The organism is Flavipsychrobacter sp., from assembly GCA_041392855.1.
Taxonomy (GTDB): Bacteria; Bacteroidota; Bacteroidia; order Chitinophagales; family Chitinophagaceae; genus UBA5543.
In genome coordinates this window covers 2,323,160-2,380,830 of sequence record JAWKLD010000001.1, presented here as the reverse complement: position 1 = coordinate 2,380,830, position 57,671 = coordinate 2,323,160, and the positions used below count along the sequence as shown (strand labels likewise).

The following is a 57,671-nucleotide window of genomic DNA, read 5'->3' as shown; positions in this document are numbered from 1 at the left end:
GAGAGTTTTCGCTGGAAGATGCTCAAGATTTTTATGAGCTGAATTTGGATGAAGAGGTAATGAAATATACAGCTGACTATGTATTTAAAAATGTGGAAGAGTCAGCCGATTTAATTCGTAACTATAAAGAGTATGAGAAAACAGGGTTTGGTAGATGGACGGTAGTACTCAAAGAAACTAATGAAGTGCTAGGCTGGTGTGGGCTGAAATACATCAAATCGGTAGATGAAGTGGACTTGGGCTATAGATTAAAAAGAAAGTATTGGAACAAAGGTTATGCTACAGAAGCTTGTAAGGCTTCTCTTGACATAGGTTTTAATCAATATAATGTTGATTTGATAGTAGGTAGAACCATGACAGATAATGTGGCATCGCGCAGAGTATTAGAAAAGATAGGCATGGCCTATTGGAAAGAGTTTGACTTTGAAGAACACCCTGGTGTGTATTATCGACTATTCAAAAAAGACTATTTAAATAATAAATGATGGGAGTACAGCTAGAAACAGAACGATTAATACTAAGGGAGATGGTGGAGGCTGATGCTGTAGACATATTTGAAATGGATGCAGATCCCGAAGTGTATCGGTACACAGGAGATTTTATTCCAAAGTCTGCTGCAGACACAAGGGAAAGAATTCACAACTATCCTGATTATAAGAAGTATGGGTATGGTAGATGGACCACAGCACTCAAAGAAACAGGGGAGATAATTGGCTGGTGCGGATTGAAATACATTGAGGAGATGGATGAAGTAGATATAGGCTATAGATGGAAGCCTAAATATTGGGGCAACGGCTACGCAACTGAGGCAAGCTTGGCTTGCTTGGAGTATGGCTTCAAGCAGTTGGGTTTAGAACAAATTATTGGACAATTATATCCTGAAAACAAAGCCTCCATTAGAGTCTTGGAAAAAATAGGCATGACCTTTTGGAAGGAAATGAGCGATGAAAAAGAATCGTGGTGGGCATACCGTATCACAAAAGAAGAGTTTGGCAGCCTGTAAATAATTAAGCTAATTTTGCCGACGGATGTACGATATAAATGAAACGATTGTAGCCATAGCTACCCCACCAGGTGAGGGGGCTATTGGCGTGATAAGGTTGAGTGGAGCTGATGCTATAACTATAGCAGATAAAATATTCTTTGGAAAGGTATTGGCCAAACAGCCATCGCATACTATACACTTTGGTAAGATAAAGGATGGGGAAGAGGTGATAGACGAAGTGGTAGCTTCTATATACAAAGGCAATAAAAGCTATACGGGAGAAGAGGTAGTGGAAATAAGCTGCCACGGCTCGCAGTATGTATTAGAACGTGTATTGGATTTGTGTTTACGTAATGGTGCTCATTTTGCAAAAGCAGGCGCCTTTACACAGCGTGCTTTTTTGAATGGGAAGATGGATCTTACGCAAGCTGAGGCAGTTGCAGATTTAATTGCCAGCCATTCTAGTGCAGCACATAAGGCGGCCATACATAATTTGCGTGGCGGTTTTAGCGATGAGCTGAAAGAATTAAGAGAGCAGCTCATAAAGTTTAGTGCTTTGCTAGAGCTAGAGCTAGATTTTAGTGAGGAAGATGTAGAGTTTGCAGATAGAACTATGTTCTACGAATTAATCAATCTACTCACAACCACCACGCAAAGACTCATTAGTTCGTTTAGCCTGGGGAACGTTATTAAAAAAGGAGTAAGTGTAGCTATAGTAGGTAAACCTAATGCAGGTAAGAGTACTTTACTCAATGCACTACTCAACGAAGAGCGTGCCATAGTAAGCGATATTGCCGGTACTACGCGCGATAGCATTGAAGAGACCTTGAATATAAAAGGCATATTATTTCGCCTGATAGACACAGCAGGTATAAGAGAGCATACCAGTGATGTAATAGAGACAATGGGGGTACAACGTAGTAAAGATATCATGAGCCGTGCAGACATAGTTGTATACCTGTTTGATGTGCAGGAAGAAAGGCCTGAAATGTTACAAGCGCAAAAGGAAGTTTTTGAAGCAGAGGAGATGAAGTATCTATTAGTAGCCAACAAGACTGATATAAATGATAAGTCTTTGGGCGAAGATGTACTATATATATCTGCAAAGCAAAAACAACATATTGATCAACTACTTGAAGCACTATACAATAAGGTGATAGATGACAAAGTAAATATGGAAGGAACTATTGTTACCAATGCTCGTCATCATTCCTCATTGCAAGAAGTATTACAATCGCTACAAGATATAAAAGCTGGACTCGATAATAATATAAGCGGAGACTTGATAGCGCTTGATGTACGTAGATGCCTTCATTATCTTGGCGAGATAACAGGTCAAGTAACTACAGAAGATAAGCTTGATTATATTTTTTCTAAGTTCTGTATCGGAAAGTAACACTACTTGTTGGTGATAAACACAAACAAGGGCTGCATAGATTAATGTATGAAATTTATAGGATTTAGGACGGGCAAAGATAGAGGAATCATTAAGGACGAGTATTTGGATATGGTTCATACTTCCACTGAGATGTTTCTTAACAACTCTGAAGTGGATATAGTTATTGAATATCTTAACAATGGTGTACCTCTATTGTCATTGACGTTATGGCTAATGGATGGGGATAAAAATATTGGTCCATATCGTATTCTTAGTGATAGTGAATGGATATGGCCCAGCCATTTCTCTTATTATATTAACAACAGCGACTATCGTTTCTTGAATAAGGAATTTGTTACTCATGTCTTGCATAAAAACAGATTTTCAGATTATACATTAACAGATAGTCAAAAAGAACATGCTTATAGTTGCTTAAGTGGAGTACTAAACATTGAAAAAAGGTAGAGTATATTGTAGTGGTTAGAGTTTCAAGTCAACCAAAAAACTAAGAATCAATGCTGCCACAAGTAGCTTGAAAATGTCTAACAGCGCAACTTCAATTGTTCCTATTCCAACTCCAGATAATAATTATGGCAAAAGGACAATACTTGCAATAGTTTCTTGTAGTTATGTGCTAAATATAAAAAAGTACACCACTTTTTAGGGATTGAAGGTGGTAGGTCTTTCCCAACAGTAATTAAAAGAGATAACTGTACTGTAATTGGTGGTATTGTAGGAGTTGATTTAGAGAAACGTTTTGCTCTGTCAGCTATGATACGTGTTGGTTCAATAAACAACTACAATAAATATGTGAAAAATCAAAGCTTCTTATATTATAGTAGTCTATTAGGGCTTAGCTACATTATTGTTAAGTAAATCATGATTTAATTCAGCTGTACCGTACTTATTTATATTGACAAATATTCTCTAATTAGGTCATTACAATGGATGAAAACATAGTTTGGTTGGATGAAGTTTTGTCGGTTGTTATTAAAATATATTTTTGACAATAATAAAACTGGAAAATAATTTTAGTCCATATTTTTGCGGAATATAAAATATCTACAATGAAACGAATTTTGCTTATCTCCATGATATTGTCACCACTATTATCATTTGCACAAGTAACAGGACCTGGTATAGAATACACATATGATGCCGCTGGCTTTAGAGTTAAGAGAGATTATAATATTGCAGCAGTTTTGCAGAAACCTGGTAAAGATAATGGTCAGCAAGCAGACACAATCATAGGGGTGTTTAAGAATAAAGAGCTTTTTAATCAAGAATTTGTAAGAGCTTATCCAAACCCTGCAAGCGATTTTTTATTTGTTGAAAATATATCTTGGGAAGAAGGCAATACAGCGAGTATTCAACTGTTGGATATTACAGGGAAGGTAATTTTATCTAAAACAACTAATGAATCTAGAAATCAAATATCACTAAACGCTATTGTTCCTGGAACATATAATGTCAACTACTATCTAAATGATAGAAAGGTAATCTCTTGGAAAATCATTAAACTCTAAAATCTAATCATGAAAAAAATCATGAAAATAACATTGTCAATATTGATAATGTTAGTATTTGCATTTGGCAACACTGTAAATTCATTAGCACAAAATGTAATAGCTGGCGTAATTCCAACTACGCATGATGTTTCATCTAGTGGAGCATTCCAATATACAGTTCCCTTAAGAATGCCTCCTGGGATTAAAGGTATAATTCCAAATTTAGGAATTACTTATAATAGCCACACTGGTAATGGATTAATGGGGGTAGGTTGGTCTTTGACAGGACTTTCAGCTATTACAAGGGGACAAGGAAACATTTACTATAATTTAAATGTTGATCCTATAGATTTTGACAATAATGATGTACTGTACCTTGATGGTAGTCGTCTTTTTAGTACTTCTTCTGGCTTTATGACAGAAGTGAAGAATTTTGCTACGATTCAATCTCATGGCATTGCTGGCAATGGACCTAGCTATTTTACAGTTGAGTATCCTAATGGAACGATATATGAATATGGTAATTCTGTAAGTTCCAAAATGGTAGCACAAGGGAAAACTGAGGTATTGATGTGGCCAGTTAACAAAGTAACAGACGTTCATGGTAACTACATCATTTTTGAATACACTAATATTCAAAGTACAGGGGAGCATAGAATTTCTAGTATTACATATGGCGAAAATAGCAACACGGCATCAGGGATACCTATTAGTATTAACTTTAGTTATACTAGCAGACAAGATGAAAATATAATATGGTTTGCAGGAGCACAAGTAAAAAATAATGTACTTCTAGAAGATATTGAGATAAAATTTTCGAATAACACACAGGCAAATAAGTATCATTTTACATATGACTTCAATAAGGCATCACGGTTAGTGAAAATTGAAGAATTAAGAGATGGTAATGATATTTTAACTCCGATTAATATTAATTGGGGGAACAATTCTCAAACTGTTAATCCTATAAATGTACCAAATAATCTTACGAGAAGTGCAACATTCACCTTCCCAGGAGATTTTAATGGTGATGGCTATACGGATTTTGTTGAAAATACTAATGGTACAGCATATGTAAATATTAATAATGGTAACAATACGTTCACGCAATCATCACCTACAAATGCCCCATTGTTTTCATCCTCTAATGCTACATACGGTCCTAGAATAAAAAGAAATAATCAATATTCTTATGCCAAGAATGCAGGAAGGTCTGGTGTATTTTTTGATTATGACGGTGATGGACTTGATGATGTAATAACTATAAATTATTTTAATGCAGGAGTATGGATTGTTGGCCAAGGGTTAGTATTGCATCCATTTTTTGATATTGTTTTATACAAAGCAAATGGAAACCCAACAACAGTATTTGATCCAGGAGTTAAAATATTTTCAAAGGCAAATGGAGAGACCGATAATGTAAACTTCAACGCACTTACGTTTATTAAGGCTGGAGATTATGATGGTGATGGAAAGTCAGAATTACTAGTCGTTGCTCCATATCACTTTAATAACACAAACTCTGTCAAGGATTACGAAATGTATATAGTGGGTGACGAATATGGGAATCATTCACCATATCATAGTCATCAAATATATCACTTCAGCCCGGGCCACATAAATGGAGCAATGGTATTAGATTATAACGGCGATGGAAAGGATGAGTTTTTGTTCACACATGATTTTGGTAATGTAAATGCACAATCTGTTTTATATGGTCTCGATGTTTCTTATAACTCTAGTACATTAAAACCTGTATTGAATCAAACACCTACTCAATGGCCTCTCATAACTTATAGTACTAGTGGACTGCCCCATACTTATTTACAAAATTGGATTGGCGATTTTAATGGGGACGCTAAAGATGACATAATTTTCAGACGTACACAATCTCCAATGCAATGGAGTATGGTTTACTCTAATGGTGCTTATGATCATTATCAAAATACTGCATTGTTTAGTAGTTTGAATACACCAACTTCTCCAATACAGAATTTATCATATACTGGTGCTACTAGCTATAGCAGTAATTATAGTATGCACATTGCTGATTTTAATGGTGACGGTTTATCAGATATCCTTCAATTAGAATATGCACAAGGTACTACAACTTACCGCATGTATTATTCAGGAGGAACAAATAATTTTACAGAAGAGACTGGTACTTATCCTGGTATTGCAAGCTATGAAGCCAATACAATTGGAGATTTCAATGGTGATGGACAAGCCGATATACTTTATATTTCTGGTACGACATGTAAAATCATTACTTTCTATGAAAACAATACAAGCCTAAAAGTCACCTCTATAGAGCATGCGGGTAAAACAGTATCTGTGGAATACAAACCACTGACACAGGATGCTCAATATACTGCCTCAACAACCTTAGGTAATGATTATACAAAAAAGACATTTGCTTTAAATGTTGTTAAAAGGTTATATGATAATGTAGACTTAGATAATAAGTATACATATGAAGGTTTCGCCTCTATGAAGTATGGTGTTGGAGGAAAGGGATTCACAAAATTTAGTATTGAAAACAAGGCAGGACAAAATATTTATAAAACGTATAATGTAACTGCTAAGCTGCCGTACCTCATAGAGGAAATTTTATATGATGCTTATAATGGAGCACTATTTGGAAAGAAAATTGAGTATGATAGAATAGATGAGGATGGGGGCGCCAATGGTATGTCTAGAATTATTATCCCTTATGCTTCTAGAATAGAAGATAATATTACAGGGTATATAGAAGAAAGGACTTTTACAACTGGGAGTACAGCTACTGGTACAGTTTTTTATGATTACGGCAAAATAGAAATTGAAGAAACTCGTACAAAGGACTTAAACGGAGGTAATAATAGCTTAGAAACTACTACTTATGATTACGGTATGAATTGGGTAGCGAATAGAGGGCAACCTATTAGTATTACTAGGTATAGCGATATAGACCCTAATGGTAATAACAGTATTACTAGAACAAAAAATATATCATACAATGGCGATGGAACAGTTTTAAGTAATACAACAGACCCTGGTACTAGTAACGAAAAAACTGCTGCATTTACTTATGATGTATTTGGTAATGTTACACAAACAACTGTTACGGCTAACGGAATATCTGCTAGTATAATAGATAAATATACCTACACTACCGATGGAAAGTTTATTACTACTGAAGAGAATGCGATGGGGTATACTACAACTAATTCGTACAACCCACTTAGTGCCTGTTGGGGGAATGTTATTCAAGTTAATGACAAGCATAATATTGATACTTACTACGAGTATGATGTGTTGAATAGACAAAAGAAAGTCACTGATGTTCATGGGGTGGAGGAAACAACAATCTATGAATGGGCGCCTACGTCACAGTATTCTACATCTGACCCTAATGAGCAGATTTTAGCTAAAACAACGACAACCGCTAGTTCACAGTATAATATTGCTATATATGACAAATACGGACGTATAATAAGAAAAATCAAAAAGGGCTTTTCAGGAACAGATATTTTTGAAGATTTGGTATATAACTCAAATGGTCAAGTTGTTATTTCAAGAGCACCTTACCCTGCTAATACGCCGGCGGCTTCAATTACTACAACCACAACGTACGACCCATATAATAGAGAAGTGCAAAGAAGTATTTCAAATGGAGGTAGTACAATTCAAACAACGTATAGCATCGTACAAGGATTGATGAATGCCACTACATCAGATTTAGGTACAGGAAAAACAAAAACTTCAGTAACATGTGGGGGTACTTTAAGAAGGTTATTTAGTAATAGTGAAGATATAACGTATACCTATTATGGTAATGGGCAGACAGCTACAACAACTACCAATGGTCTAAGTTTTAATAGGGTATTAGACCCTTTTGGAAGACTGAAGGAGAAAACAGAGCCGAACGGTGGTACTATAAAATATGAATACGATGCATTAAGTAGACTGACTAAAGAAACTCTTGCAACCAATGAGGTGTTTGATTATTCATACGATGTGCTAGGGCGTGTTAAGACAAAAACTCTTGCTGGGGCTACTAATTCATATGTATATGAATATGAAGATGTGAATGGCTTGGGCGCTACTGGTGAGTTAATTAAAGAAACTGTTCCAAATGGAAATGAAACTGAGTATGCGTATACAAATAATAATAAACTGGATTATACAATTGAAAAAACTAATGGAAGGCCAGATATATCTACCCATTATGCATATGACTTAATGGGTAGGTTAGAGTATATATATTACTATAACGATATCACACTTAAGTACTCATATAGATATACTGGGCATTTAAACGAGGTGGAGTTAGTAAATGGTTCAGGCCAACTTATCCCTCACAAGTTGTGGCATGCAAATGATAGAAATCACTTAGGGCAGCTAGAGGGCGCGTACTATTATGATCAGAATAATAATCAACTTTATCACTCTCTGTATGTACACGATGCACATGGATACGCTGTATCTAGAGAGATGTTGCACATCCCTAATATGATGAATGTTGCGAAAAGTGATTATATTTCTGACCCTCAAACAGGCAATATATTAGAACGTAAAGATGTAATAAGAAACTTTACAGAGACCTTCACTTATGATACGCAGTTTGATAGGTTGACATCTATTGTGCCTAGTGGAGCGGGTGTTAATGCGTCACCTGTTTTTATGAGCTACGATGATAACGGGAATGTTTTAAAGAAAAGCGATATTACTTCTTCTCCTTTTGATTTCAGGTATAATAATTACGCACTATTAACAGTACCAGAACCAGCTACATCTATGCCGGGTTTTCAAGTGCCAAGCAATACGCAAGATGTAGAATATCACCCTTTCAAAAAAGTAAAAAAGGTAACCGAGGCTGGACAAAATGAAGTGGTATTTGAGTATGGTGCAGGTGATGTGAGAGTAAAAGCGGAATATTATGACTTAACGTCCGGAACTAGCGTCTTAGACAAAACAAAATATTATGCACACAATTATGAGGTGATAGAAGATAAGAATGGAAAGACGGAGCTAAATTATGTTTGGGCAAATGAAGAGTTAATCGCCATTTTCAAAATACATACTCCTATAGGGTCTCAAACTTCTCAGGGCGATATTTATTATCCATTCCGAGATCATCTTGGTAGTATTACACATATACTAGACGATAAGGGCACTGGTGGAGCTCAAGCAAATGGGTTGATAGAAGAAAGAAGTTATGATGCCTGGGGTAGGGTAAGAAACCCGAATGACTGGTCAGTATATACTAGCAATCAAAATAACTTCCCTACTGCAAATTGGCAAATTACAGATCGTGGCTACACAGGTCATGAGCATTTAATACAAGGTACTTGGGATAATAATATCATAAATATGAACGGGCGTTTGTATGATCCTTTAATAGGGCGGATGTTTAGTCCCGATCCTGTTATTGTTGATAATACAAACACACAAGATTATAATAAATATGCATACGCACGTAATAACCCTTTAAAGTATATAGACCCTGATGGGAATGTGGTGTTTACAACAGTAGCAATTATAGCTTTTGGAGCATTTGCTAACTTAGCCGCAAACGCATCAAATATTAGATCATTTGGTGATGGGGCTATGTATTTTGGTATTGGTGCTCTTGGTAGCTTTGCAGGATCTGGGATTGCTGGGGCAGTTGGAGGGTTTGGATATGGCGGTTTTATCGGAGGGTTTGCTGGCGGAGCTGCAGCAGGATCTGCCGTAGGGCTGTTAAGAGGTGCAGGTAATGCTTGGGTGCGTACGGGTAGTTTAGGGGCAGGGCTTGGAGCAGGTGCTAGTAGTGCTATGACAGGAGGTGTCGCAGGTGGTCTTTTAGGAGGTCTTTCTAGTGGATTGTTAGCAAGAAGTCATGGAGCTAATTTTTGGAGGGGTGCATCGCTAATGTCTGCGTATAGACAAAAACCCCATTTGACAGGTAATCCTGTAAAGGATCCGGAGAAATTTTTTAAAGATAATTTTAACACTAAGTCTTTCAGCAATAAGCAACCGAGGTTTATATACGGCAGTGATGACGTCGATGCATTTGTTTTAATAAATGGAGGTCGTGACGCTATGGCATTAACGTATCCCGATAATACGCCTATAGAACCTGTATCTAGTACTGTTTATGTAACTTCGAAGGCAATGCTATCAGATAAAGAGCTCTTCCAAGTTTTAGACCATGAGTTTTGGCATATACTTTATTATGCTAATGGTCAGTATGCCCAGTGGTTTTTGTCTTATAGGAATCAAGTCGATGATGCTAGTTATGCTGCATCACTTGCTACTGCAAAAGGTGAAGCAATGGCTTATATGCATACTATTTTTACTGCAGCATGGATGAAAGATCAATCTGCTGTAGATAATGCTATAAAGGAACTTAATGCAGCAAGGGAATATTTGTCTGGAGCAAAATGATAAAAAATTATCTTATGATTAAGATAAAATTTAATAATTATAAAATAACATGCAACAGCCTAGTGGCTGTTGCATTGCTATTTGTGGCATGTGATAAAAAGGTAGAGAAAGTACACAACTATATGCAAACTAGTTTAGATACAATGTATAGAGTTGGTTCTTCTTATTGCTTAAAGATTAAACTTAAAAATGAGTCGTTAAAAGATATTTTGTTGCGTACGAATACCAACGCAGAATTAACTTTTGTAGACACATTAACCGATAGTCCTTTGATAGGACTATACATACCTGGTATTTCAAGATTTTCTGATATTGAAAAACGTGCTTATTTAGGGGGGTATTATAGAAATTTAGAAATAGAGAATAATAAGTCTTTTTTGACTGCTAATAATAGTTTTGACACATTGGTCGATGGTAATATTTATTACCATATAAAACCTAAGAGTGAAGAAATATTACACATAGTACTTGTTGATGAAGTATTGAGAGGGGAAGTATTCTTTGTAAGAAATTATATTAATGATAATAAGCTAACAAAAGAAGATATTGGTTTGTATTTACCAGTTTTCTTTAAGGACAATTCTATTACAGATTTGGCGCCCCGGAGAATAGCTATTCAATCTGCAATGATATATACAATTCTTACCGAAGAAGACTAGTGTAAATTTTGATGTTAGTTATTATTATCTAATAAGTACAATATCTCCTTTCGTGATTACTACCTTATTTAGATTATTCATAGTTTTTAGTATGTAAAAGTACGATCCGATATCACATGGTTTATTCCTATACGTACCATCCCAATAATCGTTTGGGTTATTGGTTTTAAAGACTGTTTCTCCATATCTGTTAACTATAATGAATTGGTACTTAGCAATAGTACATTTAGGGATTATTGGTTTTAGTTTGTCGTTTCTGCCGTCATTGTTAGGGGTAAAAGCAGAGGGTATGAAAGGAGTACAGTCACATATCTGGTAATTTATATAAATCGAGTCTCGAGTAGTTCCACATATGTTTTCAGCAATTGCCCAATACAGTCCTGATGAATTAATAGAGATAGTTTCATTGTTGCTACCTGTAGACCAAGTATAAAAGCTTCCGCTTAATGACTTGACGTTAAGTTTTATATAGTTGCCTTCACAAAGCAAAGTGTCATTTCCTAGTTCAAATTTTGGGTTGGTGTAATCAATTTTTATAGTATCAGTATGGCTGCATTTTTCATGGTTTGTTCTAAGGCTATAGATGCCTGATTTTTTAATTACAATACTATTAGTTGTTGTACCATTATTCCATGCGTATTCATCTAACCCTCCTTGTATTTTCAATTCCATAGTATCACCTACACATATTGTTGTATCGTTCCCCAAATTGAATATATGTTCCTCCTTTACATCTATATTAATAGTATCGGTATTTGTACATCCGTCTTTTAGTATAGTCAAATAGTATTTACCTCCGGTAGTAATAACTTGTGAACTGCTAGTACTATTATCCTGCCACAAATAGGAAACACCTTGTGAAGATAGATTAGGAGATATGGTAAGTGACTCTCCCAGACATATTACAGTATCGTTTCCTAATTCAAAGTCAATGTTAGGAACATTTACATAAAATGTATCTGCCATTATAGTACATTCCCCTAAAACTTTTGATTGCACCCAATAAGTACCTGCCTTTGTTATTTTAATACTACTATCAGTACTGCCAGTACTCCATACAAATGTCGCTGCATTTTTTCTACCATGAAATATTAGAGAGTCACCTTTGCAAATAGTAAAACTATTTCCAGTAAATTGCTGTGGTAATACATCAATATTATACAATACTTTTTGAGGGAGTGCAAAAGCTCCTATACTGCCGGTAGGTAGTTTTAAAGACTGTTTAGTAACTATACAACCAGGGAATGCTATATCAGGATTATCTATTCTGCCTAAATAATTATCAAAAAAGGAGATATAAATGTTACTGTCTGGACCTAATTGAAAAGAACCTAACAAATCAGCATGTGATATTGAATATATTTCCTTTTTCGATGAACGAATATTTGAGCCTGTTGATAACGATACATCATATTGATAAATGTACCCGTCTGTATCCGAGGCGGCGTATAGTTTAGTGCTATTAGGTGAGAATTCGCAATTATAAAACCCTGTTTGATAACCGAATCTAGAGTATGATGTATCAAGTAGTCTAGTATTTGATACTATGCCTGTTTGGATGTCAAAATCATTTAAAATCAATACTTGCATTGATGTTCCCCCTGATTTACTTACAACGCTTGCTATTTTTGTTCCATCTGAAGACACCTTTGCTGTACTAGGCCCGTTGATTTTGTAAGGGTAACTCATTGTTGAAATAATGGGGCTATTACTAATTCCATTTGCACCTATTTTATAGCAATGATATTTGTTACTTACCCGTTCAAATAATATCAACCAATAGCCGTCACATGCAAGTGATACGGTCATAATTTCAGTCATATTAGTAGTCAAAAGAATACTTTTTTTAGAACTAATGACATCACCTTTGCCGCCATTCAATCTCATGTCAACAATCGAATAGCGAACATCTCCATTTTGACCAATATGTTGCAATGTGAAAACATAATATTTATTACTATCACTAGGGTCTGGAATAATAACAGAACCTTGTGCACAAGTACTTAAACGGTCAGTGCCTACATCTTTACCGTTAGGCATCACGTTAGAACTGCTATCAGTAATGTCTACTCCATTACATGCAAATAATAGTTCTCCTGTTTTTCTATGACTAACACAAGATATCCCTTCCCAAGCGTACATTGTGCTTTTAAAAGTTGTTGGAGTAGTAGTATTAAAATTCAATCCTCCAAGCCTGCCTAGAACCCATGTGTTATTTTGTTTTTGTGCTATAGCGCTTGCTTGTAATAGCAGAAGAAATATTATGCACTTTATTTTCATAATGACTAGCAAAAATAATGAATATATCTAAGCTTAATGTTTACTTGAGTAGCATTTCTGTACCCTATTTGTACCTTAAAAGGATGTTATTTGATATAAGTGTTGGTAGTAAAGAGTTATAGCTAAGAGTATACTTCCTGTATCGGAAAGTAAGTCTAACTTTTTGATCTTCTAGGCAAAGCTTTTAAGTAAAATGTATATCTTGAAAGCCTATATTCTACTAAGGTTTGTATAAAAGGGTCCTATTATTTTTAAGTGTACTTATTCTGAGTGTTGATTGCCAAGCACAGTACGACTTTCTGCTCAATAGATCATATGCTGAGCGCAGTAAGTCAGTAGACTCATTGCTGTTTGCTACAGGCGGGGTACAAAGTCTTGACTCTGTTACATACTTCAGGATGTTGGATGATGTAGCCACTATGGCAAAAAAAGCCAAAGATGAGGAACTGTATTGGTTGACAAAGATAAGCCGCATCGAATATTGTATATTTCATTGGATATATACTTACGAAGAGGGTGTAGATGAGTTGCAGGCATTGTTGCCATCTGTGAGTAAATACCCCCAACTGGTATTGAATATTAGTTTTTTAAGCGGTATCCACTATTACCACAATGATGAATTTACCGGGGCATTTGACTATCTGCTGCGTTATAAATACCTGCTGGATGAAATTACTTATGAGGAATACCCTGGCAAGAAGTTTTATAATGCTTTGCTGGGAGACCTGTATTATGCTTTTGAAGATTACGAACAGGCACAGAAAAACCTACTAATAGCTGAAAAATTCAAAGCGCCAGGTGCAAGGCATAGCGACAATGGTTTGCTAAATACACTCGGACTTGTTATGCGCAACACTGGTAAGTATGATTCAGCACTGTATTACTTCAACAGGGTGCTGAGTCTTGCTATTGATGAAAATGATCCGTGGATACCAATATCAAATGGCAATATTGGTATCGTGTACTATATGCAGGGCAGATACAAAGAGGCAAAACCATTATTGAAAGAAGATATAGACTGGGCACTGTTAGAGCGACAGTATGATAACATTAGCAACCAGCTCATCCGTCTGGCAGATATCTACCGAAGGTTGGGTAATGACGATAGCGCCCGCTACTACAGCCGTATAGCACACCAATACATCCACTATGGCAGAGATACATATAAGCATGCTGTAAAGTTGTACTCACTACTAAGTGAGCTGGCAATAGAAGACGGAGACACACGTCGTGCATTGTTATATAAAGACAGTATTGCTATAGCGAAAGATAGCGTTTCTCGCAAGAGAGATGTACTAGTGATGGCTAAAGCGCAGATAACTGCACAAGATGAAGCTAATAAAATAAAGGTGGCACAGATAGTAAAAGAAAAAGAGTTGAGCATACAAAGGCGCAACAACCTCATCATTATACTATCGCTGGCTACAGTTATTGGTTTACTGTTACTTACCAACCAGTATTACAGGCGCAAAAAGCTGAAAGCAGAAAAAGATCTGGCTGATAACAAGCTCATAAGCGCATCGCACAGGCTTAGTATATTCACCAAAAACCTACAGGAGAAAAACCTACTAATAGAAAACTTCACCGAAGAAATAGAAAGATTGCAAGCATTGCCTTGCAGTAATGAGCTACCTAATACCAAAGAGAACCTGGCTAAGTTGCAAAATGCCATTATCCTAACCGATGAGCAGTGGGATGAATTCAGAGAATTATTCGAGACTGTACACCGTGGTTTCCTGAACAGGCTCAGGGAAAAACTGCCGGAACTTACTCCTGCTGAAATAAGGTTTATGGTACTCTCCAAACTCAAACTCAGCAATAAAGAGATGGCCAATATGCTCGGTATTGGTCTTTCTGGGATGAGAAATTATAAGTACAGACTTCGTAGAAAGCTGGATATGGCAGACGATACTGACCTTGAGCAGCTCATAGATAGTATATAGTACGCATTCATAACTGATTGATTTTCATTAAGAGACGCCTTAGGGACGTGGTTGAGACGTTTTAGGGACGTCACTTTTTTGCATTTAGGGTACCCCCATTTACATATTTGCGGCATGAGAGTTTTATACGCTTTAAGAAGCCGCTTAGCCATTAGCTATTTATTGGTTGTGATGACATCGGTCATACTTGCGGTTGCTGTGTGGCGCTATTATTCTCAAAAAGTAGACCGCCTGGAAAGACAGGTAGAGTTACAGGCATTTTAGAATAAAAGAGAGCACACAAAAAAAATTAATCACCCGCAGTAGGCTAATGAAATATAGCGCTGCAAAATTCTAATTGTATGAAAAGACTACTATCGCTTGTTACGTTGTTGTGTTTAACAGTAGCAAGCTATGCCCACGTCTGGGAAATTCGTGTCAACCAGGCACAAAACGGTACACTCACATGGTACCTGCAATCATATCACACCGTAGGGCAGTGTGGTATTGCCAATTCCGGACTAACCATTAATGGTGTAAATTATCCTTTACAGTCAGAGCATGCAGGCTCAATAGCAGGGCTTAGCAACAATGTATTTGCTGTAACATCTACCCAACGTGCCAGAGGTAGCTATGCTATTGTAACTACTCCTTTTTTAGGAACTAACCTTTCTGTTCAGCCATATTCTACTAATGCGTGCTGGGCATTTATGGTTGGTGGCTCAGGTAATTTTACACCACCACCACCACCTGTGTGTACCACATGTCCTATAACATCATGGTCAAATATTAATGGTACCCCTAATAACAATGGTACAAATTGTAATATGTCTGATGACTATTTACCTACTACCATCAAAGTAAACCACCTTTCATGTGCTTCTATTACAGGTAGTGGAAAATTCAATGTAGTGTATGATCCAAGCGGTGCTAATATCTCTTATGGCCCCTACAACTTCTCTTCAGGTATCAGTACAGGTGTAGCTATTAATCTCCCTGTAGGTGTAAGTAATAGTACACAGTTGAGTGTAACAAGCTCTTTTCCTTGTTCTGAAACACACGGACTATCTATACCAGGTGGAAGTTTTGCTGGTGTTGTTGAAACCGTTCCGCCAAGCATAACATGTCCTTCGAATAAAAATGTCGTTGCAGATCAAGACTCCTGTTCCGCATTTATAAATATTCCACAACCAATAGTGGCAGACAATTGCCAACAGCCAGGCAACTCTTTGGATTTTGATGGCGCTAATGATTACGTGGAGATGCCTAACTCTTCATCTCTTAACAGCTATGTGAGTACTGGTGAATTAACCATTGAGTTTTGGGTAAAACCAACAAGCGTATCGGGAAACAATACAGTTATTGCACACCGAAACAATGGTAATAGTAGAGGACTTGTCTTCGAAATGATAGGTAGTAATAAACTGGCATGTTATGTACGTGCTGGTGGATGGAAAGCTATAGCCATATTCCTTACTCCCAACCAGTGGCAACACGTAGCTGTAGTAGTAGATGCGAGTAGTGGTATGAAGGGTTATGTAAACGGTGTATTGAATACTAGTAAATCTTTTAATGCTCCTTTTACCCAATCGAACGATGTTTGGAGAATAGGTCGTAACTCGCAAAGTACAGATCCAAGATATTTCAAAGGTGTATTGGATGAAATGCGTATTTGGAATACAGCTCGCTCTGAATCAGATGTAAGAGCTGCAATGAATATGGAACTTTCAGGTTCTGAACCTGGACTAATGGCTTATTATGACATGAACCATGGTGTAGCAGGAGGTAATAATACAAGTCCTGCTGTAAATACATTGATGGATAAAACTTCAAATTCAAACAATGGTACGCTAACCAATTTTGCACTTAATAATAATACCTCAAATTGGGTAAGTGGATCAGCAGGGGTAAATAACATTACACTTGTAAACAATTATAACTCATCTTCAAATGCATCCGGTAGATATCCGGTAGGTACTACAGTAGTAACATGGACAGCTACAGATGAAAATGGTAACACGAGTACCTGTACACAAAATGTAACAGTTGTAGATGATCAGAACCCTACAATTGCATGCCCTGCTAACGTAACAGTAAATGCAGACAATGGTGCTTGTGCTGCAACAAATGTTAGTTTAGGCACACCAACTACAAGTGATAACTGCGGTGTAGCATCTACAACAAACAATGCACCTTCTAGTTATCCAGTAGGTACAACAACCATAACATGGACGGTAACGGATGTACATGGCAACACTGCTACTTGTACTCAAGATGTAACAGTTGTTGACAATCAGAACCCAACAATTACTGGCCCTGCTAATGTAACTGTAAATGCAGATAACGGAGCCTGTGCTGCAACAAATGTTAGCTTAGGTACGCCAACAACAGGTGATAACTGTGGTGTAGCCAGTACTACTAATAATGCACCAAGTAGTTATCCTGTAGGTACCACAACTGTTACGTGGACGGTTACAGATATACATGGCAATACTGCTACCAGCACTCAAGATGTAACGGTTGTAGATAATCAAAACCCTACAATTGCATGCCCTGTTAACGTAACCGTAAATGCAGATAACGGAGCGTGTGCTGCAACAAATGTTAGTTTAGGCACACCAACAACAGGTGATAACTGTGGTGTAGCTAGTACTACTAATAATGCACCAGGTAGTTACCCTGTAGGTATTACAACTGTAACATGGACAGTTACAGATATACATGGAAACACTGCTACTTGTACTCAGGATGTGATAGTAATAGATAACCAACCGCCTACAGCATTATGTAAGGCATACACGCTTAACTTAAGCAATGGTTCAGGAACTGTTTCCCCTTCAGATGTAGATAATGGTAGTAGTGATAATTGTGGTATCGCTAGCATGAGTGTATCTCCTAATGCATTTACTTGTGCAGATGCAGGAAACAACAACGTAGTACTGACGGTAACTGATGTGCATGGTAATACATCTACATGTACCACTACTGTAACAGTACAGTATCAGCCTACATGTAGCATTACAACAACGCCATCTAACAATATTTATACTGGTGGTAATCCTAATAACATCTACTTAGGTTATGGTTCGCAAAGTGCTACTATTACAGCTAATGCTACTGGTGGAAGTGGATTCACTTATTCTTGGTATCCTGCTGCTAACTTGAGCTGTAGCAATTGCCAATCTCCTGTGTTTACACCAACCGCTGCAGGTAACTATACTTATACTGTAACCATTACCAACTCAAACGGATGTACCACTACATGTACAGTTAGTTTCTGTGTGTTAGACATCAGAGTGCCGGGTAAAAAAGGTAAGAGCAGTGGTAAGGTTTACTTATGTCACTCACCTAACGGTAATCCAAATAATGCAAAAACACTATCAGTAAGTGTGAATGCAGTTGCATCTCACTTGAGCAATCATTCCGGTGATAAATTAGGAGCGTGCGATCAGTCTTGTAATGCAGGAGCCAAAAGTGGTCGTGATAATGGTAATGAAGGTGGTATTGCTGCAATTGAAGAGTTGAACAAGAAGATGGATGAAATAAAAGTATATCCAAACCCTAATAGTGGTACGTTTAATATAGAGCTACCTGGTGAAGTAAAACAAGGTGAAATACTATTCAGAGACATTACCGGCAAGGTGATCAAGCGCACGGAGTTTGCTCCTAATGCACAACTTAGGTTTAATATGTCAGGTATTGCTGATGGTATATATATGATAGAAGTTCAAAACAGTGGTGAGTTATATAGAACAAGAGTAGTAATAAGAAGATAGGAGTTACCCCTATTCCTATTTTTTAGCAGGGCACATTACTAATGTGTCCTGCTTTTTTCTATTTCTAAGTAAGTATGGTTATGTACCTAATGTCTTATAAATAAAATCTTTTAAGAAGCACACAAGCTCTTTGTTGTTCTGAGTCTTTCCAAAGTCTGTAAGTGAGGGTAGGTGCCTTTGAAAATACATTTGATGGTGTGCTGTTTCTATTAATGTGCTGGAAAGAGAGTGCGAGTATTTGTACTTAGAGTTGTGGTCAACAAATATTTCTGATATTCTATGGCAAAGGTCTTTATAAGGTTTAAATATCTGTGCCTTATTATCCTCATCAATATGATTGGTCAGGTAAGATTTGTTAGCTTCTGAAATGATGATTTGTTGAAGCTTCCCTTTGTTAATATGATCTACCAATAGTTTATCTTCTAAGTTGAAGACCAAAAGATCTATCAATATATCAATTTTCTTTTGGGTATCCGTAAGGTTATTGGTGTAGAACACAAGTTGATATTCCATCCATGTCCAAAACCAGGATGTGATATAGGTAAGTAGCCGGTGTTTATTTTCAAAATATCGGTATACACTTGCTTCAGTAGTATTGATTCTACTAGCTAGTTTTTTAAAAGTGAAATCTTCAAAACCATATTCATATATGGCATCAATACTGTGTTGCACAATTCGTTTACCCAGGTCAGATTGCTCTGGGTCTTTTACATACAACGAGGGATTCATCTTAATTTGTACTGCTAAGTCCATAGTATTTCAGTACTCAAATATACAAATGTGATAGTATTCCATATATAAATTTAATCTTTACCATCATAGATAATAGTATTACTATCATGTTGTATAGTAGCTTATATTTGTACAAAGTGACCATATGTCTATTAAGAAGAGTCATCCGCTATATAGAATACTTGAGATACTTAAGTTTGAGCGTAAGGAGATTTATGCCATATACTTCTATGCCATTATGCTAGGTATTGTTCAATTAGTATTACCTCTTGGTATTCAGGCTATTATAAGCTTTGTTTTAGGTGGATCAATCTCTACGTCTTTATTTATATTGATAATATTGGTTGTGTTTAGTGTGTTGCTTAACGGGTTGTTGCAGGTTAATCAAATGAAGATAATTGAGAAAATTCAACAACAATTATTTGTAAGATATTCTTTCAGTTATGCACATAGAATACCAAAGATTAAGTTAAAGTCTTTAAAGGGGTATTATTTGCCAGAGTTGGCCAACCGTTTTTTTGATGTTATCTCTTTACAGAAGGGTATCTCTAAATTGTTATTAGACATTCCTACTGCCAGTATACAAATATTATTCGGGTTGTTGTTGTTATCCTTCTATCACCCGGCATTTATCTTTTTTGGTATCATGTTATTGTTTGTATTATATCTGATTCTTCGTTTTACAGGAAACAGAGGGTTACAAACAAGCATGGAAGAAAGTAATTATAAATATAGGGTTGCTGCAAACTTAGAGGACAATGCTAGATTGAATATTTTATATAGGTTCATCAAACCATCCTACAGAATCAATAGAATAGATAAAGAAATAACAAATTACCTGACAGCAAGAACAAATCACTTTAAAATATTATTGATTCAGTATTGGACACTAGTTGGGTTTAAGTTTTTGATAACCGCTGCAATGCTAATTGTAGGTGCTTTGTTATTAGTTAACCAACAATTGAATATTGGTCAGTTTATTGCTGCAGAAATAGTAATAATATTGGTAATAAACTCAGTGGAGAAGTTGATAGTGAATTTAGATAAAGTGTATGATGTACTTACATCACTCGAAAAGATCAATAAAATATTAGACAAACCCGTAGATGAAGTAGGTGCTATAAAGCTGGAAGAAAGTGATATAGGGCCAGCATTTTCAGCCGAGCAAATCAGTTTTTCTTACGACGATGGATTTGAGGTCATTAAAAACGTGAGCTTTACAATTGCTAAAGGGGAAAAGCTCTTAATATATGGGCCAAAAGTGTCAGGTAAGTCTACCTTACTACATGTATTATCTGGTATATACAACTGCGTAGGTGGTCAATTGCTAATCAACGATATACCTCAAAATAAATACGATAAAGAAGCCTTGCTGCAGCAGTCAATGGTATTATTAGACACTCCAGATATTTTTGAAGGTACGTTATATGAAAATTTGACCTTAGGTCAGTCCATTACTTATGAAGAAGTATTTAGAATAGCTGAAATAGTAGGGCTTAAGAAATTTGTAGACAATCAGCAAGATAGTTATGATATGCAATTACTATCAACAGGTGATGGGTTGCCGCATAGTATAGTAAGAAAAATACTTGTTGCTCGTATGTTGTTGGCGAAACCTAAGCTTGCATTGATAGATGATGCTTTTGATGGCATGGAAGAAGAAATAAGACTAAGAGTAGAAAATTTTATCAAGGAGGAAATGAAAAATACCACAATGATAATTACTTCGGGGCGTAAAATATGTAACGAGGTTTGTGATAAGGTATTGGTTCTTGATAACGGGCATGGTAGATTATTTGGTAACATCGATGAACTAAACAATTTCTAAACCATGGAAGAGATAAAAAAGACGATAGAGCAAATCTCTGGTGTGGGAGAAACCGATGCGTTTAAAAGCGTATATCGTGTAGGGAAGTACAGTAAAATAAAAAACTGGATGATAGCCCTATTGATTTTCCTTGTTGTTGTTTTGTTTTTGCCTTGGACACAAAACATAAGGGCGAGAGGTAATGTTACCACATTGAAACAAGAGCACAGACCACAGGAGTTAAATACAATTATACCAGGGCGTATAGTGAAATGGTATGTGAAAGAGGGAGACCATGTCAATGCTGGTGATACTATAGTGCAACTGGCAGAGATAAAAGATAATTACCTTGATCCAGAGCTATTACAAAGAACCGAGGAACAACTTACGGCCAAAGAATTTTCTGTTGAGTCTTATAAGAACAAAGTGCAGGCTACAAAAGCTCAGATTTCTGCCTTACAAAATGCACTAGATCTAAAACTACAACAGTTGAGGTTGAAGGTAGTGAGCGATAGTATTGAAGCTGCTGCAGCATTAAATGCATTGAACATAGCTGAAGAACAGTATAGGCGTCAACAAATAATGCGTGATAGTGGTTTGGTATCCAAAGTGCAGTTAGAGCAACGCAATCAAAAATATCAGGATGCGGTAGCTAAGAAAATGAGCACAGAGATCAAGTTGATGAATACCAGGACTGATTTAAGCCAAATAAAACAAGAGTACGCAGAAAAAATATTTAAAGCACAAAGTGAAATTGCTGCTGCAAGTAGTGAAATTGCTAGTGGCCAGGCAGAGGTCTCTAAGTTTAAAAATCAGTATTCGAATTATAAAATTAGGTCAGGTCAATACTATCTATTGGCACCTCAAACAGGACAAGTAGTTAATGCTTCCAAATCAGGTATCAATGAGATAGTAAAAGAAGGGGAGACACTTTTGGAGATAGTGCCTGAAAATATTGAATTAGCAGTAGAACTTTTTGTACGTCCTGTAGATCTACCATTACTATCTGTAGGTACAAAAACACGTTTCCTCTTCGATGGTTTTCCTGCAATAGTTTTTAGCGGATGGCCACAAGCTTCCTATGGTACATTTGCAGGTGAGGTGGCAGCCATAGAAAGCAATGTAGGCAACAATGGAAAATTTAGAGTGTTGGTAAAGGAGGTAGAAGGTGAAAGAGCATGGCCGCCACAAATCAAATTAGGTACAGGCGCACAATCCATCATGCTCCTAAAAGATGTACCCGTTTGGTATGAGCTATGGAGAAATATAAATGGTTTCCCTCCAGATTATTATAAAGAGCAAGAGAGTAAAGAACAAAAAAAGGATAAGAAGATAAAGTATTAAACCTGTGCGCTTACTACAGCTACATATAATATTGTTGATGTGCTTATTGTCTGCTAGGGCAATGGCACAAGATGGTACATTATACCTGTCTAAGGACGATGTGTTGAGTATAGTGAAGGCGTATCATCCTGTAATCAAACAGGCCAATCTTAAGGTAGATAGGTCTAAAGCAGAGGTGATGAGTGCAAGAGGTAGTTTTGATCCCTACTTAAAAACAAATGCCAAGCAAAAAACTTTTGATGGGAAGTTGTACTACAACTATTTTAATCCCGAACTAAAACTACCAACATGGTATGGTATAGAGTTTAAGGCAGGTGCAGAAGAGGTGTATGGTTCTAGAGTATTTAATGAGTTAACCCCAGGAAAGTCTGTTTATGCAGGTGTGAAAGTATCTGTTTTGCAAGGCCTCCTGTTTGATGAAAGGAGGGCTACTTTAAGAAAAGCACAAGCCATCCAAGAAATGACTGAGGCTGAACAGCGTTTGGTGGTCAATAATATTTTGTTTGAAGCAGTAGCTACTTATTGGAATTGGGTACGAGAATACCAGACTTATTTAATTTATAAAGAAGTGGTACAGATAAGTACTGCTCGCTTAAACTTTGTAAGACTGGAATATGAGCAAGGTAATAGACCCGCAATTGATACAGTAGAAGCATGGACGCAGATACAGAGTTATGAGCTGCTCAAAAACGAAGCATTAATGAATTATTATAATGCTGGCTTTGAGCTGTCTACTTATTTATGGTTAGAGGATAGGTCTATGATGAGTTGGTCAGATAATATTGAGCCGGATAGTACTGCTCAAAATATCTCATCGGTAGAAGTAGATGGTTTAGAAACCTTTTTAGCCCAGGCATTAGCTAACCACCCTAAATTACAAATGGTTGACGCTAAACTTGATGCATTAAAAATAGAGAAGCGATTAAAAGGACAGTCATTGCTACCTACTTTGGATATAAATGCAAACTTGCTAAACAAAGGCTATGAAGTGCCTAATGAATTGACAACACCATTTATAGAGAATAACTACAAGTTTGGGGTTGACTTTAGTGTGCCCTTGTTTTTAAGAAAGGGTAGAGGTGGATATAGATCAGCAAAAATAAAGCTACAAGAAACTGCTTTTGAACAAGACTATACCAGTGCAAATATTGAGAATAAGATAAGGAGCTATTATAATGAGGTTATTATCCTTAAAAACCAGATAGAACTTTATACAGAAGCTTATAATAACTTCAACAAAATGTATCGAGGAGAGTTGACCAGATATAATGTTGGTGAGAGTACTTTGTTTTTAGTGAACTCTAGAGAGAACAAGATGTTGCAAGCACAACAAAAACTAATAGCACTTAAAACAAAATGGAGCAAGAGTTATGCAGGCTTGCTTTGGGCAGCAGCATATTTGTAACGCTTACATTCTTTCAATTTTGCCTAATAATAGTAAGGTGCTACTATAAAATACAGCTACGATTGAAGTAGCTACAATAATCCCTTTAGATATTGCTATAAGTATTGCCAATATATCTTATAAGTATTTATGTATACTTTGAGTATATAATTAGTACAATATAAATAGCAATAATATGGATTCAAAAAGTCAAGGAAACGACATTAGTAAATGCCCATTTCATAATGGTGCTTTAAGACAAAGCGCAGGAGGTGGCACACAAAACAGAGATTGGTGGCCTAATCAATTAGACTTAAATATTCTTAGACAAAACTCATCACTATCTAACCCCATGGACGAAGGGTTTAACTATGCAGAAGAATTTAAAAAGCTAGATCTAAAAGCAATAAAAGAGGATATTAATAACCTAATGACCGATTCTCAAGATTGGTGGCCTGCTGACTATGGGCATTATGGTCCTTTATTCATACGTATGGCATGGCATAGTGCAGGTACATATCGTGTAGGTGATGGTCGAGGTGGTGCAGGTTCAGGTACACAACGTTTTGCACCGTTAAATAGCTGGCCGGATAATGCCAACTTAGATAAAGCTCGTTTGTTATTGTGGCCTATTAAACAGAAGTATGGCAACAGTATATCTTGGGCTGACCTTATGATTCTTGCAGGTAACTGCGCGTTGGAATCAATGGGTTTTAAAACTTTTGGTTTTGCTGGTGGTCGTGAAGATGTATGGGAGCCAGAGCAAGATATTTATTGGGGTTCGGAAGGAGAATGGTTGGGAGATAAAAGATACACTGATGATAGAGAGTTAGAGAATCCACTTGCAGCAGTACAAATGGGTTTGATATACGTGAACCCTGAAGGGCCTAACGGGAATCCTGATCCATTGGCAGCAGCAATAGACATACGAGAAACATTTAAGCGTATGGCCATGAATGATGAGGAGACTGTAGCGCTAATAGCGGGTGGCCATACTTTTGGTAAAACACATGGTGCAGCCAACCCTGAAAAATATGTAGGTCCTGAGCCTGCTGCTGCTGGTATAGTAGAGCAAGGGCTGGGCTGGAAGAACACCTACGGTACAGGTAATGCCAGTGATACGATCACAAGTGGGCTAGAAGGAGCATGGACTACAACGCCTACTAAATGGAGTAATAACTTCTTTGAAAATTTATTCGGTTATGAGTGGGAACTGACCAAGAGCCCAGCGGGAGCACATCAATGGCGACCAAAAGATGGTGCGAGAGCAGGACTTGTACCAGATGCACATGACCCTAGTAAAAAGCATGCACCATTTATGCTAACTACAGACCTTTCATTAAGAATGGACCCTGTATATGAGAAAATATCGAGAAGGTTTTATGAGAATCCTGATGAGTTTGCTGATGCTTTTGCAAAAGCATGGTATAAATTGACACATAGAGACATGGGACCTATTGCTCGTTATTTAGGACCAGAAGTGCCGGAGGAAGTATTGTCTTGGCAAGATCCATTACCTGCATTAGATCATGAGTTGATAAACGATGCAGATATTGCCACATTAAAAGACAAAGTATTAAGCTCTGGTCTTTCTGTTTCAGAACTTGTATCAACAGCTTGGGCTTCTGTTTCTACCTTCCGTGGTTCGGATATGCGTGGCGGTGCCAATGGTGCACGCATAAGACTAGCACCACAAAAAGATTGGACAGTTAACAACCCAAATCAGCTAAAGAAAGTATTGGGTACACTAGAGGGTATACAGAAAGATTTTGCTAAGAAAGTTTCTCTTGCTGACTTGATCGTACTTGCAGGTTGTGCTGGGGTAGAGAAAGCTGCAAAAAATGCAGGACACGATGTGTCAGTACCTTTTACGCCTGGTAGAGTGGATGCTTCTCAAGAGCAAACAGATATAGAGTCGTTTGAGGCGCTAGAACCAGCAGCAGATGGTTTTCGTAACTATTTTGAGCCAAAGCATAATGTTACTGCAGAAGAAATGTTGGTAGACCGTTCACAGTTGTTGACCCTGACAGCTCCTGAAATGACAGTGTTACTGGGAGGCATGCGTGTTTTAAATACAAACTATGACCAATCTGCTCATGGAGTGTTTACAAAACAACCGGAAGCGTTGACCAATGATTTCTTCATCAATTTGCTAGATCTAAATACTACCTGGAAAGCTACAACTGATGCACAAGATGTATTTGAAGGTAGTGATCGTAAAACAGGGGCAAAGAAATGGACGGGTACTAGAGCCGATTTGATATTTGGATCTAACTCTGAACTTCGTGCCTTGGCAGAAGTATATGGCTATAAAAACGCAGAAAAGAAATTTGTGAAGGACTTTGTAGCAGCATGGAATAAAGTGATGAATTTAGATAGGTTCGATTTGAAATAAGTAGTAGTTGTAATTTAAATAAATAAAGCCATCAAAACTGATGGCTTTATTTATTTAGTCTACTTCTTTGAATTTTTCGTCACCACACATTCTTACAATTTTTGGTAAGAAGGTACCTACTACATCTACAAGGTCTATCTGTGCGTCCATTACTTGGTGTATGTCTTTGTAGGCTTGCGGAGCTTCGTCTAGCCCTGAGCCAATAAGTTCTATACCATTTTCTGCTAAGTGGTTGCTTACCATTTTAGGGTCTAATGTTTTCTTGGCTTGTGTACGAGACATAGTTCTACCCGCGCCGTGCGATGCAGAGTTGACCGATAAAGTCTCCCCCTTACCCCTTACAATAAACCCAGGTGCCGTCATAGAACCAGGTATGATACCTAGTACGCCTTTGCCTGCAGGTGTTGCTCCTTTTCTATGAACGATTAGCTCATTGCCTTGTTCATCTTTTTCCTTCCACGCAAAGTTGTGATGGTTTTCTACCATTGCCAGTGGTGTAGTTCTTAAGCCAATAGCCATACGCTCGTGTATCTGATGGTGACAAGCAGAAGCATAGTCGCCGGCTAAGGTCATAGCCAACCAATATTCTTGCCCAGCCTCGGTATCTAAGTCTAGCCATGCTAAGTGCTTTGCCTCGTCGGGCAGCTTGCAGAGCTCTCTTGCTAGCTTTGTATAGTGGTTGGCAATAGATGCCCCCAAACCTCTAGAGCCGGAGTGTGATAGCAAGGCTAGGTATTTGCCAGGTTTGATACCAAATTCATTATCTGCATCGGTGATGTGTGCAATACCAAATTCTACAAAATGGTTGCCCCCGCCTGAAGTGCCTAGTTGTTGGTAGGCTCTATCTTTCAATCGCTTTACAACATCTATCTCGTCAAACAATGGGTTTGATAATATATCGTGCTCGCGTGGTCTTTTAAAAGTAGCTCTACCAAATTGTGTGTTTTGTTTCAGCATTTTCTTTAGCTGTGGGGTATTGGTATTGATAAAGCCAGCAGGTATATCATAGATAGACATACACATTCTACAGCCAATGTCTACACCCACGCCATAAGGTATCACCGCATTTTCAGTAGCCAGTACGCCACCTATTGGTAGTCCATAGCCTTGGTGAGCATCGGCCATCAGTGCGCCCGACTTAGCTATAGGTAACCTCATAGCTACCTCCATTTGGTCTATAGCTCCTTGCTCTATGCCTTCAATACCATATGTTTTATAAGGTACTTTTGTTGCTCTAAGTGGTATGGTTAAGTCTTCTACTTTAGGCTGTAATAGCGTGGCTGCAATAGCGCCTAGCTTTTCGTCTGCCACATAGGCGTTAGGGTTTTCAAGCACTGCAGTTAGTACTTTTTCTATATCGGCTTTTTCAGTATCAGCATAGTGTGTGCTGATGGTTTGCAACACTGTTCCTACTACTTCACCTTCTTCGTAGCCTAGTGCTATTATATCTGTTCCTTTAAGTGTCATGTTGTTAGTTTTTAAAGTTCGGAATATTCGGGAGTGCCCTATTGCACCCCCGGCATCCCTTAGCTAAAAAGTGTTTTCATTTGATCTATTATCTGGTTGCCTCCAGAAAGAGATATGTTATTGATACGCTCTGCGATTTCTGCTACATATTCCATCTCTTTCAGCTTAAACAACATTGGGTTTTCCTCCATCATTTTAGCGGTGTTCAATTGGCTTCTTGCAGATGCTGTTTCTTCTCTTCTTGATATCACATTGGCTTGTGCCTTTTTCTGTGCTATCAATACTTGGTTCATTATGTCCTTTACATCCCCAGGTAAGATGATGTCTTTGATACCGCAGTTGCTCACCTCAACACCTAAATCGGCTGCTTTTGTTTCTGCCGCTTTTTGGATAGCAATGCTTATTTCATCTTTTTGCTCTAGCAATTCGTCTAGTGTCAACGTACTGGTATAAGCTCTTACTATCATTTGTATAGCAACGTATAGTTGTTTCTCAAAGCCTTTGTTTTCTACCAATGCTTTGTTGATGTCTGTTACTCTGTATTGCGCTTCAAAGTTGATTCTTATAGCAGCTTTGTCTTTAGTCAAGATCTCTTGGCTAGAGATTTCCATCCTTGTGCGTCTCAAGTCTACTTTCTCCACAGCTACTGTTGTAGCATTCTTCCAAAATAGGTATCTGCCGCTGCTTAGTTCTTTTTGAAACTTATTGTCAACAAGTAACAATCCCTTCTCGTAAGATGCGATAACACATATTCTTATATAGTTAACCAACAAAGGGCTATTCACAATACTCTTATCTAAAGTGTCAGATATTTCGATGTTAGTTAAATCGACTTTTGTGAACGTATAATTTCTAATACTTTTCCAGTAGACATACTTACCTGCTATCAAAACCTCTTTTAGGTTTCCTTCATCAAACCTTAAGGCAAGCTCATTGTCTTTCACATTTACGATATTAAGCATGCTAGCCAAGGTATCGTCTTCTAGTAATATGTTCAAGTCTATAGCGCTTACAAAACGTTTGGTCATATCATATACCTCTACACTTTCGCCAAAGCTTAGCCAGTGTGCTCCTGCTGCGATCACTCGTTTGTAGTCGCCATTTTTAAAGACTAATCCTACATTTCCAACATTGATTCTTACCTTTTTCATAACATTTTATTTTAAGGTTTATACTTGTTCCTTTATCATTTAAAAAAGAAGCAGAGGTTCGATCATCTTTACAAAACGGAGTGTATCGTTTAGTAAAAGCGTATTGTGTTAGTTTGTGCGCTATGTCTTTATAAGTGAGTTCTGTAGTAGAACTTTATAAGATGCACGCAAGAAAGTAACCCAACTTGCCAGTACGGTATCCCGAACCTCAAGGCTCTGTTCAGACTGTTTTACTCTCCGTACTGAAGGATAAAACCGATATCTGCTCTGCCTCTTTACTGCGGTCATTTTTAGAAGTGACCAGCTTCCGTCATCACAAACCTAAATTGTGCCCGATTGTTCTACCATTGAACTACATATGGTGTTAAGCCATAAGGCAGGATTCGAACCTGCACATAAAGGGATTTGTTACTCTACCAACTGAGTTATACTAAACGCATTAGTAGTGGGAGTCGAACCCACGACCCACAAATCTAAGGTGGATGCAAAGCAAAAGTGAAGCAGCATATTGCATCCCTACTGGGGCAATACTACGGTGCTATACAAAAACACTCGTCAGGTCTTTACTGTTTACTTTTTGTACCCGTGGAGATGGCAAGAGTCGAACTTGCAATGGCTAAGACCCTGATGTTTTCATCAGCTTAACCGTCCATTGTTAACACCTCCATTGTTTTTAAAAGAACTTCTTTTTTGATGTTTGACCATCCTTGTCGCTCATCAACAATGTAAAGGTGAAACACTACTGCGCAGTCTTTTTGCGTAGTAGAAAATATTTTTTAATTTTCTTAAAATTTCTTTTCCCAGCGACTAAAAATTGATAGATGCCTGTAACCCGAAATGCCCTTGTACGCTACAATACAATTGATAAATGCCTGCGAAATAGGCTGAGAAAGTGGACGCTAGAAGACTTGGTAGATGCTTGCTCTAATGCTCTATATGAGTATGAAGGCATAGACAAAGGTGTGAGTAAAAGAACAGTACAAATGGACTTGCAGATGATGAGAAGTGAAAAACTGGGCTACAATGCACCGATAGTAGTGATAGATAAGAAGTACTACACTTATGAAGAGGAGGATTACTCTATAACCAACATTCCTCTTACCGACCAAGACTTGGGTAAGCTTACAGAGGTGGTAGAAATACTGAAACAATTCAAAGGGTTTACACATTTTAAAGAGTTGAGTAGTATGGTACAGCGCTTGGAAGATAAAATACACACCTCTAAAACACAGGAGCGCTCTATAATAGATATGGAGAAGAACGAGCACCTGAGGGGGCTAGAATATATAGACCCTATATACAATGCTATACTAAACAAAAACTGTATTGAAATAACCTACCAGTCGTTTAAGGCTAGGAGTAAGAACAGCTTTCTGTTTCACCCTTTTCTACTAAAGGAGCACCGCAATAGATGGTTTGTACTAGGAGATACCGATAAGCGATCTAACAGAATGCTACTGGCGCTAGACAGGGTAGAACACGTGGAGGTGATGAGTAAGCCATTAAAAACTTTTGATGAGGAGTATATCACTAATTATTTCAATAATGTAGTAGGCGTAACAGTAAACGAAGGACAAGCGCCAGAGGAGATTTTACTGCTCGCAACGCACGACAATGCTCCGTATATGATAACTAAACCGCTACACCACAGCCAAAAAGTAGTAGCGAGGAGGGACGATGGCGTCCTGCTGTCTCTATATGTACAAACCAATTTTGAGCTTGAGCGAGATATACTAGCATTTGGCGAAAGGTTAAAAGTAATTGCCCCTATACGCCTGCGCAATGTGATAAGAAAACGCCTACAAGCTGCCGTAGACGAGTATACGATAGAGCTTAATGAAAGAACGCTGAAGAACTACCCTCAACAGCTAGAAGCCAGAGGTTCAATTATTACGAGCAAGGTGTTTACTAATAAGTCTATCAATCTTATAATAAAACTGATAAACAAACATAGAGAAGCAGGCAAGGGAGAACACGGGGCTGTATATGCCATACGTAGACTATTTAAAGAAATACCAGAGTTGAAAGAGGTATGTATCAATAGCAATCTGAAAGAAATACTGAAGGAGTTTGATGACAATCTATTTCTTACCAAGGCTATTTACTTTGACAAGCCACCGCAGACAAACTGGTATGTGACATGGCACCAAGACCTACCCATAAATGTCGTAGAAAAGAAAGTAGTGAAAGGCTACAAGGGGTGGACGAATAAGAAAGGTGTAGTGAGTGTAATACCTCCTGAAGAGATACTGCACAACACGATAACAGTAAGAATACATCTAGACGATGCCGATGAGCAAAATGGGGCATTGAAGATAATACCGGGCTCACATAAGAAAGTACATGCCAGTAGAGATATAAAACTGATGACAGGTGCGCCAGTGATGTGCAATGTAAACAAAGGCGGTTTGCACATTATGAAGCCGCTATTGTTGCATGCCTCATCAAAGTCTATTAACCAGAAGAGGAGACGGGTGCTACATCTTGAGTTTAATAGTATGGATCTGGCAAAAGAGCTTGAGTGGGCAGAAAGGGAAGAGCTAGTTTAATAGTTGTTTTAGTTCTTCCTTTAGGTTCTCTTTGGCGTGCTCTTCACATAGTCCAAAAAACAAGTCGGTTTTGTAAATTCTGTCCATAGCAAGAAAGTGTTCTATTACATTTTTTCTGCCAATAGTATACATAGGATCAGGGTAGATAATGTACTCTTGTCGTATGTGTTTAGTGTATTGTCGATACTCCTCTTCTTTAGTGCCTAATATAGACAAGTCTATATCTAGCAGAAACTGAGCATCGAAAGAGTCAATGTCATTAGTTAGTTTATGTGTTTTAGTGGCTATGATCATTTTGCAACAGGTGTCTATCATTTGCTTTTCGATACCAAGATTGGTCATATGCTCAAGGGCAAGTGCGGCACTTTTTTCTTCATTATCATTCTTACTGCTGTCATATATAGCATCATGATACCATATAGCATATTTTATTGTTTTAGAGTCGCTAAGTAAGTGTGCATATTGGTCAGTATATTTTAATAGTGTATAAATGTGAGATAGATTGTGGTAATGCCTGCTTGGATTATTATATAGATCAATGAGCTGCTTATAATAGGATATTGTCTTTTCTGTCTCTAACCCTACAGTTAATTGCCTCCAATTCTGTTCTAGATATGTTGTCATATGATGTATTCTTTAGAAGTATTACACTAATAGTGTCGATTTACATTATCATTTTAAATGAGTGCTTTTATTGATTATCCCATCAACTATAAATGAACATCGGATATAAAATTGTAACAAAAAGTCAGATTTTTTGGTTTAAGGGAGTTTTACTCAAGCTTAAAGTGAAATTCCATAAAATATGTAAGGTATTTTATACCTTTACAATAGATAAAAACTATAGCAATCTGTGCCTGTAAAAGCGAAAAATAACTTTCATGTAGATTGTGAGACATGCGGATCTCGGCATAAGTCTATCTTCTGTCATCTAGAGTTGGAAGAGCTTGCTGCTTTTAGTGAGAATAAGTCTTGTATCTCTTTTAAAAAAGGGCAGCAAATTTTCCATGAAGGTGCCCAGCCTTTAGGTATTTTTTGTGTCAATGATGGTAAGGTAAAGATTGCATATTCTGGTCATGATGGTAAGGAACAGATAGTGAGAATGGCCAAGGCGGGTGATGTACTGGGCTATAGAGCTTTACTAAGTGCAGAACGTTATAATGCTAGTGCTACGGCTATCGACGAAACAAATGTATGTTTCGTGCCTAGAGATACTTTCTTCTCAGTATTGAAAAATAATGCAGGGCTTTCGATGGAAATCATCAAAATGCTATCAGGAGAGCTGAAAAAAGCAGAACAGACAATTACTGATTTTGCACAACGCCCTGTACGTGAACGTATGGCAGAGGGGTTACTCTTTCTCAAAGAAACATATGGGTTTGAAGAAGATGGCGCAACACTTAATGTAGCTTTGTCTAGAGAGGATATCGCTAATTTAGTGGGTACTGCCACCGAAACCGCAATTCGCCTATTGTCTGAGCTGAAAAATGACAAGGTGGTGGAGTTTGTAGGTAAGAAGATAAGAGTTTTGGATATGAACGCACTTATCAAGTCTGCCAATCTTTACAATTAGTACATTAAACACAAAACATGACAAAAGTCATGTTTTAATCAAGCATTACTCATTTTTTAAATTTTAGCAGGCGGGTACATTCGTGTAAACAATTGTATCCATGGCTGCAGTTTTATTTTCACAATACAGTAATTATAGTCTGAGAGAGCTTATCAATAAGCTAGACAAGGACTATTACCAAGTGCTAAATTCTCTTTGTGAGAATGCATCGTTACATGCAAACACGATGCAAGAAGAGGGCTATAGCACTACTTCGTTATATGTTAGCATGGCAATAAAGCTATTGCAGCAGATAAAGGACTTGCTTACAATAAGAACGGCTGTTATTTTTCCTTACGTAAATGAGCTGAATGAAAAAGTAAGAGAGGGGCATGATTGCAGAAACTGTTCAGGCAATTGCCATGCAGGGCATAATATGCACCTAACAAGCTTGAAAGGCACACATAAGAATATTAAAGAGATTCTCTTTCGTTTGCAAATGGTAGCTTCTCCGCTATATGCAAATAACGATTACCCTGCTTCTTACAAGATATTAAGGAATGAAGTGACCATAATCGACACCATTCTTACAGAGCTATTTTATCTTGAAGAATCGGCGTTGATACCTAAAGTGATGGAAGCTCAAAAACAGATGCATGCCTAACGTACTAGAGGGGAAAAACACCGTTATTCTAAAAAAGGAAACACAGCCTAAAAAGTTGTGTTATCACTGTGGTACGGAATGTGCTAATGATAAAATCGCCATTGAAGACAAGTACTTCTGCTGTGATGGTTGTAAGTTAGTATATGAGATCATTAATGCCAATGGATTATGCAATTACTATGAACAGCAATCACACCCCGGGCTTACCCAGATCAAACCGATACGTAATGATAAGTACAGCTATTTAGATAATGAGGAGATAGCGGCCAATCTATATAAGTTTACCGATGGTAATAATACAATAGTTACTTTTTACATACCAGGGGTACATTGTAGCTCTTGTATGTGGTTGCTAGAGCATTTGCAAAAAGTAAACCCTGCCATAATTGACAGTAGGCTGAATTTTACCAAGAAAGAAGTAACCATACAGTTTCGTAAGGAAGAAATGCCGATAAGAAAGGTGGTAGAGCTGTTAACTACTATAGGTTACGAGCCATATATAAGTTTAGAAAAGGAGAGTGATAAACAAAAGGGTGGTTTTGATAAGAAGAGAATATATAAATTAGGTATTGCTGGTTTTTGTTTTGGGAATATTATGCTGATGAGTTTCCCAGAGTATTTATCAGTTAAAAATGGCATTGAGCATGAGTACGCCAGCTTGTTTAGAATACTAAATCTGGTATTAGCGATACCTGTTTTCTTTTATTCCGCATCAGAGTTTTTTACAAATGCTTGGGCAGGTATCAAGCAAAAAATGTTGAACATTGACGCTCCGATAGCACTAGCTCTAATAATAATGTTCGGTAGGAGTATCTATGAGATAGCAACAGGAACGGGTGCCGGTTATTTAGATAGCTGCACAGGAATTGTGTTCTTTATGCTGATCGGGCGTATTGTGCAAGACAAAACATACCAGTCTATTTCTTTCCATAGAGATTATAAGTCCTACTTCCCTATAGCTGTAAATGTTGTTACCTCAAAGGGCGTGGAAAGTAGACATTTGCAAGATTTGAAAGAAAAAGATGTAGTAGAACTACATAATGAAGAGATAGTGCCTGCCGATAGTGTAGTAGTAGAAGGCAGGGCAAGAATAGACTATAGTTTTGTAACTGGTGAAAGTGAACCCGTAGTTGTGAAAACCGGGCAAACTGTATATGCCGGTGGTAGACAAGTGGGAGAAAAACTAAAAGTACAGATCGTAAAACCTGTAGCGGGTAGTTACCTTACATCGCTGTGGAATCATAATACTTTTAAGAAAAATAAGGTATCACAAAACCGTACTAATAGTGTAATACATGTATTAAGTAAGTACTTCACTATAATACTTTTGGCACTAGTAGCTACAACTGCTACATATTGGGCTGTTGTAGACTTTAGTAAGCTGATACCTTCAGTAACGGCCATGTTAATAATAGCATGCCCATGCGCGTTGCTGTTAGCGGTTACCTTTACCAATGGTAATCTTTTAAGGCTGCTTAGTAATAATGGACTGTTTTTAAGAGATGCCTTTATCATAGAGCAGTTAGGTTATATCAATCATATAGTTTTTGATAAAACAGGAACACTTACTGAAGATAGTCAAGAGTATGCTATCCCTGAAGGAACACTTACTGAGCAAGAAAGGGATCTAGTTTATACTACTACAGTTTCTAGCAATCACCCCTATAGTGTAGCAATCGCTAAATATGTTAGCGGAAGAAAAGTTGAAGTTGATAATTGGGCAGAATACCCAGGCAAAGGGATTAAAGCATATATAGGCAGCAAGTTAGTAATGGTTGGCTCTGCTAGTTTTATTGGTATTGCTGATGAGGAGAAGAATGCCAAAGCTGCCTGCTATATTAAGGTGGGTAAAAAGATACTTTCATTTGAAATTAATCCTAAAATAAGGGAGAGTATACCAGAAGTTATTCCTGAATTAGATAAAGCGTATCATATGTCTTTATTATCGGGTGATAATGATAGACAGAAAGGAACTTTTAAAGCTGTATTTCCCAATAGTGAATTATTGTTTGAGCAAAAGCCAATTGACAAGCTTAACTATATAGAAAATCTTCAAAAAGAAGGCAAGAAAGTGTTGATGATGGGGGATGGCCTTAATGATGCAGGAGCACTGCAGCAGAGTAATGTGGGTATAACATTGGCAAATGATGTCAATAATTTTACCCCATCATGCGATGCTATTCTTGATGCAAAGAAATTTAAAGCACTACCCGCATTATTGAAATTAGCTAAATCGGGCAGGGTAATTATCAATATCACATTTGCAATATCTATCATTTACAATATTGTGGGTTTGGCTATCTCCATGCAGGGTAAGATGAACCCTATGATAGCTGCTGTGCTAATGCCAGCAAGTACTTTAACTATAGTATTAATAACAACAGGCTTAAGTGCATTGGCTGCTAAAAGGCTGAATTTAGGCCTTGGTTCACCTGAATGACAAAAACATGACAACAATCATGTTTTGCATTGAGTATGGTCATATGACCAGAGCGTATGCCGAGATACTTTTGATATAATAAATAACCAGAACCGATGAGCGTACTTTATATCCTTGTATTAGCCAGTATAGCAGTAGCTGTCTTCTTTTTAGGGGCTTTTATTTGGAGTGTACGTGCCAATCAGTTCGAAGACCAGCAAGGCTCAGCAATGAGAATGCTACACGACGACGAATTAGTTCAATCAAATAATAAATCTTAAAGACCAAATACATGAGTACTGCATCTTCTCTACCGAACGAACATGCTAAAGGGTCAGACCAACACTCAAGCGGAGTGCATATGGACAAGTTCTTTTACGACAATAAGATCGTAAAATGGTTTGCTTATGCTACAATGTTTTGGGGGCTGGTAGGTATGCTTGTAGGCGTACTTGCTGCTTTTCAGTTAGTGTTTCCCGCGCTTAACTTTGAAACAGCACAAACTACATTTGGCCGTGTGAGACCTGTACACACCAATGCGGTGATTTTCGCATTTGTGGGTAATGGTATTTTTATGGGAGTTTATTACTCTCTGCAAAGGCTGGTTAAAGCCCGTATGTTTAGCGACTTATTTAGTAAGCTACACTTTTGGGGTTGGCAGCTTATCATTGTTTTAGCAGCTGTATCGCTACTTGCAGGTTTTACTACTGGTAAGGAGTATGCAGAGTTAGAGTGGCCTATAGACATCTTAATTACACTAGTTTGGGTGGTTTTTGGTGTTAATATGTTTGGTACTATCATCAAACGTAGAGAGCGTCACCTATACGTTGCAGTATGGTTCTACATAGCAACATTTGTTACTGTTGCTATGCTACACATCGTAAACTCTTGGGAGATTCCATTCACATGGATGAAGTCATACTCTTGGTATGCAGGTGTACAAGATGCTTTGGTACAATGGTGGTATGGGCATAATGCAGTGGCATTCTTCCTAACGACACCATACTTGGGTTTGATGTATTACTTCCTGCCTAAGGCCGCTAATAGACCGGTATACTCGTATAGACTATCTATCATACACTTCTGGGCATTGATATTCTTGTATATCTGGGCTGGTCCTCACCACCTATTATATACTGCTTTGCCAGACTGGGCACAATCTCTTGGGGTAGTATTCTCAGTAATGTTGATCGCACCGTCTTGGGGTGGTATGTTGAATGGCTTATTGACGCTTAGAGGTGCTTGGGATAAAGTAAGAGAAGAACCTGTATTGAAATTCTTAGTTGTAGCGGTTACAGCATACGGTATGGCAACGTTTGAAGGGCCAATGTTGAGTTTGAAATCTGTAAATGCTATCAGCCACTTTACAGACTGGACCATTGCGCACGTACACGTAGGTGCTTTGGGTTGGAATGGTTTCTTAACATTTGGTGTGCTCTACTGGTTGCTACCAAGAATGTTTAAAACATCCCTATACTCTACAAAATGGGCTAACTGGCACTTTTGGATCGGTACGCTAGGTATTGTATTCTATGCAGTTCCTATGTACTGGGCTGGTTTCATGCAGTGGTCTATGCTACAAGACTTCACTCCTACTGGTCAGTTAGAATATCAGTTTATGGAAACCGTGAAGGCAATGGAACCATTCTACATGATGCGTGGTATAGGTGGTACACTATATCTGGTAGGTGCTATTCTAATGTGTGTTAACCTTTACAAAACAGTGAAGAGTGGTACTGCTGTAAATGATGAAGCAGCAGAGGCGGCACCATTACCAAAAGTGTATGTAGAACATGGTAAGCATCACTGGCACCGTTGGATCGAGCGCCGCCCAGTACAAATGCTAGTACTAAGCTTGGTAGTAGTAGGTATAGGAGGTTTGATAGAGATCGTACCAACATTCTTAGTGAAGTCTAATGTGCCGACAATAGAATCTGTAAGACCATATACACCGCTTGAACTACAAGGACGTGATATATACGTAAGAGAGGGTTGTTATACTTGTCATAGTCAAATGATCAGACCATTCCGTAGTGAGGTAGTAAGATATGGAGAGTACTCTAAAGCAGGTGAATTCGTATACGACCACCCATTCCAATGGGGTAGTAAGCGTACAGGTCCTGACTTAGCACGTATTGGTGGTAAGTACGACGATAGCTGGCACTTCAACCATATGCTGGATCCTCGTACTATATCTTCTCACTCTATCATGCCTGCATATCCTTGGCTAATAGAAAACGACCTAGATACTGCGGTAACACCGGCTAAGATCAGAGCCATGCAGACATTAGGTGTGCCTTATGAAGAAGGTTATGATGTGGTTGCTAATAATGATTTGATGCTTCAAGCAGGAGCAATACAAAAAAGACTATCCGACAAGGGTATTGAAATTGAGAAGAATAAAGAGATAGTAGCATTGATAGCTTATTTGCAACGTATTGGTACTGATATTAAACTGGAGCAAAAAACAGCACAACAATAATTAACTCATCTATTTAAAAGATAAAAGAAATGAAGTTTAGGCATTATTTAGAAACGATAACAGGAGTAGATATCTACCCTCTTATATCGCTGATCATCTTCTTTGCTTTCTTTACTGGGTTGTTTTTATGGGCAATGCGTGTAAGCAAAAGCTATATAGATGAGGTGAAAAATTTACCATTAAGCAACAACAATGATTAATAAATAAATGAATAGAGACATGTTCAAATATTTTAAAAATATAATCACACCAATGCTATTAGTGCTATTGACACCCGTGTTGTCTATAGCTGCAGAGGGTGCCGCGCAAGGTGGCGAAAAAGTAAATGTTATGCTTATTGGTTTAGTAAGCTTAATAATAGTGTTGCTATTCGCTATTCTAATATTAGGGAATACATTGAGACAACTAAGCTTTGTGTATCGTGATAAAATGCGTGAGAAAAGAAGTAGCACAACAGCAAAAGCATTATTAGTATTGCTAGGTGCAAGCTTATTGAGTAGCAGTGTAATTGCACAAGAGGCTGCATCTACCGCATCACAATCATCTCCATACATCAATGGTATGTTGAAGGATGAATTTTATGCACTTGCTACTATTATCATTTTAGAATTAGTGACAATCGTATCTCTAATTTTTATGATAAAAGTAATGGTACGTGTGATAAGCAAAAAGCCTGAAATGGCTGCGGCGGCACAAAAAATTGTAAAGAAGGTGCCATTCTGGGATAGATTTAATGCTGCAGTTGCTATTGAGCAGGAAGAAGACATTCTACTTGATCATGATTATGATGGCATACAGGAGTTGGACAACAGTCTGCCGCCTTGGTGGAAGTACGGCTTTTATTTGACCATTGTAGTAGGTGTGATATATATATGGTATTATCATGCAGGAGGTAATGGTCTTAACCAACAGCAAGAGTATGTGCAGTCGGTAGAAAAAGCTAATAAAGAGATAGCAAAGTATTTAGCTAGTGCAGCTGATAATGTAGATGAGAATTCTGTAGTTATGTTAGATGCTGCAGGTATTGCTTCGGGTGCTGAGATGTTCTCAACTACTTGCGTTGCTTGCCACGCTGCAGATGGTGGTGGTAATTCTATCGGGCCAAACCTCACTGATAAATATTGGTTGCACGGTGGTAGTCTGAAAGATATATTTAAGAGCATTAAATATGGGTGGAAAGATAAGGGTATGCAGAGCTGGCAGAACACGTATTCTCCAAAGCAGATTGCGCAAATAGCCAGTTATGTAAAATCTCTTCAGGGTACCACTCCTGCAGCGCCAAAAGATCCTCAGGGTGAATTATATGTGGAAGAGGCTGCGGCAGCAGATAGTACTAGTGAAGCAGCTACTGAAGTAGCAGAATAATATAAAGAGAACATGAGCAAGAATGTAGACCAGTCGGCTTTTAGAGACAAGGTAGCCACTGTAGATAAGCAGGGAAAGAGAGTATGGGTTTTTCCACAAAAACCTAAGGGGTGGTATTATAATGCTAGAACTTGGTTGTCTGTTCTATATTTAATTGTCTTTTTCGGTTTGCCCTTTGTGAAGGTAAACGGCCGACCATTGTTCTTGTTAAACATCCTAGAAAGAAAGTTTATCATATTCGGTCAAATATTTTGGCCGCAAGACTTTTTCATATTTGGCTTGAGCATGATATTATTTATCGTGTTCATAGCCTTATTTACGGTGGTCTTTGGTCGTGTGTTTTGTGGTTGGGTTTGTCCGCAAACCATATTTATGGAAATGGTATTCAGAAAAGTAGAATACTGGATAGAGGGAACCGCGAATGAACAAAAAAGGCTAGCACAGCAAAAATGGAATAAGGATAAGATATTCAAGAAGTCGATGAAGTGGATCGTGTTTTGGACGATCAGCTTCTTAATTGCCAATACTTTCCTTGCTTACATAATTGGTATAGATGAGCTGAGAATTGTGATATCATCCCCTATTAGTGAAAATTTAGGTGGCTTTATAGCGTTACTCATATTTACCACTATATTCTTCTTTGTTTATACTTGGTTTAGAGAGCAAGTATGTACAGTAGTATGTCCATACGGAAGGATGCAAGGGGTTCTTTTAGATAGAGACTCTATAATCGTTACTTACGACCACGTAAGAGGGGAAGAAAGAGGTAGGTTTAAGAAAAATGAAGAACGTACAATAGGTGACTGTATCGATTGTAATCAGTGTGTGAGAGTATGCCCTACAGGTATAGATATACGTAATGGTACCCAGTTAGAGTGTGTGAATTGTACAGCTTGTATCGATGCTTGTGATAGTATTATGGAAAGTGTAGGGCTACCTAAAGGACTAATACGCTATGCTTCGGAAAGTAATATTTCTGAAAATAAGCCTACAAGATTCACAGGAAGAATGAAAGCTTATACCGCAGTAATGGTAGTCTTGTTAGGGGTATTGACATTCCTGCTTATGAGTCGGACTAATGTTGATGTAGCTGTACTTCGTTCTTCGGGTCAGCTTTTTCAAAAACAACCTAATGATCAAATAAGTAATTTATACAACTATAAAATAGTGAATAAAACTTATGCGGATAAGATACTAGAGTTAAGGCCTGAGGACTTTGAGGGAGAAATAAAATATGTAGGTAGCCAAGAGTTGAAGATTAGTAAAGAAGAACACGCAACCGGTAGTTTGTTCATTTTTATAGATGAGGATAAAATCAAGAAAAGGAAAACAATTTTGAAGATAGGAGTATATGAAGATGGTAAGAAGATAAAAACAATTGAGACTAACTTTTTAGGACCATTCAATAAAAAATAACAGCTATGAAAAAGTTAAACTGGGGAGCAAGGATAGCAATACTATACGGAAGTTTTATGGCTCTGATAATTGCTCTTGTTATAGGTAGTATGAAGCAAGATTCAAGTTTAGTGGCTGATGATTATTACCAGCAGGAGTTGGTATACCAAGAGCTTATAGATGCTAGCAAAAACCAAGCTACATTATCTAGCCCTTTAGCTATTAGAGCAGAAGAGCATGAAGTTTATATTGATTTTCCTGAAGAGATGGTGACAGCAATGAAGTCTGGCAATGTTTATTTCTATTCTCCGATCAATAAGCTTTGGGATCATAAGGTAGAATTTAACAATAGTAATCCTTTAGTGTCTGTTTCCAGAGAGCAGCTAGTAAATACACGATATGTAGTAAAAGTAGACTGGGAGGTAGATGGCAAAAGATATTATCAAGAAAGTGAAGTGACCTTAAACTAAACAAATGAGCACTTACACGTTGACAATAGCTATATTAATGGGGCTGACAGGCAGCCTGCACTGTGCAGGTATGTGCGGTCCCATAATATGGGTTATGCCATTTCAACGGTTGAGCGGTTTTAAGAAAGCGTTAGGCATTGGTTTATATCATTTGGGGCGTATTTCTGTTTATGCAGTATTAGCAGCAGTATTGCATTCTTTCAAATCGTTATTTAATCCCCAAGTACAGCAATATGTGTCGATCACCATGGGTGCTATGCTTATTATAGCAGGGCTGTTTTCTTTCTTCCCTAGCAATAAGTTTACAATCACATTGCCATGGACGGGTTTTGTGAGAAAATACCTAGGCAGTTTCATGGGTAACCCTAAAGTGTCTACATTATTCATTACTGGTATGCTGAATGGGCTATTGCCATGCGGTTTAGTATACATGGCACTATCGGCAACTATGGTAGTACCCGATGTAACACAAGCGATAGCATTCATGTATGTTTTTGGATTAGGTACAGCGCCAATGTTAGTAGCGCTTACGGTAATAAAAGACAGAGCTAAGTTTTTTAACTTTGGGTCTGCAAGAAAATTTGTACCTGTAGTAATGATCGCTTTTGGCTGCTTGTTTATGCTAAGAGGTATGAACTTGGGTATTCCATACATAAGCCCTAAAGTAACTGTAGAGCAAAATGCAGTGAAAGCAAAGTGCTGTCATTAATTCCCTCTTCTCATTATTACACAGTAGAGTATTTCTGTATTATTGCACCATGATGCATTGGGAGCTGTGTTTCTTCTTTTTTGCCGTTGCTATGATATATTCTTCGGTTGGTTTTGGCGGAGGGTCTAGTTATATTGCATTATTGTCTCTATATGCATTGCCTTTTAAAGAGTTAAGATTATTGGCGTTGATCTGTAACGTGGTGGTGGTTTCAGGAAGTGTGCTGGTGTACTGGAAGAATGGGTTGATAGATTTTAAAAAAGTATTACCCATAGTGCTTACAAGCGTGCCATTAGCTTATATAGGTGCTATGTTGCGCATAAGTCAGACTACCTTTTTTGTGTTGTTGGGTTGTAGTTTAGTTGTAGCCGCCCTATTACTTTGGGTGAAGAAAAAACAAACAGAAGTTATCAGCAAAAATGATAAAAGTGTAAAGAATGTGACTATTGGAGGGGCGATAGGTTTTTTGTCTGGTATGGTGGGTATAGGAGGTGGTATTTTCCTTTCACCCATACTTAACTTGAGTAAATGGGATACGCCCAAGAAGGTAGCCGCTACAGCAAGCTTCTTTATATTAGTAAACTCGATAGCCGGTATTGCCGGGCAGCTAACACAATTGCCCAATGATGTGAATTATACAAGAATAATGGTTTTAGTATTATCTGTATTTTTGGGTGGGCAAATAGGAGCCAGATTTGGTGCTATTAAGTTTAACCCTTTGGTGGTAAAGAGAGTTACGGCAGTTGTTGTATTTGCTGCAGGTATCAATATTTTATTAAAGCATTGGCCATTATAAAATGGAAGTAACAATATTAGCCTTTGGTATTGCCAAAGATATTTTTGGAGGTAGTGAGATTTCTATAGATATAGAAGGTGAAGGAAGCGTAAAGAAATTAAAAGCAACCTTAGAGCAACAGTACCCACAACTAAAAGAGTTGGCCTCTTATATGGTAGCGGTAAATGACGAATATGCAGATGATAGTCTTTCTATTACCATAAATGATGAGATAGCATTAATACCACCAGTAAGCGGAGGATAATGAAAGAAATAAAGATTTCAGCAAAGCCACTAGACATTAATTATTGCACAGCGTATGTGCAAACATCAGAGAGTGGTGGTGTTAATATTTTCATAGGTACGGTTAGAGACGCTACAAAAGGCAAAAAGGTGCAAAAACTTGAGTTTGAAGCCTATGAGCGTATGGCTATAAAAGAGCTGGATAAGATAGCTGATGCTGTAAAGGAGAAATGGCCTGTTCATAAAATAGTTATTCATCATCGTACAGGAGTATTACAAATAGGTGAAGTGGCTGTAGTGATTGCAGTGTCTGCGGCACATAGAGATGCTGCCTTTGCCGCATGTAGGTATACAATTGATACTTTGAAAGAGACTGTGCCGATATGGAAGAAAGAGGTATTTGAAGATGGAGAGGTTTGGGTAGCAGCTCACCCTTAGTGTTGCCAGTCGTTAGTGCCATCAGTAAGTGAATAAACCAATAGATCTGGGTGGTGTTTCTTCGCTATTTGCGCGGCTTGCTTGCTCCTTTTGCCCGAGGCGCAATAGAAGACTAAAGTTTTGTGGTTGAAGCTGCCTATGTGCCTGTCTATTTCTTGTAGTGGAAGGTGCATGCCGCCTATATTAAACGCGAACCGTTCTTCAGTAGTTCTCACGTCTATTAATAAGTAGCCATCCAATTTCTCTAAATCATTCCTAACTATTTCTAGAACAGAGGCTTGCTTAGGTAGTGTAGTAATGTTTGTTTTTGTTTGGCTACCCATTTTTATTACTCTGCTATTCATAGTTTGCGCATCAAAAACCAAAACTTTCCCTGCTAATACATTACCCGTTTTGGTAATTAGCTTTATCACTTCATTGGCTTGCATACATCCTATAATACCTGCAATTGTAGGTATAACACCACCATCGGCACAGTTGGGTACTGCTGCAGCATTTACATTAGGGTAAAGGTCTCTATAGTTAGGGCTTCTACCACCATCTTGGTTTTTGGTATTCCAAACAGCTACTTGTCCTTCATATTGATAAATTGCCCCGTAAACCAACGGCTTTTCAACAAGCACACAAGCATCGTTGAGTAGATAGCGTGTTTCAAAATTATCTGTACAGTCTACAACAATATCGTAGAGTGCGATAAGCGATACAACATTTTCAGGACTTACTGTTAGGTCATGTTCGTTGATTACTATATCAGGGTTTTGTGAGCGCAACCATTTGGAAGCAGCAACTATCTTTTTTTCTCCCTCATCAGCAGGGGTATATAGTATTTGACGGTGTAAGTTTTTTATAGATACCACATCATAATCTGCAAAGCCGATAGTACCTATGCCAGACGATACTAAGTATTGAGCTACTGGGCAGCCAAGCCCTCCCATTCCTACAATCAAAACTTTTGCCTGAGATAGCTTTTGCTGAGCTTCATCATCAAAACCAGGTAGTGCTATTTGGCAGCTGTATCTCATCCAGTCGCTCATGAAACAGATTTTAAGCTAGTAATGATTGCACGTACTTGTTCTGCTTCCTCAGGTGTATTTGCATTAATTAATGCTTCAGGATTGTTTGGCTCTATGATAAGAGTGTCACTATTAATTAAAGCTTTTCTTGGACAGTTATACCCTTTTTCTTTAAAAGATAAAAGAACGGATAGGCTTTTAGGTTCCCATATGGTTATTAATGACTCGGGCAAGCCATCGTGTGGACTTTTAAACGTAGTAGCTACTTTATTAGTGTCTCTATTATTAATAAGTTGCTCTATCGTTGGCTTGTCTATCAAAGGTAAATCGCAAGCAACTACCAGCCAAGCAGTATCATTGTTTTTATTAAGTGCAGTAAGGATGCCTGTCGTTGGTCCTGCTCCCTCAATATTATCAGGTAGTGTATTGTAATTGCTATTAAATGAGTCTTTCTGCTCTGCTCTGCAAGAAATATATACTTCATTACAGTAGTGTTGCAATAGGTCAGCTATATGATATACCTGTTCTTTGCCATGCCAGTTGATGCGGCTTTTATCTTGCCCCATACGAGTGCTTTTACCACCAGCAAGTACTAGCCCATTTAGTTTAATCCCTTTTGAAGTCATTTTTACCTCCCGTTTTCTCCATCAATTTAGTTTCCTTTATCACAATGTCATGACTCATAGCTTTGCACATATCATAGATGGTTAGCGCAGCAATAGAGGCCCCTGTTAATGCTTCCATTTCAATACCTGTTTTAGCAGTAATAGTTGCAGTACAATCTATAACTACTTCTTTATTTTCATTTATTGATATGTCTAAATTGCAGTTATCTAAACCAAGAGGATGACAAAGAGGGATGAGTTCTCCAGTCTTCTTAGCACCCATTATACCTGCTAATATAGCCGTTTGAAATACTGGGCCTTTCTTGGTATGTATATCTCCATTAGCTATTTTTTCAATTACTTTTTCAGGCATTACCACTATGCTACGAGCTCTTGCAGTTCTTTTGGTTATTGCTTTTTCGCTCACGTCTACCATATTGGCACGTCCTTGTTCATCTATATGTGTTAGCTCTTTCATAGCTTATATACTTAATTAAACAATGGTTTGTAAGGCCATATCCTAAAAGTCTCACCTTTATTAAAGGTATTACGTTCAGCGGGCAATTCCATAAAAGCATCTGTATATAGAAGATTGGCAAAATCGCCAGATCCATTACCTACTGACGGAGTGGCCTCTATTTGACCACTGTTGTTAATGTTCACTTTGACTTGTAGAAAGCATTGTAACTGTGGCGTAAAGTTATAGTCATGAGTTAATGTAGCGTATACAGGCTTGTGTTGTAATCCGTTGCAATGTAGTAACCAAGGAATGAAATACCTATATGTACACATGAATGTAGAAACAGGATTTCCAGGAAAGGAGAATACTAATGTTTCATTTTCATGCTCCCCAAACCAAAATGGCTTGCCAGGGCGTTGCTGTACTTTATGAAAGAGTTTTTTGACAGATAACTGTTCTAATGCATTGGGTATATAATCATATTTCCCTGCAGATACACCACCACTAATAATTAGTACATCATACTCATTGATACATTTTTTAAGCTCTTTGGTTATGGTTGCTTCATCATCAGGCAGGTGTAGTAAGTCTGGTAGAATATGATGTTGTTGCAAAATAGCTACTATGGTATAGCTATTTGAACGTCTTATTTCATAGGGTGATGGTGTCTCATTAATAGGTAGTAGTTCATCACCATTGGAGATAACCGCTATTTTAGGTTGGTTTTTAATAAGCATCTCTGATTCCCCTATAGAAGCTGCTATGTTAATATGAGCAGGTGTTATGATTTCGTTCGGGTGAGCAAGTATGTCATTGGCTTTTTTATCACTCCCTTTTTTATGAATGTTTTGCCCAAGTTTAATATTATCTATTTTTATAGTAGCCTTTCCATCTTGTATGTCTAGGTCTTCATATCTGATTATGGTGTCACAACTATCAGGTAAGGCACAACCAGTCATTATTTCTACACACTCATGTGCTTCATGTATATCGATAGGAGTGTCGCCCGCGGCTTGTGTGCCTATGATATTAAAAGTCCGGTTCCCTTTTTTAAACAATTCGAAGTTGATAGCAATGCCATCCATAGCTACCCTATTGTAAGGAGGCATATCCCTATCAGCTACAAGTGGCTCGGCTAATATTTGACCGATGGCTTGTTCTATAGCTACTCTCTGGGCACCATAGTCTCTTAGTTTCGACTGTATAATATTTTCTGCTGCTGCTACTGCTACTGATATCATATATATGCATTATCCGCCAATGGCAGCCATAGATTCACCAATTATATTTCTTGCTTTTTCTGCTTCCCATCCATCTTTTGCTTTGTGCTGAAGCGTATTTAGTATAGCTGTTGCTAAGGCTTGATTATCTGGAGTAGTACGCATTATATCTTTTACATTCATAGCATCTGTACCGTATAGGCATGTTTTCAGGCCACCTTGAGGGGTGATACGAATACGATTGCAACTACCACAAAAAGAGCGTGTATAAGCAGCTATAATACCTACAGTGCCTATATGGTGAGGTATTTGATAGTTATAAGAAGTAGAATATATAGGGTCAGTTATTTTAGTAATATCTGGATAGGATTCCTTCAGCTTATCTAATATACGAACATGATCCCAGTTAAGACCGTTATAATTATCACTACCATTAAATGGCATTTCTTCAATATACCTTACACTAATAGGATAGTCCTTAGTCAATGCTGCAAGAGGTAGTATATCTTCAGTATTTTTCCCTTCCATTACCACAGCATTGATCTTTACTGCAATATCATGCTTTAATAAAGACTCCATAGTTGAGAGTACCTTAGGTAACTCATCTCTTCTTGTGATGCTGAAAAAACGATTCCTGTCAATAGTATCTAGACTTAGGTTGACAGATTTGACACCTATTTTTTTCAGTTCAGGAATATAGGGTTCCGTCAATACTCCATTTGTAGTTAGGGTTAGTTCTTTTAGTCCGTCAAGTTGGGATAAGGAAGTAAGAAAACCCATAATGTCTTTTCTAGCAAAGGGCTCGCCTCCTGTAATGCGTATTTTTTCAATACCCATTTTAGTAAGTACACCACACACTCGCAACATTTCCTCGTAGCTCATCAGGTCTTTACGCGCTAGCCAGTCTATGCCATTTTCTGGCATACAATAGAAGCAGCGTAGGTTGCACCTATCTGTAACTGCTAACCTAAGGTAGTTTACAGATCGACCATGATTATCTATCAGTCCCATCGACACATTAAAAATATAATCGACTAAAGTACTGAATTATATGCTCATAAAAAATGAAAGTCACATATCGTATAAGTTAACAATAAGGTAATTAACTGTTTACATAAGCATTGCATTTCGCTAACATTGGCCGAACAATTTGGTAACATAAGGACATGAATTTTGTAAAAAATTACAAACCAAATGAAGAAATTACTTTTACTTACCGTTGTTTGCGGGTTGGCTTATAGCAATGCCAACGCACAAGTTCCTTTTCCTGTTAATATTCAGCCAGATTGGAGCTCTAAGACAATTGCTATGCCAAAATCTCCACTAAAACACCAAGTAATATTTGTTGGTGGTGTAGATGAGGTACAAACTACTGCTACTTATGGTAATGCTGCAGGCAAAACCAAAGCTAAAGAATGGAATGATTTTATCGGATTCGTAAAAGATACTACTGAAGGTGCACTAGGTTGGGTTGTTGTAAACCATGAAATGATCACCAGCGATGACAGAATTGGTGATGGTGGTGGAATGACCTCCTTCAAGATAAAAAGAACAACTGGTGATAAACTAGAGGTGATGGAGCAAACTTTACCTGACGGACGTAAGGGTAAGTTTTTCAATGTAGACTTTGTAAACACTGTTGGTGAAACAGGTATGAACTGTGGTGGTATTGCTGCAAAGCATATAGGTCGTGTATGGACTGCTGAAGAGTGGTTCCGTACAAGTAATGCAAGCATTATGCCTGCTCGTGATACTGCTGATTGGACAATTAAGTCTAACGAATTTGCTTTCGCTAATAACAAAAAAATAAAAAAATATCAAAATTTCAACTGGTTGGTTGAAGTTGATCCAAAAACAGGTAAAGCACTACGTAAGCAATATAATTGGGGCCGTGGTGGCTGGGAAGCTGGCGTAGTAATGGCCGATAACAAAACAGTTTACTTGTTTGAAGATAATACACCTGGTATGCTAGCACGTTTTGTGGCTACAACTGCAGGAGATTTTACAAAAGGTCAGTTGTCAGTGTACAAACATGATGCAACATCTAAGTGGGTGAATATTGAAGAAAACCTAGATACCTTAATGGACTTAAATAATGTTGCTTTCCGTCGTGGTGCTACAATGTTTAATCGTTTGGAGTGGGGTACAGTTGCTAATGGAAAATTATATATCACAGAAACAGGTCGTTCTAGCATAGGTTCTCGTTTTAGTTCTACTAACGGTGTTGTTCCTCCATCAGCAGTACAAGCATATAAACAACGTTATAAAGAAGATAACGGTGTTGCTTTTGCTGGTACGGATGCAGCAGCAGCTGATTCGGTACGTCAAGGAAAGTTTGCAGATTACTATGGTCGTGTGTTAGAACTTGATCCTAGTACAAACAACGTAAGAGTTTATTTAGAAGGTGGTCCTTACAGTGGTAAGTCTTCATCTGATGTATTACCAATTTATCCTGATGTTCACCTTTCTAACCCTGACGGTTTAGCAACAATGACCATTGGTAATAAAGACTACTTAATGATTCAAGAGGATATGAACCAAAGAACTTGGAATAGTATGCCTGCAGGTTTCTCTTACGAGCGTTGTGAAATGTATATAGTAGATGCTTCTATCACTAATCCTACATACAAAGACTTACAACGTGTTACTGCTACACCTTTTGATGCAGAGATAACTGGAGCAATACAAATAGATGAGAAAACGATCTTGGTGAATTCTCAACACCCTGGTGGTTTTAATGATTCTCCTTACAATCACTCTTTAACTTATGCAATTACTGGTTTTGATGGTTCTGATCCTGTAAGTGTAAAAACTGTACCTGTACAAGCAGAAACATTCACTGTGTATCCAAACCCTACTTCTCGTGAATTACACTTAAGTAGAGTTATGGACGTAGCTATTTACAATGTAAATGGACAACGTATTAAAGTGTTAAGACAAGTTCAAACAGTACACGTTGCTGACATGACACCTGGTACTTACTTCATCCGCAATGAAGAAGGTGAGACACTTAAGTTTATAGTACAGTAATAACACAAGAATATATTTCATTACCGAAGCTCACTATAGAGCTTCGGTAATTTTTGCATTTAATAGAAGAAAGAATGAAAAGGTTTTTTACGCTTTCAATAGCAGCAACATTATTGTTTATTATCAGTACTGCTTTTCATAATAATGAAAAGAAGAATGCTCAAAAGATTTATCAGAGACAACAAGATAGGTTGGAGGCTTTTATTAGTGAGTTGGAACGTTTTAAAGCATACTTGCCCGACAATAATACTAATGTTGAAGTGCTACAGGGTAGATACTTGGAGGTGAGAAAAGCATTTAAGAAGTGGGAATATCTGGCAGAGTATAATAACCCTGATTTTGTAAAGATTTATGTCAATGGATCCCCATTGCCAAAACTAATGCCTGATGCTGCTAATATAGAAGTGGTACAACCTAGAGGTATGCAAGTTTTGGATGAGTTGTTATATGCTGAAGATATAGATGGGGAGAAGGAGAAGATTAGATATGAAGTTAATAACTTAATAGAAGTGTTGACAGACTACCAACATATAGGTAAGCCTGTGTATGATAGAAGTGTTTTTGAAGCTGCAAGACTAGAGTTAGTTAGAGTGTTTACATTGGGGTTGACAGGTTTTGATGTGCCAGCATCGGGTAGTTCAATTACAGATGCTATAACAGTTTTAGAAACTATACAAGAAGACGTGAGCCTATACGAGGTGTTTTTCAATAAGCTGGATAAAGCCACTGCGTCAAGAATGTATCAAACAATTGATAGCTTGATCATGTATTTGAAGCAGCATAATGATTTTGATAATTTGGATAGGCTTTTCGTCTTAAAGGAATTTATTAATCCGATCTACGCCGACATATTGGATTTGCATCAAAAGTCAGGTATAGAGCAACTGCATGAGGTTGTGCCGTACAACCAATTAGCGCCTTATAACCACCTGTCAACAAATATTTTCAGCAACGACTTTTTGAATTATTATAAGTACATACAACTGCCACAAGCATTAAATTCAGATAAAGCAGTAGCATTGGGTAGAGCTTTATTCTTTGACCCTGTATTGTCTAGTAATATGAAACGTTCTTGTGCTAGCTGCCATCATCCAGATAAGGCTTTTACAGATGGTAAACCTAAAAGCACAGCATTAAGTTTTGAGGGTACAGTTGATAGAAATGCACCCACACTTATCAACTGTGTGTACAGTGAGAAGTTTTTTCATGATATGCGTTCAGAAGCACTAGAAGACCAAATAGAACATGTGTTGGTAAGTAGAAAAGAGTTTGATACTGACATGATGCAGATCATAGAGAAGCTGAATAAGAGTGAAGAGTATAAAAAGCTTTTTGAAGATTGTTTTAAGAAATATCCGGGTGAGAAACTGAATAGTAAAACGATATCCTATGCTATATCTGCATACGTTAGTTCTTTAAGAGGTTTCAATTCTCCATTCGATAAATATGTGAGAGGAGAAGAGGTTGTTTTAAGCCCTGAAGCAAAGAGAGGGTTTAATTTGTTTATGGGAAAAGCAGTTTGTGGTACTTGTCATTTCGCTCCTGTGTTTAATGGTACTGTTCCTCCAATGTATAGGGAATCGGAAAGCGAGGTGCTGGGTGTTCCTGAAGATCCTAAAGCTAAAGTGATCGTTTTAGATAAGGATAAGGGGCGTAGTGAAGGTAGGCTTAAAGATAAAGTAGGCTTCTATGATTACTCTTTTAAAACACCATCAATAAGAAATATAGCGTTAACTGCGCCGTATATGCATAATGGAGCATATGACAAATTAGAAGACGTTGTTGACTTTTATAATAAAGGTGGAGGAGTAGGATTAGGTATAGTATTAGAACACCAAACATTACCTTTTGATAGCTTAAGCTTGAATAAGCATGAGGTAAATGATATTGTAGCCTTTATGAAAACACTAACTGATACTGTAGGTATGACTACCGTGCCGCTATCATTGCCCAAATTTGAAAACGAAAATTGGAATGATAGAAAGGTGGGTGGGGAATATTAAGAGGGTATTATATAAGAATATATAGGCTGTATCTATGATGCAGCCTTTTTGTTGTCAATAAGTTATAATATGCATGGTTGATTCCTTGTAGCATTGTATAGCATATACATTGTTGTAACTTCGTTTTGAACTATATTAGAAGTAATAAACTAGGAACAAATGTTATCAAGATTATTTGGGTCAAAAAAGAAAGAAAAGAGTAGCAGGATAAGTGATGCAAACTATAACTGGGGTTTCCTTGGTGTGGATATGCATTCCCATTTAATACCTGGTGTAGATGATGGGGCACAAACGGTGGAAGATAGTGTTCAGCTTGTAAGAAGAATGATGGATATGGGCTTTAGAGCAGCTGTAACAACACCTCATGTGAAACATGAACACTACCCAAATACTTCGGATACAATTAATACAGGTCTTCATGTATTGCGCAATGCACTACATGAACAACAGATCAACTTCCCAATAAGGGCGGCCGCTGAGTATTATATTGATGATAGCTTTATGGAGCTTCTTGAAACACAGCCATTATTAACGGTGACGGATAATCAGGTTTTAGTTGAATTGTCGTTTATGTCGGAACCAATGGGGCTGGCCGATATACTATTTAAGATTCAAACACTTGGATATAAGCCTATATTAGCTCATCCTGAGCGCTATCAATATATGCATGAGCGACCACAGATATATGAAGAGTTAAGAAATAGGGGTTGTTACTTACAACTTAACACTAATTCCTTAACAGGGTATTATGGTAAAGGTGTAAAAACAATGGCAGAAAAGTTGCTAGCCAATGGTTTGTACGATTATTGTGGGTCTGATATGCACCATGAAAAGCATGCAGATGTGTTAAAGAGTGTATTACGTTCTCATCACATAGAAGACTTAATGCAACGCAATTTTTTGAATAACCAAGTCAACGTATAACGTTTCCTAACGATTTGTTATTAAGTTGTAAGAATTTATTTACTAAGATACTGACAGATACATTTGCATTCTAGACTAACTGTGCGACTACAGTTAAGACATGATTTTGCAAAAAAATAAAACACATATGCCACAAAAGATTTTAGTTACAGGTGGAGCTGGTTACATAGGCTCTGTACTTACAAGACAATTGTTAGAAAAAGGGTACAACGTGCGTGTACTGGATAGATTGATGTTTGGTGGAGAGCCCATCATCGATATGTTTAACTATCCCAACTTTGAGTTCATAAAAGGAGATGTAAGAAATAGAGCAGATGTTGAAAGTGCTTTAGAAGGAGTAGATGCAGTAGCTCACTTAGCTTCAATAGTTGGAGACCCGGCATGTGCTGTAGATCCTGAATTGACCAACTCAACCAACCTAGAAGGTACTAAACTACTATACGAAGTAGCTAATGAAAAAGGGGTAAAGAAATTCGTATTTGCCTCTACTTGTAGCAACTATGGCAAGATGGACGATCCCAACCAATATGTTACAGAAGAGTCTACTTTGGCACCAGTTTCTTTATACGCAGAAACAAAGGTAGCGGCTGAAAAACACTTGCTGAGTCAACCACAAACTAATAACTGCAAGCCAACTTGTTTGCGTTTTTCAACTGTTTATGGTTTGTCTCTACGTCCACGTTTCGATTTGACAGTGAATGAATTCACTAAAGAATTAGCACTTGGCAGAGAGTTGGTAATATTTGGAGAGCAGTTTTGGCGCCCTTATTGTCATGTATATGATCTTGCTCGTTCTGTAGTTTCTGTTATTGAAGCTGATGAAGAAAAAGTGGCTTTTGATGTATTTAACGTTGGTTCTACAAAAGAAAATTACCAGAAGAAAATGCTTGTGGACGAGGTGAAGAAATTCATTCCTGATGCAAAGATCAAGTATGTTGCTAAAAATGAAGACCCTCGTGATTACAGGGTATCTTCAGATAAGATAAAAGAGCGTTTAGGTTTTGAACCTTTGTTTACTGTGCCTGACGGTATCAAGCAAATGAAGAAAGTACTAGATGACGGATTTATTCTTAACCCAGACGATAGCAAATACAAAAATGTACAGTAATATAATAAGCTTCATTCGTGAAGCATTTAAAACTCCTGAGGAGTTTATACCGCTACATGCCCCATACTTTGGAGGTAATGAGAAGAAGTATCTTATAGACACTATTGACTCTACCTTTGTTTCTTCTGTAGGTGCTTATGTAAATAAGTTTGAGGAGATAATGGCTGATCTAACAGGTGCGAAATATGCTATTGCAACAACAAATGGTACTAGTGCACTGCATTTGGCCATGATAGTTGCAGGTGTGGAAGCAGGTGATGAAGTTATTACTCAGCCTCTTACTTTTGTTGCTACAGCAAATGCTATTGCTCATTGTGGCGCAAAACCAGTATTTGTAGATGTAGATAAGGATACCATGGGGTTGTCTCCAGCTGCACTTTCAGCATTCCTGAAAGAGAATGTTGAGGTGAAAGGAGGAGTAGCAGTAAACAAAACGACGGGAAAGAAAATAGCAGCATGTGTGCCTATGCATACGTTTGGTTTCCCTTGCAGAATAGATGAAATAGTCGAAATATGTAATCAATATAATATACCTGTAGTAGAAGATGCAGCAGAGTCGTTGGGTAGTTATAAAAATGACCAACATACTGGTACTTTCGGATTACTTGGTACATTTAGCTTCAATGGTAATAAAACAATTACCTGCGGTGGGGGTGGCGCTATTGTAACTAACGATGAGGCACTGGCAAAAAAAGCAAAACATATTTCTACAACCGCTAAAGTACCACACCCTTGGGAGTTTGTACATGATACTGTCGGTTATAACTACAGGATGCCGAATTTAAATGCCGCATTAGCTTGTGCTCAACTAGAGAAGTTAGAGGAAATATTGGCTAATAAAAGAGCATTGGCTAATGAGTATAAGGCCTACTTTAAAGACTCAGATATTGATTTCGTATTTGAGCAAGAAGGAACTCAAGCTAACTTCTGGCTGAATTGTGTAGTGTTAAATAATAGAGCTGACAGAGATGCGTTTCTTGAAGCTACTAATAGCAAAAAGGTAATGACAAGACCTATCTGGACACTAATGAATAAGCTGGATATGTACGCTGATTGTCAGTGTGGTAGTCTGGAAAATTCAGAATGGCTAGAAGATAGAATAGTCAATATACCTAGTAGTTATAGGCCATAAGTCTACGATTCCGTTTGCTAATGATTTGTTATCCAGTTGTTGTTTTGATGTTATGAGCGTGTATATTTTTCTCGTAGGATAGAGTTGGCTCTATATTGCAGTCAATATACAAAACAGCCAAACATATGAAACAAAACACAGAGAAACACATTCTATTTCAAGACCAGTCAGTTTATGACGCTCTTATTAAATTGAATGATTTAAAGCTAAATCCAATTCTATTAATTGTAGACGGAGATAGAACACTTATAGGTTCATTAACTGATGGTGACTTGCGTAGAGGGTTTATAAAAGGATTAACCTTTGATGACCCAATAATAGATTATCTACAAAAAGATCCCCTTTTTATATACGAAGACGAGCTACAATCGGCAGATATAAACGGTCTTAGAAAGAAGAACTTCTTGATAGTACCTGTTGTGAACCGAATGAAACAAGTAGTAAAGGTGCTTAACCTTACTTTGCTGGAGTCGGTTGTGCCTGCAGATGTATTTATAATGGCAGGTGGCAAGGGTAGCAGATTAATGCCTTTAACTAAGGATACGCCTAAGCCAATGCTACATGTAGGTGATAAACCTATCATGGAGCATAACATTGACCGCCTTATTAAATATGGCATTAAAAACATATATCTAAGTGTAAACTATTTGGCAGATAAGATTGAAGATTACTTCAAAGATGGTTCTGACAAGGGTATATCAATCAAATATGTACATGAAGATAAACCACTAGGTACATTAGGTTCGGTAAAGTTGGTGGAGTCTTTAGAGCATGATTATGTGATGGTGATGAACTCTGACTTGCTAACAGATATTGATTACAATGGTTTTTTTCAAACGTTTATCAAATCAGGAGCAGATATGGCAGTTGCAACAACTAGCTATGAAGTAACTGTTCCTTATGGTGTTATGGAAGTTGATAATGGTAATATGGTAAATGCGCTTAAAGAAAAGCCTTCTTACACCTACTATTCTAACGCAGGTATCTATATCATTAAAAAGGAATTATTATCACTGGTTCCTCACAATGAGTTCTATAATGTAACTGATCTTATGGATGAGCTAATTGCTAAAGGTAAAAAGCTGGTTTCCTTCCCGATATTAGGTTATTGGTTAGATATAGGTAAACATAACGACTTTGAAAAAGCACAAGAAGATGTAAAAAGCCTTGCATTATAGTACTTTATAATGTGTAATGGGGTATTCTTAAAGATTTAGTCATCTCAATACCCTTGTATTTAGAAAATATAATTATAGATTTGCACGTAGATTGAGTAATATTCTTACTCGTTCTACGTGCAGTCTTTTATGGGACTGACAATGGCGAAGCCGTGCCGTATGGCTAGTGAAAAAGATCTTAGAAGATGTTAGAAACACTTATTTCCTCTAAAACAAGAATTAAACTTTTATTGAGATTATTCCTCAATCCAGGCACAACAGCCTATTTGAGAGGCTTGTCTGAAGAGTTTAATGAGAGTACCAATTCTATAAGGGTGGAGCTAAATAGATTTGAGGAAGCTGATATGTTAATCTCTGAGAATCAGGGTAATAAAAAAATATACAAGGCAAATAATAAACACCCGCTCTTCCAAGAAATTAATAGTATCGTACTTAAATATATAGGAGTAGATAAGATAATAGAGCAGGTAATTAATAGAATGGGTAAGCTAGAGTTGGTTTACCTGACGGGTGACTACGCTAAAGGGAATGATAGTGGAATCATAGACCTCATTTTTGTAGGAAATATTGATAGAGAGTATTTGGTGAATTTGGTAGCCAAAGCTGAAAAGCCAATACATAGAAAAGTTCGTTATTTAACTTATACTAAAGAAGAGTGGTTAGCACAAGACGACAAGAATACCAATTTGTTATTGTGGTCAAACGCTGATGTATAGTATATGACTTGGTATGTACTCT

Annotated in this window: 47 protein-coding genes (2 of these 47 running past the window's edge); 36 read left to right on the top strand and 11 right to left on the bottom strand. The window is 37.6% G+C overall.

The features are described 5' to 3' along the window. From R2800_11050 to R2800_11035, 4 genes are all read left to right on the top strand, one after another. Positions 1-485 carry the 3' portion of a GNAT family N-acetyltransferase gene (locus R2800_11050; protein MEZ5017580.1) on the top strand. The gene continues 37 nt to the left of window position 1, outside the view, so 485 of the gene's 522 nt are visible here — the last part of the coding sequence; the start codon falls outside the window, past its left edge; the stop codon is at positions 483-485. Then, positions 482-1,003, top strand: coding sequence for a GNAT family N-acetyltransferase (locus R2800_11045; protein MEZ5017579.1), 522 nt, complete (start codon positions 482-484; stop codon positions 1,001-1,003). The genes R2800_11050 and R2800_11045 overlap by 4 nt, the downstream gene beginning before the upstream one ends. 25 nt (positions 1,004-1,028) lie before the next feature. Then, on the top strand, positions 1,029-2,381 hold the full coding sequence (gene mnmE, locus R2800_11040) for a tRNA uridine-5-carboxymethylaminomethyl(34) synthesis GTPase MnmE (protein MEZ5017578.1): 1,353 nt from the start codon (positions 1,029-1,031) through the stop codon (positions 2,379-2,381). 111 nt (positions 2,382-2,492) lie between these two features. Then, the gene (locus tag R2800_11035; GenBank protein ID MEZ5017577.1) at positions 2,493-2,828 is read left to right on the top strand and encodes a hypothetical protein; all 336 of its coding nucleotides are present in this window, start codon (positions 2,493-2,495) and stop codon (positions 2,826-2,828) included. Between the two features lie 101 nt (positions 2,829-2,929). On the opposite strand, the gene R2800_11030 is transcribed toward R2800_11035, so the two are convergent. Then, on the bottom strand, positions 2,930-3,160 hold the full coding sequence (locus R2800_11030; GenBank protein MEZ5017576.1) for a hypothetical protein: 231 nt from the start codon (positions 3,158-3,160) through the stop codon (positions 2,930-2,932). 270 nt (positions 3,161-3,430) lie between these two features. Here R2800_11030 and R2800_11025 point away from each other — a divergent pair, with 270 nt between their 5' ends. Genes R2800_11025 through R2800_11015 form a run of 3 tightly spaced genes read left to right on the top strand, consistent with a single transcriptional unit; the run spans position 3,431 to position 10,941 of the window. Next, positions 3,431-3,889, top strand: coding sequence for a T9SS type A sorting domain-containing protein (locus tag R2800_11025; GenBank protein ID MEZ5017575.1), 459 nt, complete (start codon positions 3,431-3,433; stop codon positions 3,887-3,889). A 9-nt stretch (positions 3,890-3,898) separates the two neighbouring features. Next, positions 3,899-10,282 (top strand): FG-GAP-like repeat-containing protein, encoded by a 6,384-nt coding sequence (locus tag R2800_11020; GenBank protein MEZ5017574.1) that lies wholly within the window; start codon positions 3,899-3,901, stop codon positions 10,280-10,282. Positions 10,283-10,296: 14 nt separating this feature from the next. Further along, positions 10,297-10,941, top strand: coding sequence for a hypothetical protein (locus tag R2800_11015; GenBank protein MEZ5017573.1), 645 nt, complete (start codon positions 10,297-10,299; stop codon positions 10,939-10,941). A 24-nt stretch (positions 10,942-10,965) separates the two neighbouring features. On the opposite strand, the gene R2800_11010 is transcribed toward R2800_11015, so the two are convergent. Next, positions 10,966-13,221, bottom strand: coding sequence for a gliding motility-associated C-terminal domain-containing protein (locus R2800_11010; protein MEZ5017572.1), 2,256 nt, complete (start codon positions 13,219-13,221; stop codon positions 10,966-10,968). A 227-nt stretch (positions 13,222-13,448) separates the two neighbouring features. Between R2800_11010 and R2800_11005 the strand changes: the two genes are divergently transcribed. The 3 genes from R2800_11005 (at position 13,449) to R2800_10995 (ending at position 18,919) form a co-directional block, all read left to right on the top strand. Next, positions 13,449-15,164: a tetratricopeptide repeat protein gene (locus R2800_11005; protein ID MEZ5017571.1), complete on the top strand. Its 1,716-nt coding sequence runs from the start codon at positions 13,449-13,451 to the stop codon at positions 15,162-15,164. Positions 15,165-15,278: 114 nt separating this feature from the next. Then, positions 15,279-15,428 (top strand): hypothetical protein, encoded by a 150-nt coding sequence (locus R2800_11000; GenBank protein ID MEZ5017570.1) that lies wholly within the window; start codon positions 15,279-15,281, stop codon positions 15,426-15,428. A gap of 77 nt (positions 15,429-15,505) precedes the next feature. Further along, complete coding sequence (locus R2800_10995) at positions 15,506-18,919, top strand: HYR domain-containing protein (GenBank protein ID MEZ5017569.1); 3,414 nt, start codon at positions 15,506-15,508, stop codon at positions 18,917-18,919. Positions 18,920-18,997: 78 nt separating this feature from the next. On the opposite strand, the gene R2800_10990 is transcribed toward R2800_10995, so the two are convergent. Further along, positions 18,998-19,672 (bottom strand): TetR/AcrR family transcriptional regulator, encoded by a 675-nt coding sequence (locus R2800_10990; protein ID MEZ5017568.1) that lies wholly within the window; start codon positions 19,670-19,672, stop codon positions 18,998-19,000. A gap of 124 nt (positions 19,673-19,796) precedes the next feature. Between R2800_10990 and R2800_10985 the strand changes: the two genes are divergently transcribed. The 4 genes from R2800_10985 (at position 19,797) to katG (ending at position 26,581) form a co-directional block, all read left to right on the top strand. Next, positions 19,797-21,479 (top strand): ATP-binding cassette domain-containing protein, encoded by a 1,683-nt coding sequence (locus R2800_10985; protein ID MEZ5017567.1) that lies wholly within the window; start codon positions 19,797-19,799, stop codon positions 21,477-21,479. A gap of 3 nt (positions 21,480-21,482) precedes the next feature. Next, on the top strand, positions 21,483-22,802 hold the full coding sequence (locus R2800_10980) for an HlyD family efflux transporter periplasmic adaptor subunit (protein ID MEZ5017566.1): 1,320 nt from the start codon (positions 21,483-21,485) through the stop codon (positions 22,800-22,802). Positions 22,803-22,806: 4 nt separating this feature from the next. Then, positions 22,807-24,207 (top strand): TolC family protein, encoded by a 1,401-nt coding sequence (locus R2800_10975; protein ID MEZ5017565.1) that lies wholly within the window; start codon positions 22,807-22,809, stop codon positions 24,205-24,207. A gap of 175 nt (positions 24,208-24,382) precedes the next feature. After that, a complete protein-coding gene (katG, locus tag R2800_10970) occupies positions 24,383-26,581 on the top strand; it encodes a catalase/peroxidase HPI (protein MEZ5017564.1) in 2,199 nt (732 codons plus the stop codon). A gap of 54 nt (positions 26,582-26,635) precedes the next feature. Here katG and R2800_10965 read toward each other — a convergent pair whose 3' ends face one another. Both R2800_10965 and R2800_10960 read right to left on the bottom strand, forming a co-directional pair. Next, entirely contained in the window at positions 26,636-28,048 is a 1,413-nt protein-coding gene (locus R2800_10965) for an RtcB family protein (protein MEZ5017563.1), read from the bottom strand. Positions 28,049-28,107: 59 nt separating this feature from the next. Next, a complete protein-coding gene (locus tag R2800_10960; protein MEZ5017562.1) occupies positions 28,108-29,199 on the bottom strand; it encodes a slipin family protein in 1,092 nt (363 codons plus the stop codon). 821 nt (positions 29,200-30,020) lie between these two features. On the opposite strand from R2800_10960, the gene R2800_10955 reads away from it, so the two are divergent. Then, positions 30,021-31,748: a WYL domain-containing protein gene (locus tag R2800_10955; GenBank protein ID MEZ5017561.1), complete on the top strand. Its 1,728-nt coding sequence runs from the start codon at positions 30,021-30,023 to the stop codon at positions 31,746-31,748. Here the strand turns inward: R2800_10955 and R2800_10950 are convergent. After that, on the bottom strand, positions 31,740-32,372 hold the full coding sequence (locus tag R2800_10950; GenBank protein ID MEZ5017560.1) for a hypothetical protein: 633 nt from the start codon (positions 32,370-32,372) through the stop codon (positions 31,740-31,742). The genes R2800_10955 and R2800_10950 overlap by 9 nt on opposite strands. A gap of 229 nt (positions 32,373-32,601) precedes the next feature. On the opposite strand from R2800_10950, the gene R2800_10945 reads away from it, so the two are divergent. The 13 genes from R2800_10945 (at position 32,602) to R2800_10885 (ending at position 44,260) form a co-directional block, all read left to right on the top strand. Further along, positions 32,602-33,321, top strand: coding sequence for a Crp/Fnr family transcriptional regulator (locus tag R2800_10945; GenBank protein MEZ5017559.1), 720 nt, complete (start codon positions 32,602-32,604; stop codon positions 33,319-33,321). 100 nt (positions 33,322-33,421) lie between these two features. Beyond that, positions 33,422-33,964 carry a hypothetical protein gene (locus R2800_10940; protein MEZ5017558.1) on the top strand — a complete coding sequence of 181 codons (543 nt, stop codon included), beginning with the start codon at positions 33,422-33,424 and terminating at the stop codon, positions 33,962-33,964. Continuing rightward, entirely contained in the window at positions 33,957-36,404 is a 2,448-nt protein-coding gene (locus tag R2800_10935) for a heavy metal translocating P-type ATPase metal-binding domain-containing protein (GenBank protein MEZ5017557.1), read from the top strand. The genes R2800_10940 and R2800_10935 overlap by 8 nt, the downstream gene beginning before the upstream one ends. Positions 36,405-36,499: 95 nt before the next feature. After that, complete coding sequence (gene ccoS, locus R2800_10930; protein ID MEZ5017556.1) at positions 36,500-36,664, top strand: cbb3-type cytochrome oxidase assembly protein CcoS; 165 nt, start codon at positions 36,500-36,502, stop codon at positions 36,662-36,664. Positions 36,665-36,675: 11 nt separating this feature from the next. After that, a complete protein-coding gene (ccoN, locus tag R2800_10925; protein ID MEZ5017555.1) occupies positions 36,676-38,865 on the top strand; it encodes a cytochrome-c oxidase, cbb3-type subunit I in 2,190 nt (729 codons plus the stop codon). Between the two features lie 29 nt (positions 38,866-38,894). Continuing rightward, the gene (locus R2800_10920; GenBank protein ID MEZ5017554.1) at positions 38,895-39,065 is read left to right on the top strand and encodes a CcoQ/FixQ family Cbb3-type cytochrome c oxidase assembly chaperone; all 171 of its coding nucleotides are present in this window, start codon (positions 38,895-38,897) and stop codon (positions 39,063-39,065) included. A gap of 19 nt (positions 39,066-39,084) precedes the next feature. Further along, on the top strand, positions 39,085-40,230 hold the full coding sequence (locus tag R2800_10915) for a cbb3-type cytochrome c oxidase N-terminal domain-containing protein (protein ID MEZ5017553.1): 1,146 nt from the start codon (positions 39,085-39,087) through the stop codon (positions 40,228-40,230). Positions 40,231-40,242: 12 nt separating this feature from the next. Beyond that, complete coding sequence (gene ccoG, locus R2800_10910) at positions 40,243-41,646, top strand: cytochrome c oxidase accessory protein CcoG (protein MEZ5017552.1); 1,404 nt, start codon at positions 40,243-40,245, stop codon at positions 41,644-41,646. Between the two features lie 5 nt (positions 41,647-41,651). Continuing rightward, a complete protein-coding gene (locus tag R2800_10905; GenBank protein MEZ5017551.1) occupies positions 41,652-42,095 on the top strand; it encodes a FixH family protein in 444 nt (147 codons plus the stop codon). Between the two features lie 4 nt (positions 42,096-42,099). Next, complete coding sequence (locus R2800_10900) at positions 42,100-42,804, top strand: sulfite exporter TauE/SafE family protein (GenBank protein MEZ5017550.1); 705 nt, start codon at positions 42,100-42,102, stop codon at positions 42,802-42,804. Between the two features lie 49 nt (positions 42,805-42,853). Further along, positions 42,854-43,600: a sulfite exporter TauE/SafE family protein gene (locus R2800_10895; protein MEZ5017549.1), complete on the top strand. Its 747-nt coding sequence runs from the start codon at positions 42,854-42,856 to the stop codon at positions 43,598-43,600. A gap of 1 nt (position 43,601) precedes the next feature. Continuing rightward, a complete protein-coding gene (locus tag R2800_10890) occupies positions 43,602-43,844 on the top strand; it encodes a MoaD/ThiS family protein (protein ID MEZ5017548.1) in 243 nt (80 codons plus the stop codon). Next, a complete protein-coding gene (locus tag R2800_10885) occupies positions 43,844-44,260 on the top strand; it encodes a molybdenum cofactor biosynthesis protein MoaE (protein ID MEZ5017547.1) in 417 nt (138 codons plus the stop codon). Before R2800_10890 ends, R2800_10885 begins: the two co-directional genes overlap by 1 nt. Here the strand turns inward: R2800_10885 and R2800_10880 are convergent. Genes R2800_10880 through moaA form a run of 5 tightly spaced genes read right to left on the bottom strand, consistent with a single transcriptional unit; the run spans position 44,257 to position 48,569 of the window. After that, the gene (locus R2800_10880; protein ID MEZ5017546.1) at positions 44,257-45,294 is read right to left on the bottom strand and encodes a HesA/MoeB/ThiF family protein; all 1,038 of its coding nucleotides are present in this window, start codon (positions 45,292-45,294) and stop codon (positions 44,257-44,259) included. The two genes, R2800_10885 and R2800_10880, sit on opposite strands and share 4 nt — an antisense overlap. Then, positions 45,291-45,899, bottom strand: a complete 609-nt coding sequence (locus tag R2800_10875) for an NTP transferase domain-containing protein (GenBank protein ID MEZ5017545.1) — start codon at positions 45,897-45,899, stop codon at positions 45,291-45,293. The genes R2800_10880 and R2800_10875 overlap by 4 nt, the downstream gene beginning before the upstream one ends. Further along, positions 45,880-46,356 carry a cyclic pyranopterin monophosphate synthase MoaC gene (gene moaC / locus R2800_10870; protein ID MEZ5017544.1) on the bottom strand — a complete coding sequence of 159 codons (477 nt, stop codon included), beginning with the start codon at positions 46,354-46,356 and terminating at the stop codon, positions 45,880-45,882. The genes R2800_10875 and moaC overlap by 20 nt, the downstream gene beginning before the upstream one ends. Positions 46,357-46,367: 11 nt before the next feature. Further along, positions 46,368-47,579 carry a molybdopterin molybdotransferase MoeA gene (locus R2800_10865; protein MEZ5017543.1) on the bottom strand — a complete coding sequence of 404 codons (1,212 nt, stop codon included), beginning with the start codon at positions 47,577-47,579 and terminating at the stop codon, positions 46,368-46,370. A 9-nt stretch (positions 47,580-47,588) separates the two neighbouring features. Continuing rightward, a complete protein-coding gene (gene moaA, locus R2800_10860; GenBank protein MEZ5017542.1) occupies positions 47,589-48,569 on the bottom strand; it encodes a GTP 3',8-cyclase MoaA in 981 nt (326 codons plus the stop codon). A 183-nt stretch (positions 48,570-48,752) separates the two neighbouring features. On the opposite strand from moaA, the gene R2800_10855 reads away from it, so the two are divergent. The 8 genes from R2800_10855 to R2800_10820 all read left to right on the top strand — a co-directional run. Then, positions 48,753-50,588, top strand: coding sequence for a T9SS type A sorting domain-containing protein (locus tag R2800_10855; GenBank protein MEZ5017541.1), 1,836 nt, complete (start codon positions 48,753-48,755; stop codon positions 50,586-50,588). A gap of 74 nt (positions 50,589-50,662) precedes the next feature. Then, positions 50,663-52,591, top strand: a complete 1,929-nt coding sequence (locus tag R2800_10850; GenBank protein ID MEZ5017540.1) for a cytochrome c peroxidase — start codon at positions 50,663-50,665, stop codon at positions 52,589-52,591. A gap of 159 nt (positions 52,592-52,750) precedes the next feature. Beyond that, positions 52,751-53,515, top strand: coding sequence for a CpsB/CapC family capsule biosynthesis tyrosine phosphatase (locus tag R2800_10845; protein ID MEZ5017539.1), 765 nt, complete (start codon positions 52,751-52,753; stop codon positions 53,513-53,515). A 127-nt stretch (positions 53,516-53,642) separates the two neighbouring features. Continuing rightward, positions 53,643-54,623 (top strand): NAD(P)-dependent oxidoreductase, encoded by a 981-nt coding sequence (locus R2800_10840; protein ID MEZ5017538.1) that lies wholly within the window; start codon positions 53,643-53,645, stop codon positions 54,621-54,623. Continuing rightward, complete coding sequence (locus tag R2800_10835) at positions 54,613-55,755, top strand: LegC family aminotransferase (GenBank protein ID MEZ5017537.1); 1,143 nt, start codon at positions 54,613-54,615, stop codon at positions 55,753-55,755. Before R2800_10840 ends, R2800_10835 begins: the two co-directional genes overlap by 11 nt. A 125-nt stretch (positions 55,756-55,880) precedes the next feature. Beyond that, the gene (locus R2800_10830; GenBank protein ID MEZ5017536.1) at positions 55,881-56,933 is read left to right on the top strand and encodes a nucleotidyltransferase family protein; all 1,053 of its coding nucleotides are present in this window, start codon (positions 55,881-55,883) and stop codon (positions 56,931-56,933) included. Positions 56,934-57,118: 185 nt separating this feature from the next. After that, the gene (locus R2800_10825) at positions 57,119-57,649 is read left to right on the top strand and encodes a winged helix-turn-helix domain-containing protein (GenBank protein ID MEZ5017535.1); all 531 of its coding nucleotides are present in this window, start codon (positions 57,119-57,121) and stop codon (positions 57,647-57,649) included. A 3-nt stretch (positions 57,650-57,652) separates the two neighbouring features. Further along, a protein-coding gene (locus R2800_10820; GenBank protein ID MEZ5017534.1) for a UpxY family transcription antiterminator crosses the window boundary here: on the top strand, positions 57,653-57,671 show its 5' end (the start). Its footprint extends 476 nt past the window's final position; 19 of the gene's 495 nt are visible here — the first part of the coding sequence; the start codon lies at positions 57,653-57,655; its stop codon lies beyond the right edge, outside the window.

Excerpts from the sequence above, each read along its gene's own strand:
- R2800_11045 (MEZ5017579.1), top strand. The coding sequence starts at position 482 with ATGATGGGAGTACAGCTAGAAACAGAACGATTAATACTAAGGGAGATG.
- mnmE (MEZ5017578.1), top strand. The coding sequence starts at position 1,029 with ATGTACGATATAAATGAAACGATTGTAGCCATAGCTACCCCACCAGGT.
- R2800_11035 (MEZ5017577.1), top strand. The coding sequence starts at position 2,493 with ATGGTTCATACTTCCACTGAGATGTTTCTTAACAACTCTGAAGTGGAT.
- R2800_11025 (MEZ5017575.1), top strand. The coding sequence starts at position 3,431 with ATGAAACGAATTTTGCTTATCTCCATGATATTGTCACCACTATTATCA.
- R2800_11020 (MEZ5017574.1), top strand. The coding sequence starts at position 3,899 with ATGAAAAAAATCATGAAAATAACATTGTCAATATTGATAATGTTAGTA.
- R2800_11015 (MEZ5017573.1), top strand. The coding sequence starts at position 10,297 with ATGATTAAGATAAAATTTAATAATTATAAAATAACATGCAACAGCCTA.
- R2800_11010 (MEZ5017572.1), bottom strand. The coding sequence starts at position 13,221 with ATGAAAATAAAGTGCATAATATTTCTTCTGCTATTACAAGCAAGCGCT.
- R2800_11000 (MEZ5017570.1), top strand. The coding sequence starts at position 15,279 with ATGAGAGTTTTATACGCTTTAAGAAGCCGCTTAGCCATTAGCTATTTA.
- R2800_10995 (MEZ5017569.1), top strand. The coding sequence starts at position 15,506 with ATGAAAAGACTACTATCGCTTGTTACGTTGTTGTGTTTAACAGTAGCA.
- R2800_10990 (MEZ5017568.1), bottom strand. The coding sequence starts at position 19,672 with ATGGACTTAGCAGTACAAATTAAGATGAATCCCTCGTTGTATGTAAAA.
- R2800_10985 (MEZ5017567.1), top strand. The coding sequence starts at position 19,797 with ATGTCTATTAAGAAGAGTCATCCGCTATATAGAATACTTGAGATACTT.
- R2800_10980 (MEZ5017566.1), top strand. The coding sequence starts at position 21,483 with ATGGAAGAGATAAAAAAGACGATAGAGCAAATCTCTGGTGTGGGAGAA.
- katG (MEZ5017564.1), top strand. The coding sequence starts at position 24,383 with ATGGATTCAAAAAGTCAAGGAAACGACATTAGTAAATGCCCATTTCAT.
- R2800_10965 (MEZ5017563.1), bottom strand. The coding sequence starts at position 28,048 with ATGACACTTAAAGGAACAGATATAATAGCACTAGGCTACGAAGAAGGT.
- R2800_10960 (MEZ5017562.1), bottom strand. The coding sequence starts at position 29,199 with ATGAAAAAGGTAAGAATCAATGTTGGAAATGTAGGATTAGTCTTTAAA.
- R2800_10955 (MEZ5017561.1), top strand. The coding sequence starts at position 30,021 with ATGCCTGTAACCCGAAATGCCCTTGTACGCTACAATACAATTGATAAA.
- R2800_10950 (MEZ5017560.1), bottom strand. The coding sequence starts at position 32,372 with ATGACAACATATCTAGAACAGAATTGGAGGCAATTAACTGTAGGGTTA.
- R2800_10940 (MEZ5017558.1), top strand. The coding sequence starts at position 33,422 with ATGGCTGCAGTTTTATTTTCACAATACAGTAATTATAGTCTGAGAGAG.
- R2800_10935 (MEZ5017557.1), top strand. The coding sequence starts at position 33,957 with ATGCCTAACGTACTAGAGGGGAAAAACACCGTTATTCTAAAAAAGGAA.
- ccoS (MEZ5017556.1), top strand. The coding sequence starts at position 36,500 with ATGAGCGTACTTTATATCCTTGTATTAGCCAGTATAGCAGTAGCTGTC.
- ccoN (MEZ5017555.1), top strand. The coding sequence starts at position 36,676 with ATGAGTACTGCATCTTCTCTACCGAACGAACATGCTAAAGGGTCAGAC.
- R2800_10920 (MEZ5017554.1), top strand. The coding sequence starts at position 38,895 with ATGAAGTTTAGGCATTATTTAGAAACGATAACAGGAGTAGATATCTAC.
- R2800_10915 (MEZ5017553.1), top strand. The coding sequence starts at position 39,085 with ATGTTCAAATATTTTAAAAATATAATCACACCAATGCTATTAGTGCTA.
- ccoG (MEZ5017552.1), top strand. The coding sequence starts at position 40,243 with ATGAGCAAGAATGTAGACCAGTCGGCTTTTAGAGACAAGGTAGCCACT.
- R2800_10905 (MEZ5017551.1), top strand. The coding sequence starts at position 41,652 with ATGAAAAAGTTAAACTGGGGAGCAAGGATAGCAATACTATACGGAAGT.
- R2800_10900 (MEZ5017550.1), top strand. The coding sequence starts at position 42,100 with ATGAGCACTTACACGTTGACAATAGCTATATTAATGGGGCTGACAGGC.
- R2800_10895 (MEZ5017549.1), top strand. The coding sequence starts at position 42,854 with ATGATGCATTGGGAGCTGTGTTTCTTCTTTTTTGCCGTTGCTATGATA.
- R2800_10890 (MEZ5017548.1), top strand. The coding sequence starts at position 43,602 with ATGGAAGTAACAATATTAGCCTTTGGTATTGCCAAAGATATTTTTGGA.
- R2800_10885 (MEZ5017547.1), top strand. The coding sequence starts at position 43,844 with ATGAAAGAAATAAAGATTTCAGCAAAGCCACTAGACATTAATTATTGC.
- R2800_10880 (MEZ5017546.1), bottom strand. The coding sequence starts at position 45,294 with ATGAGCGACTGGATGAGATACAGCTGCCAAATAGCACTACCTGGTTTT.
- R2800_10875 (MEZ5017545.1), bottom strand. The coding sequence starts at position 45,899 with ATGACTTCAAAAGGGATTAAACTAAATGGGCTAGTACTTGCTGGTGGT.
- moaC (MEZ5017544.1), bottom strand. The coding sequence starts at position 46,356 with ATGAAAGAGCTAACACATATAGATGAACAAGGACGTGCCAATATGGTA.
- R2800_10865 (MEZ5017543.1), bottom strand. The coding sequence starts at position 47,579 with ATGATATCAGTAGCAGTAGCAGCAGCAGAAAATATTATACAGTCGAAA.
- moaA (MEZ5017542.1), bottom strand. The coding sequence starts at position 48,569 with ATGGGACTGATAGATAATCATGGTCGATCTGTAAACTACCTTAGGTTA.
- R2800_10855 (MEZ5017541.1), top strand. The coding sequence starts at position 48,753 with ATGAAGAAATTACTTTTACTTACCGTTGTTTGCGGGTTGGCTTATAGC.
- R2800_10850 (MEZ5017540.1), top strand. The coding sequence starts at position 50,663 with ATGAAAAGGTTTTTTACGCTTTCAATAGCAGCAACATTATTGTTTATT.
- R2800_10845 (MEZ5017539.1), top strand. The coding sequence starts at position 52,751 with ATGTTATCAAGATTATTTGGGTCAAAAAAGAAAGAAAAGAGTAGCAGG.
- R2800_10840 (MEZ5017538.1), top strand. The coding sequence starts at position 53,643 with ATGCCACAAAAGATTTTAGTTACAGGTGGAGCTGGTTACATAGGCTCT.
- R2800_10835 (MEZ5017537.1), top strand. The coding sequence starts at position 54,613 with ATGTACAGTAATATAATAAGCTTCATTCGTGAAGCATTTAAAACTCCT.
- R2800_10830 (MEZ5017536.1), top strand. The coding sequence starts at position 55,881 with ATGAAACAAAACACAGAGAAACACATTCTATTTCAAGACCAGTCAGTT.
- R2800_10825 (MEZ5017535.1), top strand. The coding sequence starts at position 57,119 with ATGTTAGAAACACTTATTTCCTCTAAAACAAGAATTAAACTTTTATTG.